A 55,051-nucleotide genomic window follows, 5' to 3' on the forward strand; every position below is an offset into this window, starting at 1 on the left:
TCTGCCGTTCGGTGCCTTTCGCTGCGATCCACAGCATTCAGCTGTTGGATGAAGAAGTTCGCAACCCACGTGAGCAGATGTTTTGGAGCTATGAGCTCAACTTGGTGCTTGGTGACGGCAAGCGCATCAACCTGATTGACCATCGCGATCAAAGGGAGATCCGTTGGGATGCCGGTGACCTATCGCGGATGATGGACGTTCCGATCTGGGATTTTATTGGTTACAGGCAGCCTTCTCATGCCATGGATCCTGATGAGATCAAGGCCAGGATTCTCGAGCGGATTCTTTGGTGATCCAAGCGCTGTTGAGCCATGGACTTGTGTGCATCGTTTGCAACCGGAGTGATGGGATTTGAATCGCCAGTTGTGCAGTGAAGTCGTGCGTGGGAGTGATCACGACGCATGGCCAGATCTCGGTGCATCGCCTCCTGAGCTGAGCCGCTCGTTGTTGGTCTGGTGGGAACGGCACGGTCGCCGGGATCTTGCGCAGAAACCCTGGATGTTCACCGCGGATCAACGCTGGCCACAGCCTGACGAGCTGTTGTCTCCCTTCGGCATCTGGATTGCCGAGGTGATGTTGCAGCAAACCCAGCTGCAGGTGGTGTTGCCGTACTGGCAGGGATGGATGCAATCCTTTCCGACGCTCCAGGCTCTCGCGGCGGCGGATGAGCAGGCCGTGTTGTTGCGCTGGCAAGGCCTGGGTTATTACTCCCGAGCCCGTCGCTTGCACGCAACAGCGCGCTTGCTGCTCGCGCCACTCGACGGTGACCCGACGGACCCCGCCCGCTGGCCCCAGGATCTCGACGCCTGGTTGGCCTTGCCGGGGATTGGCCGCAGCACGGCAGGCGGCATTCTCTCCTCAGCCTTCAATAGCCCGCTGGCGATTCTGGATGGGAATGTGCGCCGGGTGCTGGCGCGCTTGATGGCCCATCCGCGTCCGCCGATGCGCGACCAGGCGCTGTTCTGGCGTTGGAGTGAGGCGCTGATTGCAGTTGTTCCGCAGCGCAGCCGTGATCTCAATCAAGCCCTGATGGATCTCGGGGCCACCCTCTGCACCCCGCGTAATCCATCGTGCGGGCGATGCCCCTGGCAACACGCGTGTGCTGCTTACGCTGCTGGCTCCCCAGCTGACTACCCCGTGAAAGAGGCCCCTCGCGAGCTCCCCTTCCAGGTGATTGGTGTGGGCGTGGTGCTCAATGAAGCTAGAGAGGTGTTGATTGACCAGCGCCTCAACGAAGGCTTGCTGGGCGGGATGTGGGAATTTCCCGGTGGCAAACAGGAGCCCGGTGAGGCGATTGAAGCCACCATCGCCCGTGAACTGATGGAGGAACTGGCGATCGAGGTGTCGGTGGATCAAGAGCTGATCTGCGTCGATCACGCCTATAGCCACAAGAAACTGCGTTTTGTGGTGCATCTCTGCCGCTGGCGGTCCGGTGAACCCCAGCCGTTGGCCAGCCAGCAGGTGCGCTGGGTGCGTCCCCAGGACCTCGGTGCCTATCCCTTCCCTGCCGCCAATGCCCGGATCATTGCGGCCTTGCTGGAGCACCTGGGCTTGCCCGCGATTCAGGCTCCTGCCGTTGATCAGCCTTGAGCCGGATGCGTTGAGTGGTTTGCGCAGTTGGCAGAGACGACGCCTCTGGCCACGCTGCAGGAAGTTGACTCCGGCCGATGGCCAAGCGTGCGGTCTGCGCCCCTCGGGTGCTTTGTCTGGGTGAGGCGTTGGTGGATCGTCTGGGCCCCCTCGGTGGTGATCCAGCGACGGCGACTCCGGCGGAGTGCGATGACCGTCTCGGTGGTGCTCCCGCCAATGTCGCTTGCGCCCTCGCCCGGCTGGGTACTCCTGTGGCGTTTCTGGGTCGCTTGGGCGATGACGCCATCGGCTCCAGTTTTCAGGAGCTGCTGCGCAATCGTGGGGTCGATCTGCGCGGCCTGCAAACCGACATGCAACGCCCCAGCCGGGTGGTGTTGGTGCGCCGGGATGCCAATGGGGAACGGGTGTTTCAGGGGTTCGCCGGCGAGCGAGGACAGGATTTCGCGGATCAGGGGCTCGATCACCGGCAGCTGGCTTTGGCCTGGCCTGCCTTGGCGCCATCGGCCCGCTGGCTGTTGGTGGGCACCATTCCCTTGGCGACACCTGCATCCACCGACGCTCTGCTCTGGGCGATCGAGCAGGTGGATCACTCCGGTCTGCGGCTGGCGTTGGATGTGAATTGGCGCCCCACGTTCTGGGATCCCCAGGCCGATCCGGCCGCGGGCCCCGCTCCGGAACAGTTGGCCACCATGGCTCCGCTGTTGGATCGTGCGTCGTTGATCAAGCTGGCCAAAGAGGAGGCGATCTGGCTGTTCAACAGCGCCAATCCGGAAGCGATCAGCGCTTGCCTGCCCACCCATCCGGATGTGGTGGTCACCGATGGCGGCAATCCCGTGCAGTGGTGCATTGCTGGCCACGCGGGAACGATGGATGTGTTGCCTCCGCCTCGGGTGGTGGATACCACCGGAGCGGGGGATGCTTTCACGGCGGGGTTGCTGCATCAGTTGTTGGCCCTCACTCCCGCTGGAGGGTCCCCATTGGAGCTCTCGGCAGCGGTGGTGCAGCAGGTGATTCGCTATGCCGCCGCGTGTGGTGCCCTGGTCTGCGCCGGAGCTGGTGGGATTGATCCGCAGCCGTCCGCCTGTGATGTGGAGCATTTCCTCCAGCACAGTGCGCCGATGGCCACGGGTCTGCGCTGAGCTTCAGCGCGACGGTGTCTGCAGCACGGCGTGCCGTCCGCCGTCGTCTCGGTGATGGAGCTGCACCCGCCAGGTGTCTGAGCAGGCGTTGAGACAGGCCACGCTAAGGCGCTCGGGCCACTCCACCACCAGCAGTGCACCCATCCCGCGAGCTTCTTCCTCTTCCTGGAAGAAGAGGTCGTCGGCGGCTTCGGGGCGCTCAAGCCGGTAGAGGTCAAGGTGCACGAGGGGGGGCTGGCCCTGGGGGTAGTGCTGGGCGAGCGCAAAGGTGGGGCTGGTGATCGGTTCCTCGATGCCCAGGGCCACAGCCAGACCTTGCACCAGGGAGGTTTTCCCGGCTCCCAGTTGCCCTTGCAGCAGCACAACAGCACCGGTTGGCAGACGATTGGCAAGGGCGTGCCCAAGATGGTGGGTGGCCTGCAGGTCCTCCAGGATCCAGGTGCTCTCTGTAGATTGGGCGTCTGGCGAGCCCGAAGCCTCGGCGACTCTGCAGAGATTTCCGTCCACGTTCTCCCCAGGGAGCTTTCTTCATCATGGTGGCAACACCCACGGCAACGACCGGCCTGCAGGTCGCCGCTGACTACGTCATTGCGGATATCAACCAGGCCGATTTCGGTCGTAAGGAGCTGGATATCGCTGAGACCGAGATGCCCGGTCTGATGGCGCTGCGCCAGAAGTACGGCACCGACAAGCCGCTGAAGGGCGCCCGCATCGCCGGCTCCCTGCACATGACGATTCAGACCGCGGTTCTGATCGAGACCCTGGTTGAGCTGGGCGCTGATGTGCGCTGGGCGTCCTGCAACATCTTCTCCACTCAGGATCATGCGGCTGCAGCCATGGCAGCCCGTGGTGTGCCTGTGTTTGCCGTCAAGGGTGAAACCCTTGAGGAGTATTGGGACTACACCCACCGCATCCTCGAGTGGGGCGATGGTGGCTCACCCAACATGATTCTCGATGATGGCGGCGATGCCACCGGTCTGGTGATGCTGGGCAGCAAGGCCGAGCAGGACATCAGCGTGCTCGACAACCCTGGCAACGAAGAGGAGACCTTCCTGTTCGCTTCCATCAAGAAGAAGCTGGCTCAGGATCCCACCTTCTATTCACGCACTAAGGCTCAGATCCAGGGCGTGACCGAGGAGACCACCACGGGTGTGGCGCGTCTCTACAAGATGCAGAAGAGCGGTGAGCTGCCTTTCCCCGCCATCAACGTCAACGACTCGGTCACCAAGAGCAAGTTCGACAACCTCTACGGCTGCCGTGAGTCGCTGGTGGACAGCATCAAGCGCGCCACCGACGTGATGGTCGCCGGCAAGCAGGCCCTGGTGATCGGCTATGGCGATGTGGGTAAGGGTTCGGCCCAGTCCCTGCGTGGTCTGGGCGCCACCGTCTGCATCGCTGAGGTGGATCCGATCTGCGCCCTGCAGGCCGCCATGGAGGGCTACCGCGTTGTCCGTCTGGAAGACGTGGTTGAGGAGATGGACATCTTCGTGACCGCCACCGGCAACTACCAGGTGATCCGCAATGAGCATCTGGTGAAGATGAAGGACGAGGCGATCGTCTGCAACATCGGCCACTTCGACAACGAGATCGATGTCGCCTCTCTCAAGGACTACACGTGGGAGAACATCAAGCCCCAGGTTGATCACATCACCCTGCCCAGCGGCAACAACATCATCCTGCTGGCGGAAGGCCGCCTGGTGAACCTGGGTTGCGCCACTGGCCACCCCAGCTTCGTGATGAGCAACTCCTTCACCAACCAGGTGTTGGCTCAGATCGAGCTGTTCACCAAGGGCAATGAGTACGGCAAAGAGGTGTATGTGCTGCCCAAGCACCTCGATGAGATGGTGGCCCGCCTCCACCTCGGCCGCATTGGCGCCAAGCTCACCGAGCTCAGCAAGGATCAAGCCGACTACATCAACGTGCCGGTGGAAGGCCCCTACAAGCCCGACCACTACCGCTATTGATCACGGTGCCGTGAGGCGACGCTGCTCCGCCTCGCTTGCGTTTGTGGCCAGGTTGCTTCGGCAGCCTGGCTTTTTTGATGTGTCAGGGTTTGTGGCCATGGAACAACCCAGGGTCTGGTCTCAATGCAGCGACTGGGTCAAGGATCCAGACCTGCGCCGTCAGTGGTGGGCGGCGATGGTGGCTGGCCTTGCTGCCCTGTTCCCTCTGCTGATGTCGGTTGATCTGTACATCGATGACATCGCGCGTGCCATGGACGGCAGCCTGGGCTGGGTGCGGGTCGGTCGTCCCTTGGCCGATGCCTTGGTGGGGTGGCTGAACTTCGGACATCCGGTCACGGCGGTGGCTCCGCTGAACACCGTGGTGGCGATCGTGCTGCTCTCGGCTGTGGGGGTCGCCTGCGCCAGGGCTTATGGGATTCGCTCGCCGTTTTGGACAGCAATGGCGAGCTTGCCACTCATGGCTCAGCCCTACGCGCTTCAAGCCCTGTCCTACGGCTTCGATGCGGTGTTCATGGCCGCGGCTTTGGCCGCGGCTGTGGTTGCCGCTCTGCTCGTGAATGCCCAAGGCCGTTGGCGGCATGTGGCGGTGGCGTTGGTGCTGCAGCTGGTGGCCTTCAACCTCTACCAACCGGCGGCCAATGGCTTTCTGGTGATGACGGGTTGTCTGATCATTGCTGCATCGCTTGGCCTGCTGCATCCCACCTGGCAGCGGCAGTCGCTGCGCGCACGTCTGCTTGTCAGTGCCGCGGTGTATGGCGGCGGCTATGGTCTTTATCGCTTGCTGTTCGCCCTGTTCTTTGAACATCGTTTGAACCGCTATGCCAGCAGCGCTGCGGCGTTCAAACCACTGGATTGGCAGCTGCCATGGGCCTTACTCGGATCAGCGTTGGAGCCGATTCAGCAAGTGCTGCGCGACTTTGGTGCCTGGCCGGTGGTGTTGCCGCTGATCCTGCTGCTGCTCATCTACGCAGGGCTGCTGCGCGCCGTGTGCGGTTGGCGGACGATGGCTCGGGTGCTGGCGTTCAGCGTTGTGGTGTTGCTGCTGGCTCCCGGCGGCATGGTGTTGTTGCGGGAGTCGTTTGTGCGTCATCCCCGGGTGCTGTTGTATTTCGGCCCTCTGCTCACCAGCCTGATTCTTCAGATCCTGGTGCTGACGCGCTTGCAAGGTCGCCGGATCTGGCGCCTCGGTGTGCTGCCTTTGGTCTGGCTGATGGTGGTGGTCTCCTATGCCTATGGCCACGCTTTTGCGGCCCAAGTCAGCTTCGAACAGGGTCGTTTGTCGCGCATCGTGGCCGCGGCATCGACGTTGGCTGCGCGTGAGGATCAACCGCCGGCGCAATTCCTGATGGTGGAGGGCATCATGCCCCGTTCTCCCGTGCTCACAAACACGGTGCGCAAGTTCCCCGTGATTGATCGGTTGATTCCGCCTCTTTTGAATGGCAATCAAACCTTCAGCTTCAGTCAGTTGCGTCTTTACGGTCTCGCCCTGGAGAAGCGCCGGCCTGAGGATCTCAACGAGGGGTGGCCGAAGGGGTGTGATCCATCGCCGGATGCGATCTGCACCAGTGAGTTTTCTCTGCAGCGGGCCGGTGCTGACACCTTGGTGTTGCAGTTGGCCCCAGGGTCTGAGGTGCGCCCAGAGACCTGAACAGCTCGAGCAGTTGTGAAACACTAATTTCGTCTTTACAGGTCTCCATGGGACTGGCGGAACTGATCACCGAGCTGCCTGAGCTGATCAAACAGGCGGTTGCGGTGAATCCCCTGGCGGGCTATGCCGCGATCTTCACGGCCATGTTTCTGGAGAACCTGTTCCCGCCGATTCCCTCCGAGCTGATCATGCCGCTGGGGGGCTTTCTGGTGCAGCAAGGCGAGCTGCAGTTCATTCCCGTGGTGTTGGCCGGATTGCTGGGCACGGTGATCGGTGCCCTCCCCTGGTACGGCATCGGGCGGGTGATCAACGAAGAGCGCATTGAGCAATGGCTGGAACGCCATGGCCGTTGGATTGGCATCAGTCCGGCTGAGCTGGCCCGCAGCCGCCGGTGGTTCAACCGCTTCGGCACCGCCTTGGTCTTCTGGGGTCGCTTGGTGCCTGGCATCCGCACCCTGATCTCCGTGCCGGCCGGCATCGAGATGATGCCCTTCGCGCCCTTTCTGATCTGGACCACGGCCGGCAGTCTGATCTGGACCCTGCTGCTCACCCTGGCCGGATTCCTGATGGGGGAGAGCTACAGCTCCGTGGAGCTTTGGATTGAGCCGGTCTCGAAGGTGATCAAGGTGGGCCTGGTGGTCGCTCTGATTGCTGGGGTGATCTGGCTGGGTCTGCGCATCTGGCGCCGGCGCCAGTCGGCCGACTAAGCGTTGACCAAGGGGCTTGAGCAAGCCCCTTAGCCAAGGTCGTTCAGAACGGCACTTCTTCGTCGCTGGGAGCGCCGCCCCCGAAGCTGCCGCCGCCCCCGCCGCCATAGCCACCGCCTTCGTTGTCACGCTTGGAGCCCAGCAGCTCCAGGCGGTCGACACGCACCACAGGCTTGCTGCGCTCTTCACCGCTGTTGCGATCGGTCCAGCGGTCGAGTTTGTAGCTGCCAATGATCCCGAGCAGTGAGCCCTTTTTGACGTAGTCGGCGGCCACCTGAGCCTGTTTGCCCCAGATCTCCAGATTGAACCAGTCGGGTTCGTCGTCGCGGCTGCGGCGGTTCACGGCGATGGTCAGGTTGGCCACCATGCTTCCGGATTCGAAGTAGCGCACTTCGGGGTCGCGGCCGGCGCGGCCCACCAGGGTGACGGAATTGACGCCCATGGATTCCTCCTCTTCGTTGGTCAATGATGCGCCACGGGTTTCGTGGCTGCTTTCAAGGAGTTCCACCCTCTGGTCCGGATGTCTCAGAACGGGCCGAGTTCGGTCGCGAAAACGCAACTATGATTCGTCGACCTGAGCCTTTCTCCGTGCTTTTCCGTCGCTTCCAGCTGTCCCGCGACATCGGTATCGACCTGGGCACGGCGAATACCCTGATCTATGTCTCCGGCCGCGGCATCGTGCTGCAGGAGCCCTCGGTGGTGGCCCTCGATCTGGATCGGGGTGTGCCTCTGGCGGTAGGCGATGAAGCGAAATTGATGCTTGGTCGCACCCCCGGCAACATCAAGGCAGTGCGTCCCCTGCGCGATGGCGTGATTGCTGATTTCGACGCCGCTGAGCAGATGCTCAAAACCTTCATTCAGAAGGGCAATGAAGGGCGTGGCATCGTGGCGCCCCGCCTGGTGGTGGGCATCCCCAGTGGTGTCACCGGTGTGGAGCGGCGGGCCGTCCGCGAAGCAGGTCTGGCTGGTGCCCGCGAAGTGCACCTGATCGATGAGCCGGTGGCCGCCGCCATCGGTGCAGGCCTGCCGGTGACGGAGCCTGTGGGCACCATGATCGTCGATATCGGTGGCGGTACCACGGAAGTGGCGGTGCTCAGCCTCGGGGGCACGGTGTTGAGTGAGTCGGTGCGGGTGGCCGGCGATGAGATCAGCGACTCCATCGGGGTCTATCTCAAAAAGGTGCACAACCTGGTGGTGGGCGAGCGCACTGCGGAAGACATCAAGATCCGGATCGGGTCGGCCTTTCCGGACAACGAGTTCGATCAAACGGTGATGGACGTGCGCGGCTTGCACCTGTTGTCGGGCCTCCCCCGCACGATTCAGCTGCAGGCTGGTGATCTGCGGGAAGCCATCGCTGAGCCCCTCAACGTGATCGTTGAGGCGGTCAAGCGCACCCTGGAACGCACGCCCCCCGAACTGGCTGCCGACATCGTGGATCGCGGCATCATGCTGGCCGGCGGTGGCGCGTTGGTGCGCGGGATCAGCGACCTGATCAGCCACGAAACCGGAATCTTCACCCACATCGCTGAGGATCCTCTGCTCTGCGTGGTGAACGGTTGTGGTCAGGTCCTGGAGGACTACAAGCGTATGCAGCGGGTGCTTGACACCCCTGAATACGTCCGCAACACCGTGACGGCCTGATCCCATGGGCGCCTCCCAGTGGCCAGCAGGTTCCCGTTGGCGGGGGGGGCGCCGCCTTTGGCCGTGGTTGGGTTTGCTTGCCGTCTTGGCCCTGGTGCGCTGGAGCAAGGGCGCAGGCTTTCTTGATGCGTATGCCTTGCTGAGCCGTCCGTTCTGGCCCGGTTCGGCGCAGAAGGAGTGGCTGCAGTCCGCTGGTTCCTTGGAACAGAAGGCCCAGCTTGAGCTGCTACAGCAAGACAACGCCCGTTTGCGCAAGCTGCTGGAGCTCAATCGTCAGACCGCCCAGGGACAGGTGGCTGCGGCGGTGATCTCCCGCAACGCTGCGGCCTGGTGGGAACAGCTGGAGCTGGGCAAGGGATCGTTGGATGGCATTGCCAAAGGCGATGGCGTGATTGGTCCGGGAGGGTTGATCGGCCGGATTCAGAGCGCAACTCCCACCACAGCCCGGGTTCGCCTGCTCACGGCTCCGGGCAGTCAGATCGGGGTCTGGGTTCCGCGCACCCGACAGCACGCCCTGCTGGTGGGGGTTGGAACGGCACGGCCCCTGCTGCGATTTATCGATAAAGACGTGAAAGTGCACGCCGGTGATCTGGTCAGCACCTCCCCTGCCAGCACCCTGTTGCCGCCGAATTTGCCGGTGGCCGTGATTCAGTCGATCAACAGCCGTGCGGTGCCTGCTCCGGAAGGAATCGTGCAATTGATTGCATCGCCTGAGGCGGTCGATTGGGTGCAGGTGCAGACCCGCTGATGGCTCGTTTGCATGCCCAGCCCGTCTGTCTGGTGTCCGCGTTGGCCGTGCCATTTCTCACGCTGGCGCAGCCCACATGGCTGACCCTCTCTGGCGTGGCGCCCAGCTGGGTGGTGTTGTGGCTGCTCCCCTGGTCGCTGGTGGATGGACCGGTGTCGGGAGTGATCGCGGCCGCGGCCATGGGGTTGGTGCTCGATGGCTTCGGCAGTGACGGTCTGACGCAGTTGCCGGCTCTGGTGCTGCTCGGTTGGTGGTGGGGCCGTTTGGGGCGCCGTGGCCGGCCGATCCAACGCAGTCTCAACCTGGGTTTGCTGGCCTGGATCGGCGCCATGGTGGTGGGCCTGAGCTTCTGGCTGCAGTTGCGTCTGGTGCAGGGGCTTGATGCTCCTTTGCTGCAGCACTGGGCCTGGCACCTCTGTCTGGCTCAAGCGCTGATCACCGGGCTGTTGGCACCCCTGTTGGTGTCGTTGCAGATGTTGGTGTGGCGCCGTCGTGCGCCGGGATGACCAGTGACGATGAAGGCATGACAAGGGTGACGGGCCTGCAACGGCGCAAGCGCTTCCGGCGTGTGCTCACCGCCATTGCGCTGGCGGGGTCTGCTGTGCTGGCAGTCGGTTGCAGGACGCAACCGGCGGGAGATCAGCCGCTTCAGCTCTGGACCCTGGCGCTCGCCCCCAAGTTCAATACCTACATGGATGGGGTGGTCCAGTCGTGGACTGCCGATCATCCCGAGGAGCCGGTGCGGTGGACGGATCTTCCCTGGGGGTCGGTGGAGCGCAAGTTGCTGGCGGCGGTGTTTGCCCGCACGGCTCCTGATGTGGTCAACCTCAATCCCCCCTTTGCTGCCAATCTCGCCAGCAAAGGGGGATTAACGGATCTCACTCCCCTACTGCCAGAGGGTGCGGCCGAGCGTTATCTCCCGTCGGTTTGGCAGGCCTCCCGGGATCCCCAGGCCGGGCAGATCGCTGTGCCCTGGTATCTCACCGTGCGCTTGAACCTGGTGAATCAGCAGTTGCTTCAGCAGGCGGGGGTGCAGGGGCCGCCGCGGCGCTGGCGCGACGTGCCGGCTTTCGCCAAGAGGATCCGGGAGCGCACGGGCCGCTACGCCTTGTTTGTGACGGTGGTTCCGGATGACTCCGCAGAGTTGCTGGAGTCGATGGTGCAGATGGGCGTGACGCTGCTGGATGGCAAGCAGCGCGCTGCGTTCGCCACGCCTGAGGGGCGTCAGGCCTTTGCCTTTTGGGTGGATCTGTACCGCCAGGGCCTGTTGCCCCGAGAAGTGATCAGTCAGGGCCAGAACAGAGCTGTGGAGCTTTATCAGAGCGGTGAGTTGGCTCTGCTCGCGAAAGGTCCGGAGTTTCTCACCAGAATCCAGACCAATGCCCCTCAGGTGGCGGCGGCCACGGCGTCTCATCCGCCCCTGGCTGGGGCCGACGGCACGGCCAATGTCGCCTTGATGACCTTGGCGGTGCCGCGCCAGAGCAGTCGCCCGCGTGAGGCCCTGGCTTTGGCGTTGTTCCTCACCAACGGGCCCAACCAGGCCCGCTTCGTGCGCGAGGCGCCGGTGCTGCCCTCATCGTTAGAGGCTCTCGCCCAAGTGCGTGCTGAACTCTCGGCAGAGCGGCCCACAACCCCTCAGGCCGTGCAGCTGCGTCAGGCCCGTTTGCTGTCGTTGGACACGCTGGAAAGGGCCAGGGTGCTGGTTCCTTCCACCCCGGGGATCAAGCGCCTCCAGAGCATCATTTACACCCAGTTGCAGCGGGCGATGCTGGGTCAGATCAGCAGTGATCAGGCGGTGAACGAGGCGGCGCGCGAGTGGAACCGTTACGCGGCAGCACGCTGGCCAGATTCTTAAGACAACCGGAAGCCTCGGGCGGCGCTGGAGCGTCAGGCCCGGTTTTTTCTTCGCCGGCGGGTATGGTTGCCTTTCTTCATCTGCGCGGACGCATGCCCGACACCGGGTCGCCCAACCAGAATCGCCGCGGCGCGGAGGAGTCTCAGGCTCCTGAGGCGCCCAAGGCAACCATCCTTGTGGTCGACGACGAGCCCGCTGTTCGTCGCGTTCTGGTGATGCGTCTGCAGTTGGCCGGGTATCGGGTCATTTGCGCAGAAGACGGCGAACAGGCCCTGGAGGTCTTTCACAGCGAGTCGCCCGATCTGGTGGTGCTCGACGTGATGCTCCCCAAAATGGATGGCTTCGCGGTCTGCCGGCGGCTTCGGGCTGAGTCCTGTGTGCCGATCATTTTCCTGTCGGCTCTCGAAGCGATTTCCGAGCGGGTCGCCGGACTTGATCTCGGCGCCGATGACTATCTCCCTAAACCCTTCAGCCCCAAGGAGCTCGAGGCGCGTATCGCTTCAATCCTGCGGCGTGTGGGTCGTGGTTCCGCCACCGCCGAGCCCCGCGAAATACCCGTTGGTCAAGGCGTGCTTCGCGTCGGCGATCTGGTGGTGGACACCAATCGCCGTCAGGTCACCCGCGGCACCGATCGCATTTCCCTCACCTACACCGAATTCAGCCTTCTCGAGTTGCTGTTCCGTGAGCCCGGGCGGGTGGTCCCTAGGGCCGAAATCCTCGAGCAGCTCTGGGGTTATCCCCCGCGTCGTGCGGCGGACCTGCGGGTGGTGGATGTCTATGTCGCCCGACTGCGCGGCAAGCTCGAGCCCGACCCCCGCAACCCCGAGTTGATCCTCACGGTCAGAGGAATTGGCTATGCCTCCCAGCGCATGGGTGACCTTCCTCAGGCGGCAGCCAACGGTTGATGGCCTGAGGAAGGTTCTGCCGTCGGGCAAGATGGCGCCCGACTGACTGCATTGCTGTGTCCGAGCTGCGCGACACCCGTCTGGAGAAGGCGCAAGCCCTTCAAGACCTGGGCCAGGGTCCCTATGCGCTCGGCTTCGAGCCAAGCCACCGCATGGCGGCGCTGCAGGAGGCCCATGCGGATCTCCCCAATGGTGAGGAGCGCGATGTTCCCGTCGCTGTGGCTGGACGGGTGATGACCCGGCGGGTGATGGGCAAGCTGGCGTTCTTCACCTTGGCCGATGAAACCGGCACGATCCAGCTGTTCCTGGAGAAGGCGGGCCTTGAGGCCCAGCAGGAGGGTTGGTTCAAGCAGATCACGTCGCTGGTCGACAGCGGTGACTGGTTGGGTGTGAGCGGCACCTTGCGGCGCACCGATCGCGGTGAACTCTCCGTGAAGGTGAGCGATTGGCGCATGCTCAGCAAGTCGCTGCAGCCGCTGCCCGACAAGTGGCATGGCCTGGCTGATGTGGAGAAGCGCTACCGCCAGCGTTACCTCGATCTGGTGGTGTCCCCTGACACCCGGGAGACCTTCCGCCGCCGTGCCCGTCTCGTGAGCGGCATTCGCCGTTGGCTGGATGAACGGGATTTTCTTGAGATTGAAACCCCTGTGCTGCAAAGCGAGCCCGGTGGTGCTGACGCCAGACCGTTTGAAACCCATCACAACGCTCTGGATCTGCCGCTCACGCTCCGGATTGCGACGGAACTCCATCTCAAGCGCTTGGTGGTGGGTGGCTTTGAGCGGGTGTATGAACTCGGTCGAATTTTCCGTAATGAGGGAGTCAGCACCCGCCACAACCCTGAATTCACCTCAGTCGAGATTTATCAGGCCTACAGCGATTACATCGGCATGATGGAGCTGACCGAGCAGATGGTCGCTGCGGTCTGCCAGGAGGTGTGCGGCAGCACCAAGATCACCTACCAGGGCACGGAGGTGGATCTCACCCCCCCTTGGCGGCGGGCCACGATGCACGAGTTGGTGGAGGACGCTACGGGTCTCGACTTCAACGGGTTCAGCAGCCGGGATGAGGCTGCTGCAGCCATGACCGCCAAGGGTCTGCATGTGCCCGAACTGGCGGACTCCGTGGGCCGGTTGCTGAATGAGGCCTTTGAACAGGCCGTGGAATCGACCCTGATTCAGCCCACCTTTGTCACCGACTATCCGGTGGAGATCTCCCCACTGGCCCGTCCTCATCGCAGCAAGCCCGGGCTGGTCGAGCGTTTTGAATTGTTCATCGTTGGCCGCGAGCATGCCAATGCCTTCAGTGAGCTGATCGATCCGGTGGATCAGCGTCAGCGTCTGGAGGCACAACAGGCCCGCAAGGCGGCTGGTGATTTGGAGGCTCAGGGCCTTGATGAGGACTTCGTCAATGCCCTGGAAGTGGGCATGCCGCCCACCGGAGGCTTGGGGATCGGCATTGATCGCTTGGTGATGCTGCTGACCGACAGTCCCTCGATTCGCGACGTGATTGCCTTCCCGCTGTTGCGTCCTGAGAGCCGTGTTGAGGCTTGATTCCCCTCAACATGTATAATTAGTGTCAGTGGCATTGTCCTCTTCCCATGAGTGGTGAGCGCGTAGGTTTCCGCTTTAAGCACGCCGATGCGGTGGTCAAGCGCAATCCCCAGGGGCGCTCGCGCCGCGGATGGGTGATGGAGCCGGTGGAGCAAACCACCAGCCGAGGCACGAAAATGCCCGCTTATCGCATCCGCTGGCGCGATAGTGAGCGTCCCGAGATCGTGCTTCAGCACATGCTGATTGCTGATCCCGATCCCACGCCTCCACCCGAGAACGTCAGCCTCGAGCCCCCCGCTCCGAAGGCCTGATCACAGTGTTGTCTTGAAGGTCAGCTGAGGCCGTGTTGGCGTCTCAGCTCCTCCAGCTCTTGTTGTGCTTCAAACAAAGCCCAGTCCTGGTCGAGTGATCGACCGGCACTGGGTTTTTTGCTGTTCGCGGCCAACGTGGCCAGTTCCTCCTCCACGGCGCGAAAGCGTCCCCCCAGGCCATCAAGCTCCCCCCAGAGCTGACGCCCCTGATCCATCAGGCTCTGCACATGCTGCTCGGCCCGCACCGCCAGCTCCTGGGCCCCAGCACTTCTGGCCCGTTGGCTGCGGGCGGTCCAGTCACGCACCTCAGTTGCCAGCGTCAGTAGTTGCCTGCGCAGGTCCCTGGCGTCATCTTGGAGCTGCCGGCGCCGCTGTTCCAGGCTGTGTTGCCGGTCGCGCAGATGTTGGTCCCGCAGCAGGAGGTCCTGGTGGGGATTGGCGCGCAGGAACGCATCGAGCCGTTGCTCCAGGCTGCGTTCCAGATCATCCAGCCAGCTCATGCTTGGCCCGGTGTGGTGATTACAGGCTTTTCGATTTCCTCCTGCAGAGGGGTGATGGCCGCTTCGCGGGAGCGCAGCATCAGTTGGGTCAGGCGCGCCACGGCGCCTTCGCCAAGGTCAAGTTGGCCGATGCGTTCAAACGCATCCATGTACACCGTTTCCAGTTCGTTGATTAGTTGTTCCCGCTGAGCCTTGATGGTTTGACGGCGGTGTTCCAGTCCCATGGCGGCGCTGCAGCGGTGGATGGTCTCAGTCTGCCGGCACCAGCAGATGGAGGGAAAGAGTGTCGTCGGGATCATGCCAGCGCTGCACCCAGCGCCATCCGGCCGTGGCGGCCAGTTCTTGGGCCATGGCGGGGCTGTATTTGAGGCTGTATTCGGTCACCAGGGGTTCGCCGGTTTGGAAGTTCCAGCGTTGGTCAGCGATCTGCACGTCTTGATCGCAACAGCTCACCAGGGCCATTTCCACCCGGCTCTGATCGGGTTGCCAGCGGGCGCGGTAGCGGAACTGCGCTGGATTGAAATCGGCGTTCAGTTCGCGCTTGAGCCGCTGCAGGAGATTGCCGGCGAAGGCAGCGGAGACCCCTGCGGCATCGTCGTAGGCCGCCTCCAGGACCGGGGCGGGCTTGGGATGGTCCAGTCCCAGTAGCAACGGACCTCCCGCGAGCAGGGTGCGGAAGCGCTTGAGCAGCGTGATGGCGTCTTGGCGGCTGAAGTTGCCCAGGGAACTGCCGGGGAAGAATCCCAGGCGACGTTGGCCTTCCAGCAGGGGATGGGCAGGTAAGGCGTCGAGCTGGCTGTGGTCACAGCAGATGCCCAGCATCGGCACCTTGGGATGCTGCTCCTGCAACGCCTGGGTGGCGTGGCGCAGGTGATCGGTGCTGATGTCGAGTGCCACGTAGGCGTCTGGTGTCAGGGCCTTGAGCAGGGGGCCCACCTTGCGGGCGCTGCCGGCGCCGAATTCCACGATCACTCCAGGGCCGAGGGTGGTGGCCATGGCCTCCGCCTCTTGCTCGAGCAGGGCGATTTCGGTGCGGGTCAATTGGTATTCGGGCTGCTCGCAGATCTGGTCGAACAGGCGTGAGCCCTCAGCGTCGTAGAGGAACCAGGCGGGCAGTTGCTTGGGCTGGCTGTTGAGCCCCTGTTCCACCAGCCGTTGCATGTCGGCGGCGGGGGGGTGCAGGTCGATCAGGTCGGCCTGCAGGGATGAGGTGGAGGTGGTGGTCATCGGGCCAGGCGCACGCCGGCTGCCATCCAGCGGCAGGCCGGGGCAAAGAAGTTGCGGTAGGTGAGGCGGGCATGGCCTGCCGGCGTGAGTTGGCTGCTGCCGCGCAGCACAAATTGAGAGGTCATGAACTTGCCGTTGTATTCGCCGACAGCGCCTGCGGTGGGCTGAAAGCCGGGGTAGGGGCGGTAGGGGCTGGAGGTCCACTGCCAGAGAACGCCGTAGGCCTGATCGAGCGCTTCGCGATGGGTGGCAGCGGCCACTTCCCATTCCGCTTCGCTGGGCAGGCGGCTTCCGGCCCAGCGGGCGTAGGCATCGGCTTCGAACCAGCTCAGATGTCGCACTGGTTGCTGCAGGTCGAGGGGTTGGCGGCCGGCGAGGCTGAACTCCCAGGCCCAGGGGGCTTCGGGGTGCTCACGGCGCCAGTAGCGCGGGGCTTGCCAGCCTTGCTCTTGGCGTTGCGCCCAGCCTTCACTCATCCACAGCTCGGGTCGGCTGTAGCCCCCATCGCTGATGAACTCCAGGTAGTCACGGTTGCGCACCAGGGCACTGGCCAGGGAAAAAGGCTCGAGCCAGACCCGGTGGCGCGGCCCCTCATTGTCGAAATGGAAGCCAGTGGCGGGATCGCTGGCCTCCGAGCCGATCTCCACCAGGCCACCGGGATGGGAGAGCCACTGGCAGGGGCTGGCGGGGTCGGCCGTCGCGGCTGGTGGCCACTGCGGGTCGTAGCTGGGTTCCAGAGGCTGACGGCTGAAGCCATCGAGCACATCCATCAACAGCAATTCCTGATGCTGTTGTTCGTGCTGCAGCCCCAGTTCGATCAGGCCGCTCCACCGAGGGTCCTCATCCCCGCCAAGCAGCGTCTCCAGCGAGGCGTTCACCCGCTGGCGCCATTCGCTCACCTCCGCCATCGGTGGCCTGCTGAGCAGGCCGCGTTGCGGTCTGGGTTGGCGCGGGCCCACCGCCTCGTAATAGGAGTTGAACAGATAACCCCAACGTTGATCCGCGTTGCGGTGAGCCGGCAGGAACGGCTGCAACACAAAGGTTTCAAAGAACCAGGTGGTGTGGGCCAAATGCCACTTGGGAGGGCTGGCATCTGCCATTCCCTGAAGGCAGAGGTCCTCCGGTTCCAGCGGGGCGATGAGCGCTTCGCTCTGCTGCCGCACCGACAGCAACCGTTGCAGCAGGGTGCTGGAAGGCATGGATCCGGTGCGCTGCGCTCGACCCTAAGGGCCAGGCGCCAGGCCTGTAGACCCCTACAGGGGCCGGTGTGGGCCTGACACTGCCCCTAGCATCGGCCCATGCCAGGAGAGGTGATCGTGATCGGGTCTGTGCTCGCGCAGCGCTACCGCATCGATCAGCAGCTCGCGACTGGGCAGGCTGGGCAGGGGGTGCTTCCCCAGGGGCAGCTCTGGCGAGGATCTGACCTGCTGGCGTCGGATGCTCCGGTGGCCTTGCGCCAGTTGCAGGACCCGGAGTCCCAGGCCCGTTTCCGTCAACTCTGGCCGTCGATGCAGGCCGTTCTCCATCCTCAGATTCCCCGCTTTGGGGGCTTGCTGGAGGAGGACGGGGCTCTTTGGTTGGTGCGCGAATGGCAGCAGGGCACACCCTTTGATCAGATCCAGCAGCAGCGCGTCGAGCGCCAGCTGGTGTTTGGCGCCGGTGAAGTGCTGTTGCTTCTGCGCCAGTTGCTGCCGGCTCTTGCTGTCTTGCATGCCAATGGCCTGGTGCACGGTGATCTGAACCCCAGCAATCTCTTGCGTCGGGATCAGGACGGACTGCCCCTGCTGCTCGATTTCGGGCTGTTGCAACGCCAGGGGGAGAAGCCGATCCCAGGTGCCACTGCGGGTTTTGCTTCGCAGGCCCAGGGACGTCTCGAAGCCGCTGCGGCCTGGATGGACCTGCATGCCCTTGGGGTGACGGCCTTGGTGCTGTTGAGCGGCAGCCGGCCTGAGCAACTCCTGGATGCGCAGGCAGGGGCCTGGGTGATCCCCGAAGGACTTGATCTGGATGCGTCGTTTCGAGAGGTCCTGGGTCGCCTGCTCAGCGAGCGTCCTGAGGAGCGGTTTGAGCAAGCCAGCGCAGCTTTGGAGGCTTTGCGTGGTGTGGTGATGCCGGAGTCCACCGGCCCGATCGCCCGTGCGGAACGCACCCTGGTGCTGGCCCCTGCAGCACCACAGCCGGATCTTCCTCGTTGGGACGACGGTGTGTCCGAGGCGGGTGGAGCTCCAGGGGCGTCGCAGTCCGCAGCCAAAGCATCGCCCTCTCGCGTGCGGCCCACGGAGCAGGAGCGCCGCCAGGCCGCTGAGGGTCGCCTTTGGCCTGTGGTGGGTGCCTTGCTGGCTTCTGCTCTGGTGGGCACGGCGATTGGTTGGTTCTTGCTGACTCGCGGTCAGGCGCCGGGCACCGCGCCTTCAACGGATCGAGACCTGGCCGGGCGGTCGCCGCAGGCCAGCCTGCCGCCGGCGGAGGTGGATCAGCGTCAGCAGCTGCTCAGCCGGTTGCGGGCCTTGCAGGTGGACCGCAGCTGGTTCCTCAGCCTGGTGGATTCCAGCCTCCTGTCCCGTTACCCCGAGCGGAACGGGCGGTTGCCAGGGGATGGTCTGGAGGATGCGCCGTTGCGCAGGGTTTGGCATGAATTGGCGGAGGAATGGCTGGCTCGCGTTGAACAGTTGCCTCCCGCTTTGCGGTCTCGTCTGGGTCGCTTGAAGGACGCTGATTGGCGCAAGCAGCGGGATTTGCTCACGCAGCAGGGAGTGGATCTCCGGGTGGTGGAGCAGTTGGTGACCGCTTCGGCTCAGTCCTTGCTGCCTGGCGTGGCGACAGGGTCCAAGCCGCCGGAGCCCTACCGGCAGCTCTGGTTTGCAGCGGCCATGCGCAGCCTGGAGGAGGTGCGTATTGAAACCCTCTCGGCGCGTCCTCAGCAGGCCACCGTGCTGTCCAGCCGGGTGCAGGCCGGTGGAGCCCGTTTGATCACCATCAACGTGCCCAAGGGGCGCCGCCTGGTGCTGGGCATTAACGGCACGCCCTTGATGCAGATGACCGTTTACGGGGCCAAGGGTGATGTGATGGCGGAGCGTGGTCCGTTGCGGGTGGTGACTTTGCCGCTGGATGCGGGCACGCCGGTCCAGGTGTTGGTGACCAATGAAGGGGTGTCTTCTGGCGTGATCACCCTGTCGTGCCGTGCTGATCGTCCGGCACCGAAGCCTCTGCCTCCGGTCGATCCCAATCCTTTGCCAGACCCGGCCACCGGCGTGCTGGGCCCTGCTGAGGTGCTGCCGGAGCCTCCGGGCCCGCGTCCCGCGGGTGCGCCTGATCCAGAGCCTGCAGAGGCGGGCGGCCCTGATGCTCCGCCCCAACCCTGAACGGGGGACTGGGGCGCCGAAGGCACGTCGCCGTGCATATTGCGTCTCTATTTAGTAGCGAGACAGTGCTGCTCTTGTTTCTTTCTTGGTCTGCTTTTCTTTCTCGGCGGCCCGTTTGTCGTGCAGTTTTCGGCCTTTGCACAGGCCGATGGTCAGTTTGATCCAGGACCCTTTGAGGTGCAGGTTGAGGGGTACAAGGGTCAGTCCCTTCTGATCCAGTTCAATGCGCAGCTTGTTGATTTCCTTGCGGTGGGCCAGCAGTCGCCGCACACGCAAGGGGTCGTGGTTGAAGTAGCTGCCGGCGTGGGTGTGGGGTGAGATGTGCACGTTGTGCAGTTGCATCTGCCCGTTGCGGATCAGGCAGAACCCATCCCGCAGGTTGGTTTGTCCTGCCCGCACCGATTTCACTTCCGTGCCAAGCAGCTCGACCCCCGTTTCCAGGGTCTCGAGAATGTCGTACTGATGGCGGGCGAAGCGGTTGTCCGCCAGGATTCTCGGCTTGTCTTTGTCGTCTTTTCCGCCGTTGCCCCTGCGGCCCGGGCCCTTTGCCATGACGCTGTGCTGCTGGCGCTCCTGAACCGAGCCTAGTGGGGACTGGCCTCCCATCCACCCGTTGCGCTCGGTACGCTCAACCCATGGCGATTGAGTCCTCCGCGGCCAGAACGCAGCGGGTCCGCAAGGACTCGCCCGCTCCTTCAGGGTCTGCTGCGCGGCCATCGCCCTTGCTGTCGCCCGAACCTTCGGCCCAGGAGAGTGCCAGTCCCCGTGAAGATGGGCTGCGGCCGCGGCGACTGAACGACTACATCGGTCAGCGCGAGCTCAAGCAGGTTCTGGGGATTGCCGTTCAAGCCGCCAGCGCCCGCGGTGATGCCCTCGATCACGTGCTTCTCTATGGCCCTCCCGGGCTCGGCAAGACCACCATGGCGCTGGTGTTGGCCGAAGAGCTGGGGGTGACCTGCCGGATCACCAGTGCGCCAGCCCTCGAACGCCCCCGCGACATCGTTGGTCTGTTGGTGAATCTGCAGCCACGGGAACTGCTGTTTATCGATGAGATTCACCGGCTCACCCGGGTCGCGGAGGAGCTGCTCTATCCGGCGATGGAAGATCGCCGTCTTGATCTCACCGTGGGCAAGGGCAGCACGGCGCGCACCCGCACCTTGGATCTGCCTCCCTTCACGCTGGTCGGTGCCACCACTCGGGCGGGATCGCTTAGTTCGCCGCTGCGGGATCGTTTTGGCCTGATCCAGCGCCTCGAGTTTTACGGCCAGGAGGATCTCGAAGCGATTGTGGAGCGGGCTGCCGGCTTGCTCGGCTTGAAGCTGTCGCCTCAGGGCTGCACCGAAATCGCACGGCGTTGCCGGGGCACGCCGCGGATTGCCAATCGCCTGCTGCGGCGGGTGCGCGATGTGGCCAGCGTGCGGGGGGCAGCCTCAGGTGATCCCGTCGAGGCGACGGTGATTGATGCCGAGCTGGTGGATGAAGCCCTCAGCCTGCATCGGGTGGATGGCCGTGGCCTGGATGCCAGTGATCGCCGCCTGCTGGAGCTGTTGCTTCAGGGGCATGGCGGTGGGCCGGTGGGTCTCGACACCCTTGCAGCGGCCCTCGGTGAAGATTCCACCACTCTGGAAACTGTGGTGGAGCCCTATCTGTTGCAGCTCGGTTTCCTGCAGCGCACGCCCCGTGGCCGCGTCGTCACTGCTGCCGGTCGGCGCCATCTTGGTTGGCCTGTCGATGGAGATCCCGCATCGGGCCAGGAGGTGGCATGACGCGTCTGTGGGCTCTTGTGCTGGTGCTGCTCATGGCCTGGGGTGCGGTTCCTCGCCCTGTCTTCGCGACGCCTGGACTCGATCAGGCCCTGTTTGACCAAGCCCTTCAGGCCAGCCGCAACGGTGACATCGCCGAAGCACTGCCGCTTTGGAATCGGTATCTCGATGCTCATCCAGGTGATGCAGCGGCCCTGAGCAACCGCGGCAATGTGCGCCTGGTGTTGGGGGATGCCGAGGGAGCGATCCGTGATCAGAGCCGCTCGCTCGAGCTGTCACCAGACGAGATTGATCCCCATCTGAACCGCGGAACGGCGGAGGAAGCGCTGCAGCAATGGGATGCAGCGGCTGCCGATTACGACTGGATCCTGGAGCGCGATCCCGCTGAAGCGTCCGCCCTCTACAACCTCGGCAATGTGCGTGGATCCCAGCAAGACTGGACGATGGCTGCTGATCTCTACAACCATGCCGCCCTGGCCAGACCAGGATTTGCCATGGCCCGTTCCAGCGAAGCGATGGCGCGCTACCAACTGGAGCAGTTCGAGCAGGCTGAACGGGAGTTGCGCAATCTGATCCGCCGCTATCCGATGTTTGCTGATGCCCGTGCCGGTTTGAGTGCGCTGCTGTGGAAACAGGGCCAGGGGGGAGAAGCGGAAAGTCATTGGGCCGCGGCATCGGGTCTCGACCCTCGCTATCGCCAGGCCGACTGGCTGCTGTCGGTGCGGCGCTGGCCGCCTGGTCCCACCGCCGACCTGATGGCGTTTCTGGATCTGAAGTCTTGATGAGCGTCACGCCCTGCTGGCAACCGGCTCTGGAGAGGGATTTGCCCGGTTTGCTGGAGCTCCGCCGCCATCTGCATGCCCACCCTGAGCTCAGCGGTGAGGAGCACCAGACTGCAGCGCTGGTGGCCGGAGAACTGCGCCAGCAAGGGTGGCAGGTCCGGGAAGCGGTGGGCCGTACGGGCGTGGTGGCGGATCTTGGCCCTGTGCAAGGGGCCCGCGTTGGTCTTCGGGTGGACATGGATGCCCTGCCGGTGGAGGAGCACACCGATCTGCCCTACGCCTCCCGTCGTCAGGGGGTGATGCATGCCTGTGGTCATGACCTGCACACCTGCATCGGTCTCGGAGTGGCCCGGATGCTGGCGGTGCAGCATGCCGAGACTCCCCTGCAGCGCGGCGTGCGGCTGTTGTTCCAGCCGGCCGAAGAGCTGGCAACGGGTGCTCGCTGGATGCGTGACGACGGTGCTCTGGACGGTCTCAGCGCTCTCTATGGGGTGCATGTCTTCCCGTCGCTGATGGTGGGCACCGTGGGAGTGCGCAGCGGCAGCCTCACGGCTGCGGCGGGCGAGTTGTCGATTGAGGTGATTGGTGAGGGAGGCCATGGGGCCCGGCCCCATCAGTCGGTGGATGCGATCTGGATTGCATCCCGCGTGGTCACGGGGCTGCAGGAAGCGATCAGCCGCCGGCTGGATGCCCTTCACCCGGTGGTGGTGAGCTTCGGGCGCATTGAAGGAGGTCGCGCGTTCAACGTGATTGCTGATCGGGTTTCGTTGCTGGGCACCCTGCGCTGCCTCGATGGCGAGCTGCATGAACGCCTGCCGGGCTGGATTGAGGAGACCGTGAAGGCGATCTGCGCCAGCTTCGGGGCCACCGCTGAGGTCCGCTACCGCTGCATCGCGCCACCGGTGCTCAACGATCCCGCCCTGACCGAGCTGTTGGAGCGTTGCGCCATCGACGAGCTGGGGAAGGCTCAGGTGTTGCGGCTCGATCAACCGTCCCTGGGTGCCGAGGATTTCGCCGAACTGGTCCAGACCATTCCCGGCAGCATGTTCCGCCTTGGAGTCGCAGGGCCTGAGGGTTGTGCACCGCTGCATAACGGTCGCTTTTGCCCGGATGAAGCCAGCCTGGGGGTGGGCATTCGGGTGCTCACGGCCACCTTGTTGGCGTGGATGGGGGAGCCGGCCCAGGAGCCATCGTCATGAGCCGGCCGCGCTACCCCGTCGGTCATGTTTGGTTGTCGTTGGCTGCGCCGCTGCTCACCGTGCTGGGCCTGGTGGCGTTGCTGCAGCGCCAGGGCAACGATCGGCTTCAGGCTTTGCCTGCCATCCTGGTGGGCATCGGTCTGGTGATCAGTGCGGTGGTGGGTCGCCGCCGGCGCCGCCGCCGCTTGCTGCTGGCCCTGCGCAGCACGGCGACCGAGCGTCCCGACTCTCAGCCCCCGCGATGACCTCCATGCCCGAGTCCCAGCCGTTGCCTGACCCTGAGGCGCTGAGGGAAGCGATTGGTTCAGGGGATCCCATGCGGGCCTTGCCGTCCCTGGCTCGGCTGCGGGAATTCCCATCCACCGACGATGACGCCTTGGTGGTGCCCTTGTTGATCTTGGGCAGTGAGCAGTCAGCCTTTGTGGTGCGCTCCCTCAGTTGCAGTGGTCTGGGCATGCGCCGCAATGAGCAGGGTTGGGCTGTGTTGACCCGGTTGGTGTCTGCGGATGAGGACGCCAATGTGCGCGCGGAAGCCGCCAATGCCCTGGCCAGTTTTGGGGTGGAGCGCTCCTGGACCTTGCTGCGCGAGCGCTTTGTCGTTGATGACGCCTGGCTGGTGCGCTGCAGCATCCTGTCGGCCTTCGCCGAGGACCCGTCGATCAACCCGGCCTGGTTGTTGGACCTGGCGCAGCTGGCGATCAACGATGGCGATGGCACCGTTCGGGTGGGTGGCGCTGAAATCCTGGGGCGCCTGGTCCATGACAGCGCTCCCCAGGCGGCCGAGGCCCGCGCTTTGCTGCAGGAGTTGCAGCGGGACGGGGATCACCGGGTGGTGGCTGCTGCCCTGAATGGGTTGCAGAGCTGAGCAGGCGGCGCTTGCTAGGTTTTACGTACCACTAGGGGTGCCAGTTTCGTTGCTTTAACGGCCTGGCTGAGATCACACCCTCCGCACCTGATCCGGGTCATGCCGGCGCAGGGAAGTGACCAAGCGTGATCACCGGCCTGCCGGCCCCTGGGCGTCCCATCGCTCTTGTCTCATGCGTGCTTCCTGGGTGTCGGCTCGAAAGGGTCAGGCCAATGTGTCCCAGATGCATTACGCCCGTCAGGGCCTGATTACCGAGGAAATGGCCCATGTGGCCAAGCGCGAGAACCTCCCTGAGTCGCTGATCATGGAGGAGGTTGCTCGGGGACGGATGATCATCCCCGCCAACATCAACCACACCAACCTGGAGCCGATGGCGATCGGCATTGCCAGCAAGTGCAAGGTGAACGCCAACATCGGTGCGTCGCCCAATGCGTCCGATGCAGCTGAGGAAGTCAAGAAGCTGCAGCTGGCCGTCAAATACGGTGCCGACACCGTGATGGATCTCTCCACCGGTGGCGTCAACCTCGATGAGGTGCGCACGGCGATCATCAATGCGTCCCCTGTGCCCATCGGCACGGTGCCCGTCTATCAGGCCCTTGAGAGCGTGCATGGCTCGATTGAGCGCCTCTCGGAAGACGACTTCCTGCACATCATCGAGAAGCACTGCCAGCAAGGCGTCGATTATCAGACCATCCACGCGGGTCTGCTGATTGAGCACCTGCCCAAGGTGAAGGGCCGCATCACCGGCATTGTGAGCCGGGGTGGCGGCATCCTGGCTCAGTGGATGCTGTATCACCACAAGCAGAACCCGCTGTACACGCGCTTCGACGACATCTGCGAGATCTTCAAGCGCTACGACTGCACCTTCTCGCTGGGTGACTCCCTGCGCCCTGGTTGTCAGCATGATGCTTCGGACGCTGCCCAGTTGGCCGAATTGCACACCCTCGGGGAACTGACCCGTCGCGCTTGGCAGCACGACGTGCAGGTGATGGTGGAAGGTCCGGGTCACGTGCCCCTCGATCAGATCGAGTTCAACGTCAAGAAGCAGATGGAGGAGTGCAGCGAGGCACCCTTCTATGTGCTCGGTCCTTTGGTCACCGATATCGCCCCGGGTTATGACCACATCACCTCAGCGATTGGTGCGGCCATGGCCGGTTGGCACGGCACCGCGATGCTCTGCTACGTGACCCCCAAGGAGCACCTCGGTCTGCCCAATGCAGACGACGTGCGTGAAGGCTTGATCGCGTACAAAATCGCGGCCCATGCCGCAGACATTGCTCGTCACCGTCCTGGTGCACGCGATCGCGATGATGAGCTCAGCCGTGCCCGTTACAACTTCGACTGGAACAAGCAGTTCGAGTTGTCCTTGGATCCCGAGCGAGCCAAGGAATATCACGACGAAACCCTGCCGGCTGACATCTACAAGCAGGCCGAGTTCTGCTCCATGTGCGGACCCAAGCACTGCCCGATGCAGACCAAGATCACCGATGCCGATCTTGAAGGCCTCGAGGATGTGCTCAAGGCCCAGGGTGCCGCTGAGTTCACTGCGGTGAAGCAGGACAAGGCTTGATCCTCAGCCCTCAGGAGGCTTCAGCTCAAACGTCTTCACCCCCGGTGTCACCACCGGGGGTTTTTTGATGGCGAGGACTGCACTGATGGTTCTCATGTCTTGTGTGCAGCCCCGCGTCTGGATTGCGTGAGGGCCTGTCATTGGGCTGGATGAGCCCTGGGGCGGATGGGCTTTGCGCTTTCAGTGCTCCCGTGAACCCTTGGCAGCACGTTGCCGAAACAGGTTGTAGCCATGAAAAAAGCCCTCCCGAAGGAGGGCTGAAGCATTCAACAGAACGCGGGTGTGTGGGCTCAGCCCAGCAGTGCCTTGGACTTGGCCACCACGTTGTCGACAGTGAAGCCAAACTTCTCCATGCAGACGCCGCCGGGGGCGGAAGCACCAAAGCGGTTCATGGTCACGCTGTCGCCATCGAGGCCGATGAAACGGTGCCAACCGAAGGCTTCTGCTGCTTCCACCACGATGCGCTTGCGCACGGCGGAGGGGAGCACCTGCTCCTTGTAGGCGTCGCTTTGCTCGTCGAACAGCTCCACACAGGGCATGGACACCACGCGCACTTTCTTGCCTTCAGCGCTCAGCTGCTTGGCAGCCTGGACGCAGAGGTCGAGTTCGGTGCCGGTACCGATCAGGATCAGCTCAGGGGTGCCCTCGCAGTCTTCGAGGATGTAGCCGCCGAAGGCCACTTTCTCGATCGAGGAGTTGGCCTGGTTGACCATTCCCTGACGGCTGAGGCACAGAGCGCTGGGGCGTTTGCGGTTCTCAATCGCCAGCTTGTAGGAACCGCTGGTTTCGTTGCCGTCGCCCGGGCGGAACACCAGCATGTTGGGCATCGCCCGTAGGGAGGGGATGGTCTCGATCGGCTGGTGGGTGGGGCCGTCTTCGCCCACGCCGATGGAGTCGTGGGTGAGCACGTAGATCACGCCCAGTTCGCTCAGCGCCGAGAGGCGCATGGAGCCGCGCATGTAATCGGCGAAGACCAGGAACGTGCCGCCGTAGGGGATCAGACCGCTGTTGTGGTACGCGATGCCGTTGAGGATCGCGGCCATGGCGTGCTCGCGCACACCGAAGTGCAGATAGCGCTTGTCGGGGCTGTCGGCCTGGAAGGAACCGGTCTCGCCCTTGATGTCGGTGTAGTTGGAGTGGGTGAGGTCAGCGGAGCCGCCAATCAGTTCGGGCAGGTTGGGGCCCAGAGCACCCAGACAGATCTGGGAGTGCTTACGAGTGGCTAAGCCGCCATCTTCAGGGGTGTAGGTGGGGAGATCCTTGTCCCAGCCCTCAGGCAGTTCGCCGCGCAGCATGCGCTCGAACAGTGCTGCTTCAGCGGGGTACTGCGTGCGGTAGGTGGCCAGGGTCTGGTTCCACTCGGCCTCGAGGCTGGCGCCGCGCTCGATGGCTTGGCGGAACTGGTCGTAGGCCTCCTGGGGCACCTCGAAGGGGCCGTAGTTCCAGTTGAGCTGCTGACGGGTCAGAGCGGTTTCGTCATCACCCAGAGGAGCACCGTGCACACCGGCGGTGTCGCTCTTGTTGGGGGAGCCGTAGCCGATGGTGGTGGTCACCTTGATGATCGAAGGCTTGTCGGTGACAGCCTTGGCGGCCTCAATCGCCTTGGCGATGGCATCTACATCAGTGTTGCCATCGGCCACGTGCTGAACATGCCAGCCATAGGCCTCGTAGCGCTTGAGAACGTCCTCGGTAAAGGAGACGTCGGTGCGCCCATCAATGGTGATGTTGTTGTCGTCGTAGAGGGCGATCAGCTTGCCCAGCTTCAGGTGACCAGCGAGGGAGGCAGCTTCCGACGACACACCTTCTTGGTTGCAGCCGTCACCCATCACCACATACGTGTAGTGGTCGACGAGGTTGGCGTCGGGCTTGTTGAACTTGGCGGCCAGGTGGGCTTCAGCGATAGCCAGACCAACGGCGTTGGAGATGCCAGCGCCGAGAGGGCCGGTAGTCACTTCGACACCAGGTGTCTCAAAGGTTTCGGGGTGACCGGGTGCCTTGGAGCCCCACTGGCGGAAGGTCTTGATGTCGTCGATGGTCACCGAGTCGTACCCGGTGAGGTGGAGCAGTGCGTACAGCAGCATGCAGCCATGGCCGGCCGACAGCACGAAGCGGTCACGGTTGAACCACTTGGGGTTCTTGGGGTTGTGCTTCAGGAACTTGTCCCACAGCGCGTAGCCCATGGGTGCGCAGCCCATCGGGAGGCCGGGGTGGCCGCTCTTGGACTTGTTGATGGCGTCAACGGCCAGCATGCGGATGCTGTTGACGCAGAGCGTGTCGATGGATGCGGGCGCGGCGACCATGGCGTTGTGATGAAAAAGCGGTAAAAGATGTCGTCAGTCTGAAACAACGCGGTCAGCGGCCATGGAAGGCACGCTGATCGCTGCAGATTCAGGCCATGCGACGGAAGGCGAGGCAGACGTTGTGGCCGCCGAAGCCGAAGGAGTTGGACAGCACAGTGCCCAGTTTGAGCTCACGGGCCTGGTTGGGCACGACATCCAGATCACAGTCGGGATCGGGATTGCTGTGGTTGATGGTGGGAGGCACGACGCCGTTCTGCAGAGCCAGAACACAGGCCACAGCTTCAATGCCGCCAGAACCACCCAAGAGGTGACCGGTCATCGACTTGGTCGAACTGACTGCAATCTCCAAGGCCCTGGATCCGAGGGCGCTCTTGATAGCAGAGGTTTCGTTCTTGTCGTTGGCGGGGGTACTGGTGCCGTGGGCGTTGACGTAGTCGACGCTGTCAGCACTGATCTGGCCGTCCTCGAGGGCGAGGCGAATGGCGGCGGCGCCACCAACACCCCCTGGTGTTGGTGCGGTGATGTGGTGCGCATCGCAGGTGGTGCCGTAGCCGACCACTTCGGCCAAGATCGTGGCGCCACGGGCTTCCGCATGGGCCAGGGTCTCGAGCACGAGCACACCGGCGCCCTCGCCGATCACAAATCCATCGCGCTCCTTGTCGAACGGACGGCTTGCGGTGGCAGGGTCGTCGTTGCGGAATGACAGGGCCTTGGCACTGGCAAAACCGGCAACGCCAAGAGGCGTGATGGCGGATTCGGCTCCGCCGCAGACCATCACGTCAGCTTTGCCCAACTGCAGCAGTCGGAATGCATCGCCGATGGCATTGGAGCCGGCAGCGCAGGCGGTGGCCACAGCTGAACTGGGGCCTTTGGCACCCAAAGCAATCGCCGCGAGGCCTGTGGCCATGTTCGGGATCATCATCGGCACCGTGAACGGGCTCACCCGTCCAGGGCCTTTGCCTTCCAGCACGTGGGCTTGGGTCTCCATGGTGAGCAAGCCACCCACGCCGGAACCGATGCTGACGCCGATGCGATCCGCGTTGGCGTCGGTGATCGCTAGCCCGGCATCGGCCACGGCTTGCTTGGCCGCAACGACACCGAACTTGCAAAACCGATCCCAGCGTTTCGCTTCCTTGGCTTCGAGAAAGCCAGTGGGGTCAAAATCCTTGACCTCTGCGGCGAAGCGACAGGCGTGGGCAGAGGCATCAAACAGGGTGATTCCTGCGACGCCATTGCGACCTGAGCTGAGACCGTCCCAGTAGTCGGAGACGGTATTGCCAATTGGTGTCACCGCGCCGAGGCCGGTGACCACGACGCGTTGAAGACCCTCCACCATGCCGATCCTCAGGCCTGCTTGTCTTCGATGTACTTGACGGCGTCACCGACGGTGGTGATGCCCTCAGCGGCCTCATCGGGGATTTCGATGTCGAAGGCCTCTTCCAGGGCCATCACCAGTTCAACGGTGTCGAGGGAGTCAGCGCCCAGATCGTTCTGGAAGTTGGACTCCGGCTTGACCTCGCCGGCGTCGACGCTGAGCTGCTCCGCCACGATCGAACGGACTTTTTCGAGGATCGCTTCCTGGGACATATCCGTGAAGACGGGACGACGCATCCTACGGGCTTGACCAAGGCTGCTCTCGCACTGACGCCCGGTTTGTCGTTAACAACAGTGACGGCCCTGGGTCGATGGTGGTTCGGCTGAGGTCATGACGGGTACGTTTACGCCAAGCCATTTGTTCAGGACCGGACGCATGTCCCACGCCGTCAAGATCTACGACACCTGCATCGGCTGCACTCAGTGCGTGCGTGCCTGCCCTCTCGATGTGCTCGAGATGGTTCCTTGGGACGGTTGCAAGGCCGGTCAGATCGCTTCGTCTCCCCGCACTGAAGATTGTGTCGGTTGCAAGCGCTGTGAAACAGCTTGCCCGACCGATTTCCTCTCGATTCGCGTCTATCTCGGCGACGAAACCAGCCGCAGCATGGGTCTCGCATACTGATCACTGCCAAATAGGCCATAAGCTCAGCCCGGCGGACGCCGGGCTTTTTTTATATGTGCGGAATCGTTGCGGTGATCGGCTCCAGGGAGGCTTCCCCCCTGTTGTTGGAAGGCCTGCGGCAGCTGGAATATCGCGGTTACGACTCCGCTGGTGTGGCCACCGTTGAACACGGTGCTCTCCACTGCGTCCGTGCCAAGGGGAAGTTGGTCAATCTCACCGCTCGGGTCGACCAGGACGGGGCTCCGGGGCACTGCGGTATCGGTCATACCCGCTGGGCAACCCACGGCAAGCCCGAGGAGCACAACGCCCATCCCCATCGCAATGGGTCGGGGCGGGTTGCTGTGGTGCAGAACGGCATCATCGAGAACCACCGCAGCCTCAGGGATCAGCTCACGGCCACCGGAGTGGAGTTCCGCTCCGAAACCGACACCGAGGTGATTCCCCATCTGGTGGGTGCAGAGCTGGATCGCCGGGTGGCGGATGGTGCGGCGCCCACCGGCACGTTGTTGTTGGAGGCCGTCCAGACAGTGCTTCCCCAGCTGCAAGGGGCCTATGCCCTGGCGGTGATCTGGGCGGAGGTGCCTGGTTCGTTGGTGGTGGCCCGCCGCGCTGCTCCCTTGCTGATTGGCTTGGGAGAAGGTGAATTCATCTGCGCCAGCGACACGCCGGCCTTGGCGGGTCTGACCCGCACGATCCTGCCGATGGAAGACGGCGAGGTGGCTTTGCTCAGCCCCCTCGGGATTGAGCTCTACAACGAAGCGGGTGAACGCCAGCAGCGGACGCCCACGGTGTTGAGTAATCAGGAAGGGGTCGCTGACAAGCGCGATTTCCGCCACTTCATGCTCAAGGAAATCCATGAGCAGCCGGAAACCGCAGCGCTTTGGGTGGCGCGTCATCTGCCCGCGGGGCTGACGGCAAGGAATCCAGTGGCGTTGCCGTTCGAGGAGAGCTTCTACGACGGCGTGGAGCGCATTCAGATCCTGGCCTGCGGCACCAGCCGTCACGCAGCCCAGGTGGGTGCCTATCTGCTGGAGCAGTTTGCGGGCATCCCAGCCAGCGTCTTTTACGCCAGTGAGTTTCGCTACGCCCCACCGCCGCTGGCGCCGCACACCCTCACCATCGGTGTGACCCAGTCGGGGGAAACCGCAGACACCCTGGCGGCGCTGGCGATGGAAGCCGACCGCCGTCAGGCCCATGGCGATCCGGCCTTTGCCAGCCGTCAGCTGGGCATCACCAACCGTCCGGAAAGCTCCCTGGCCCGTCAGGTCGACGCCATCCTCGATATCGGGGCAGGCATTGAGGTGGGTGTGGCGGCCACCAAGACTTTCCTCGGCCAGCTGCTGGCGTTTTATGGCCTGGCTCTGGCTTTTGCTGCCCGTCGTCAGGGGCGTAGTGAAGCCGAGATCGCGAGGTTGATTGATGAGCTGCGCCAGCTTCCAGCCCAGCTGCGTCAGCTGGTGGATGAGCACGATCAGCGATCAGAAGCCTTGGCCCACCGCTTTGCCGACACCCAGGACGTGATCTTCCTCGGTCGGGGCATTAATTACCCCATCGCCTTGGAAGGGGCGTTGAAATTGAAGGAGATCAGCTACATCCACGCCGAGGGCTATCCCGCCGGCGAGATGAAGCACGGCCCGATCGCGTTGCTCGATTCCCGGGTGCCCGTGGTGTCGATTGCGGTGCCCGGGGTGGTGTTTGAGAAGGTGCTGAGCAATGCCCAGGAGGCCAAAGCCCGGGATGCCCGCCTGATTGGCGTGGCTCCCCAAGGCCCCGATACAGAGTTGTTCGATGATCTGCTGCCGGTACCGGAGGTGAGCGAGTGGATCAGCCCCCTGCTCACGGTGGTGCCGATGCAGCTGCTCAGCTATCACATCGCTGCCCACCGCGGCCTGGATGTGGATCAGCCCCGCAATCTGGCCAAGAGCGTCACGGTGGAGTGACGCGAAAGCTCGAGGTCACTGGGGTCTGTTCAATCCCAGGCGACCGCCGTCGTAGTTGGCTTGATCACGGACTTTGGAGCACCAATCCTGATGCTGTAGGTACCAGGCAACGGTGGCTGCCAGGCCTTGCTCCACGTTGTGCCGCGGCTGCCAGCCCAGTTCCTCAGTGATGCGGGTGGGATCGATGGCGTAGCGGCGATCGTGGCCGGGGCGATCGATCACCCGGGTGATCAGGTGTGCGTGTGGAGCGTTGTTGGGGTGATGCTGATCTAGCTGGTTGCAGATGGTCGTGACCACTTCCTTGTTGGTTTTCTCCCCATGGCCGCCAACGCAGTAGCTGCGTCCTGATTGGCCTCGACAAGCCGCCAGTAGCAGGGCGTCAACGTGATCTTCCACATAGAGCCAATCGCGCACATTCAGGCCATCGCCGTAGAGGGGGATGGGTTCACCGGCGGCGGCCTTAAGGGTGACCACGGGGATCAGTTTCTCGGGAAATTGCCACGGCCCGTAGTTGTTGGAGCAGTTGGTTAGCACCACCGGCAGGCCGAAGGTGTGATGCCAGGCCTGCACCAGGTGGTCGCTGGCTGCTTTGCTGGCTGAGTAGGGGCTCCTTGGGTCGTAAGGGGTTGTCTCAGAAAAGCGACCTTCAGCGCCGAGGGACCCGAATACCTCGTCGGTGCTGATGTGGTGCAACCGGAATGCTGCGGCCCTGGCCTCACTCAACCGCTCGACATGGCTGCGGACCGCCTGCAGCAGGTTGTAAGTGCCGGTGATGTTGCTGGAGATGAATTCGCCGGGGCCGGAGATCGAACGGTCGACATGGCTTTCGGCCGCTAAATGCATCACCAGGTCTGGATTGGCCTCGCGAACGGCGGCGTCCACGGCCTCTGCATCCTTGAGGTCGACGCATTGGAGCCGATGCCGGACGCCATCGGCCTCACCCTGCTCGGCCAGAACCTCCTGAATCGATGTCAGGTCGCTGGCGTATCCCATCTTGTCGAGATTGAACACGGTGGCGTCGCTGTCGCGCAGCAGCCGGCGCACCACTGCACCACCGATGAAGCCCGCACCACCGGTGACAAGGATGCGGCGGCGGTTCCCGAGCAGGTCTGCGGTGGAGGGCATGGTCTGGCTCATGAGGCAGGGAAAAGGACTGGAGGATTGCGAGGGGAGTGAGTCGAAATGCTTCAGGCGTTGGGGACCCGCTGGAGGATGTCGTGCAGGGCAGCTTGCCAGTGCTGGCAAGGCAGCTGCAGTGCGGCGCGCGTGCTGCAGCAATCGAGCAGGGAGTAGCTGGGCCGGCGTGCCGGTGTTGGGTAGTCGGCGGTCGTGATGGGTTTGACGTGGGCGGGTTGATCCAGCAGCCCCAGGTTCTGGCTGATGTCGCCAACCGCTACTGCGACGTCGTACCAGCTCGCCGCACCGGCATCACTCCAGTGCATTACAGGCGGCAGTTCAACGCCTTTGTTGTTGATGTTGATCGCCTGCCAGCAGGCCTGGGCGAGGTTGAGTGTGCTGCTGGGACAGCCCACTTGATCCGCCACCACAGCTAGCTCGTCACGTTCGCGGTGCAAGCGCAGCATGGTGAGGGCGAAATTCTTGCCTACGGGCCCGATCACCCAGCTGGTGCGCAGCACGAACCCTGTCCCCTGTCGTCCCAGTCGCTCTTGCACAGCCGCTTCTCCCGCGGCTTTCGACGCGCCATAAACGCCCAGGGGATCGCGGGCCTGGTCGACGGTGTAGGGGGAGCCTTGGTTGCCGTTGAAGACGAAATCAGTGCTCAGTTGCAGCATCCGACCGCCTCGCTCTCCCAAGGCATTAGCGAAGGCTTCCGGTGCTCCCGAATTGACGGCGTGGGCAAGATCCCGCTCCGATTCAGCCTTGTCCACAGCGGTGTAGGCACCGGCATTAAGCACCCAGTCGGGTTGATGGTGAAACACCGCATCGCGGCAGGCTTCTGCATCCGCTAAGTCAAACTCCTGGCGGCTGGTGGCGATCAGCTCAACACCCTCTGGGACTGAGGCGATAAGGGCTTGCCCCAGCTGACCGGCCGCTCCGGTGAGCAGAATTTTCATCAGAACACATCTCCGGTGCTGGTGGCAGCCTGAAAACTCGCAGCGTCTGCGTCTTTGTCAGACAGGCTCACAGCCGTGCCTTTCAGCTGGTGCACCGGCCAGGTAATCGCAAGGCTGGGATCGTCCCAGCGGATGGCGCGTTCGCAGTCTTTGTTCCAGAAGCCACGGGCCTTGTATTGCACTTCGGCTACTTCGCTGAGGGTGAGAAACCCATGGGCGAATCCTTCTGGAATCCAGAGCTGCGCTTTGTTTTCTGCCGTCAGCTCAGCGCCGACCCAGTGGCCGAAGGTCGGCGACTTTTGGCGGAGATCCACTGCCACATCAAAAACGGCTCCGAGGCTGACGCGCACCAACTTGGCCTGGGGTTGCGGTGCCAACTGGTAGTGGAGGCCGCGTAGCACTCCGCGACTGGAACGGGAATGGTTGTCCTGGGAGAACACCACCGGGCTGCCAACGGCATCGTCAAAGCGCTGCTGGTTCCAGCTTTCAAAAAACCAGCCGCGATCGTCACCAAAAACGCTGGGTTGGATCAGAAGCGGGCCATCCATGACTGCCCCTTGGGGGCTGGAGAGTTGTTCAAACTGCATGGGATTCTTCCAGGCTGCGTTGCAGTGCCGTGTGGTCACTCACGCTTTCTTCGAGCATTTGAAGGAGGTAACCGCCGTAGCCGCTTTTCTGCAGCGGTTGGGCCAGGGCCTCCAATTCGGCGCTGCTGATCCAGCCTTGCCGCCAGGCCACTTCTTCAGGGCAGCCCACCTTGAGTCCCTGGCGGTGCTCCAGGGTGCGGATGTAGCCGCTGGCATCGTTGAGGGAATCGCAGGTGCCTGTGTCCAACCACGCCATGCCACGTCCCATCACTTCCACCCGAAGTAGCCCGTCTTTCAGATACATCTGATTGAGGTCAGTGATTTCCAGCTCCCCCCGTAGAGAGGGCATTACCTGCTGCGCTCGCTCCACCACGCTGGAGTCGTAGAAATACAGGCCGGTCACGGCATAGCGGCTCTTGGGCTGTTGAGGCTTTTCCTCAAGGCACAAGACCCTTCCCTGGGCATCGAACTCGGCCACGCCGTAACGCTCCGGATCACTTACCGGGTAGGCAAAGACGGTGGCGCCTGCTTGGTTGGCGTTGCTGCGCACGAGCTGAGGAACCAGATCGTGGCCGTGGAACAGATTGTCCCCGAGAATTAGGGCGGCAGGTGCACTCGCCAGGAACTCGGCGCCGATCACAAAGGCTTGGGCCAGACCATCGGGGCTGGGTTGCACCGCATAGGTGATCTCCATCCCCCACTTGCTGCCATCTCCCAGTAAGCGCTGGAAAGCTGCCTGGTCATGAGGTGTGGTGATCAGAAGCACTTCGCGAATCCCGGCCAGCATCAGCGTGCTGAGCGGGTAATAAATCATCGGCTTGTCGTACACCGGGAGGAGTTGCTTGCTCACCGCCTGAGTGATCGGATGTAGTCGACTGCCAGATCCACCCGCGAGGACGATGCCTTTCCTTTGCATTTGCTTAATTCGTCTTTTGAATTGAAAGATTCTTGTCAGGCAGGAGATAAAGCTGGTTTAGCTGGCTATGGATTTTTGGTCGCTGCGCCCGTAAACGTCGTCGAAGCGCACGATGTCGTCTTCGCCGAGATATTCGCCGCTCTGCACTTCGATCATTTCCACAGCGATGCGGCCAGGGTTGCTGAGGCGGTGGTGGCAGCCCATGGGGATGTAAGTGCTTTGGTTTTCGCCCACCAGTTGCTCTTCGCCGTCGCGCTCCACTAGGGCAGTGCCGCGCACCACCACCCAGTGCTCCGCCCGGTGGTGGTGCATCTGGAGCGACAGGCTGGCCCCCGGTTTCACCGAGATGCGTTTCACCTGCCAGCGGCTGCCTTCCATTACCCCGGTGTAGTGGCCCCAGGGGCGGTAAATCCGCCGGTGGGCCTTGCCCTCGGGGCTGCCGTCGGCTTCCAGTTGGCCCACCACGCGCTTCACGTTCTGGGCTTGATCGCGGCTGGCCACCAGGACGGCGTCGTCGGTTTCCACCACCACCAGGTTGTCGATGCCCAACCCCACCACCAGCCGGTGTTCGCTGCGCAGATAGCAATTGCTGCTGCCTTCGCTGATTACCCGGCCGCGCAGCACATTGCCCTCACTGTCTTTGTCGGAGGTGTCCCAGAGCGCGCTCCAGCTGCCCACGTCACTCCAGCCGGCATCCAGCGGCAGTACAGCGCCCAGCTGGGTTTGTTCCATCACGGCCACGTCGATGGCCACGTTGGGGCAGCGGGCAAAGGCACTCTTGTCGAGGCGACGGAAGTCGAGGTCGGCAGCGTCCTGTTCCAGGGCGGCTCGGCAGCAACTCACCACCTCGGGTGCCAGCCGTTCCAGTTCCGCCAACATGGCGCTGGCACGGAACAGGAACATGCCGCTGTTCCAGGTAAAGCGGCCGGTGGCTAGGAAGCCTTCGGCCTTAGCCCGATCCGGCTTTTCCACAAAGCGGGCGATCGGTGTGGGACTGAGGGTGCCGGCTTGAAGTGGTGCGGTGGCTTCGATGTAGCCATAGCCGGTCTCCGGTGCGGTGGGCACGATCCCGAACGTCACCAATTGGCCGGCCTCAGCTGCGGCACGGCCCGCCTCCACCGTGGTTCGGAACTGGGCGCCATCGCGAATCACATGGTCGGCAGCCAACACCAGTAGCAGTGGGTCTTCGCCACGGGAGGTGGCCTGGAGGGCAGCAATGGCCACTGCCGGAGCTGTGTTGCGGCCCATGGGCTCAAGCAGAATGGCGCTCGGCTTGATGCCGATCTGGCGCATCTGTTCAGCCACGATGAAGCGGTGATCTTCGTTGCAGATCACAAGGGGATTCGCCAGGTCTTCAAGGCCTTCTAGTCGCTGCTGGGTCTGTTGCAGCAGAGTGTCATCACCACTGCCGCCGAGAGCCCAGTACTGCTTGGGATAGCTGGCGCGGGACAGAGGCCAGAGGCGGGTGCCCGTGCCGCCGCAGAGAATGACAGGAATCAGGGGCGTGCTCACCGAAGCCTTGGCGCTTTTGGGCAGATCCTGCCCCACTCCGCAGGTCCTGTCAGCCCTGGTGGGTCACAGCTCCAGCAGGCCAGGTGGTGGCGTGAGCAGCAGCCAGCCGTCGTCGACGTGCACCTCCGGCACGATTGCCTCCACGAACGGCACCATCAAGGTGTCGCCGTCGGGTGTTTTCAGCTCGAGGAGCTCGTTGCCGCCGCTGATCAGATCACTCACCGTGCCGATCGCGTCTCCGTCGGCGCTCAGGCGGGCTTCCAGTCCCACCAGATCCAGCAGGTGGAATTCCCCTTCTTCCAGTTCGGGGCGGTCGTCGGCCGGCACCATCAAGGTTTGGCCGATCAGGGCTTCGGCTGCTTCGCGGTTGTCGATTCCTGCAAAGCGCACCACAAATACGCTCCTACCCGGCAGTTGACGACCACTTTTCAGTTCCATTTCTCTGGGGGCGGATCCCCGTGCTTTCAGCCAGCGGCTGCCGGGATCAGTGAACCGCTCTGGAAACTCACTGGCGGGGTTAATGCGCAGCTCGCCCTTCAGACCCTGAACACCCACCACCTTGCCCACCGGCAACCAGTCTTCGGAGGATGTGGGAACCGCGGGGGCGCCGGCGCTGAACATGGCCACAAGAGGAGACGTCACTCAATAATCCAGCTTGGCGATACGAGAGCTTTGTTCATTTCTTGACTCTGCCAACCAGCCAGAGGCTGAATTGGTTTTTGAAAATGCAATTACTCTCTGAGCCGGCCTAATGAAAGGTTTCGTTCAAAATCCTGTACCGCTGATAGGAGACCCTCTGATAGTGGAATCCGAGCCGACCATCCTAATTCACTTAGCCGGCTCACATTGAGTTGTTTTTTTGGTGTGCCGTCGGGTTTGCTGGTGTCCCAGTGAATGGTGCCGCTGTAGCCGACTGCTTCGGCTACTTGCTCGGCGAGTTCGCGGATACTGAGGTCGATACCGGTACCTACGTTGAGAAAGGCGAGCGGTGCGCCCTGATCGTCTTTCGGTGCATTGGCGGATAGAGCTGACCAGTTCTCGAGGGCAAAGACGCAGGCCTCACCCAGGTCATCGGCGTGCAGGAATTCGCGAAGGGGCGTGCCGCTCCCCCAGCAGGTCACCGAGGGGGCGTTTGCTTGCTTGGCTTCATGGAAGCGGCGGATGAGGGCTGGCAGAACATGGCTGCCGGTGGGATGATAGTTGTCACCGGGCCCGTAGAGATTGGTGGGCATCAGGCTGATGGCATCAAAGCCATGCTGTTGGCGCAGGGCTTCCGCGAGCTTGATCCCGGCGATTTTGGCGATGGCGTACCACTCGTTTGTGGGCTCCAGAGCGCCGGTGAGCAGTGTTTCTTCTCGGATCGGTTGCTCGGCGAATTTGGGGTAGATGCAGCTGCTGCCGAGAAACAGCAGCCGGCGGGTGCCGGCTTGCCAGGCCGCTTCCATCACGTTGGTCTGCAGACTGAGATTCTGCAGCAGGAAATCGGCGGGACGGCTGCGGTTGGCCTCAATGCCGCCGACGGTGGCGGCCGCCAGCACCACCACATCAGGGTGGTTGGTTTGCATCCAGGTGCTGACGGCCTGGCCATCGAGCAGATCGAGCTTTTGACGCGTGGGGGTGAGTAGTGCCCCGCCGCGCGCTGCATCGCCATAGCCCTTGCGCGTCAGCCCGCGGCTGATGGCACTGCCGGCCATGCCGCGGGCACCGGCAATGAAGATGCGGTCGCTTGCGCGGAGCAGAGATTTTGAGGAAGTGTTTGTCATTCCCGTGCCCCCACCACCTGGAAGCCTTTGGCTTGGAGGTAGGCCTCTTTACGGGCTTCTTCCTGGTCGACGGCGATCATCTCGTTGACCAGTTCTTCCAGGGTGGTGGTGGGCGTCCAGCCAAGCTTCTCGCGGGCGTTGGTGGGATCCCCGAGCAGGGTCTCCACTTCCGCGGGGCGGAAATAACGAGGATCGATGCGCACCACGATGGCTCCGGTGTCGCTGCGGCGGCCGGTTTCTCTTACACCTGAGCCCTCCCATTGGAGCTGACCCCAACCGAGGGCCTGGGCGGCGAGCTCAATGAAGCGGCGCACCGATTCTTGGCGGCCGGTGGCAATCACGAAGTCTTCTGGGGTCTCCTGCTGGAGCATGCGCCACTGCATTTCGACGTAGTCGCGGGCGTGGCCCCAGTCGCGCAGGGAATCGAGGTTGCCCATGTAGAGGCACTGGTCGAGGCCGGCATCAATGCGGGCCAGGCCACGGGTGATCTTGCGGGTGACGAAGGTTTCACCCCGCCTGGGGCTCTCGTGATTGAACAGCAGGCCATTGCAGGCATACATGCCGTAGGCCTCGCGGTAGTTGACGGTGATCCAGTAGGCGTAAAGCTTGGCCACGCCGTAGGGACTACGGGGGTGAAACGGGGTGGTTTCCTTTTGCGGGACCTCCTGAACCAGGCCGTAGAGCTCGGAGGTGGAGGCTTGATAGATGCGCGTTTTTGCTGTGAGACCGCAGATCCGCACGGCCTCGAGGATGCGCAGGGTGCCGAGGGCATCGACGTTGGCGGTGTATTCAGGTGCCTCGAAACTCACGGCCACATGGCTCTGTGCGCCGAGGTTGTAGATCTCATCGGGTTGAACCTGCTCGATGATGCGCTGCAGGTTGCTGCCGTCAGAGAGATCTCCGTAATGAAGGGTGAGGCGCGGAGGCTGTCCTGACCGATCAGTCTCGTGAGGATCTTGATAGAGGTGATCGATGCGGGTGGTGTTGAAGGAGGAGGCGCGGCGTTTGATGCCGTGGACGGCGTAGCCCTTCTCCAGGAGGAGCTCAGCGAGATAGGAGCCGTCCTGGCCGGTGATCCCAGTGATCAGAGCTTTTTTCATCGTCGAACTTTATCGTCGTTGCAGCCTTTGACAGTCACCTGGACGTAAGGATGTGACTTCTTTCATTCATGGTTTGAATCTCGATCGATGAGCATTGAGGTTTTAAACAATGTTTTACCTGGGCAGGGGTTGCTCTGGAGCTTTTGGATTGTTCCAGAATGCAGTTGCCCTTTAGCTACGAGGCCAATATCCACTCTTTGTCCGCTTTATTTTGAGTTTTTTAGTGTCTACGGGTCACCTCATTTTTCTGATCTTGTCCGCTGCTCACTAAGGCTGCTAAGAACTTTTGACCCTGATGAGGTTCCCGCTTTCTTGGGGATCAGTAGCTGAACACTCTGGCTCCTGCTGCGAGAGGGGTTATCGCTTCATCATCCCGCCGGGCGATACTGGGCCTCAGATCAGCCCATTGCTATGGCCAGCGCCACTCCGATTCTTCCTGGCGCCACGGTGAAAGTGGTCGATGCCACTTCGATTTACAACGGCTACACCGGGTTTGTGCAACGCATCAGCGGCGATCGCGCTGCTGTGCTGTTTGAAGGCGGCAACTGGGACAAGCTCATCACCATGCGGCTGCGCGACCTTCAAGCCGCCTGATGCCAGCCCCCCACCGTCCGCGACCGCCTGGCGCGGGTGGTGCTCGAATCCGACACGCGTGCCGGCAGGCTTTACAACCTGGTCGTTTTCGGCGCGATCCTGCTCAGCGTCGTGGGTCTGCTGTTCGAGCCTGCTCCAGGTCTGGCTTCGGCTTCGTCCGCACTAGTGCCTGCGTGGGTTGACTGGATCGACCGTCTGGCCCTGGCGATTTTCGCCGCCGATCTGGTGTTGCATCTGATCGCAAGCCCTAGGCCTCTGGCCTATCTGCGCAGCGTGTATGGCCTGATTGATCTGTCGGCGGTGTTGTTTTTTGCCGTGCCGCAGATCAACAGCGGCTTAGTGCTGTGGGTGTTCAAGTTCGGTCGCATCCTGCGGGTCTTTAAGCAGCTGCGCTTCATGGATGAGGCCCGCGCCCTCGGGGCAGCCCTCAAGGCCAGTGCCCGGCGTATCAGCGTGTTCATTCTGTTTGTGCTGATCCTCCAGGTGGTGCTCGGCTACGTGATGGTGGTAGTGGAGAGCTTCCATCCACAAAGCCAGTTCCGCTCTGTCGCTCAGGGCGTGTATTGGGCTGTGGTCACCATGACCACCGTTGGTTACGGCGACATCGTGCCGCAGACGGCCCTGGGCCGAATCCTTGCCATGGCTGTGATGCTGCTCGGTTTCGGAATCATTGCGATTCCCACAGGCATCGTCACGGTGGAGGGGCTGCGCCGGGCTGGGGTCCGGGCTGATCTCCGAACGTTCAACTGCGACCAGTGCGGGCAGCCCAATCACCGCGCTAAGGCTCGGTATTGCGATCGCTGTGGGGCTCAGCTGCCACCTTCAAGACTCTGAAGCGCCGCCTGGGCTGCGCGCTGTTCAGCGTCACGCCGTGATCCTCCCCAGCCTTCCGCCAGGGTTTTGCCTTGCAGTTCCACCTGGCAGCGGAACCGTTTTGGGTCGCCATGGCGTTGACTTTGCTCCTCACTGCAATAGGTGGGTAGGCCGAGCTTGCGGGCTTGGCTCCACTCCTGCAGAGCCGACTTGGCATTGCCCTTGTGGGGGTCGGCCAGCACTGCTGCACTGGTCCGCTGCCAGTGAGGGGTGAGCCAGCTGTGCACGGGCTCGATGGATCCCCATCCCTGATACAGCGCTCCGATCAGGGCCTCGGTGGCTTCTGCTCGCAGGGTCGCGCGCGCCGCGTCGTCCCCGCGGGCCTTGGCGCCGATGGTTTGCACTGCTTCGATGCCGATGCTGTCGCCGAGGGCGGCAAGCCAACGGTCGCTCACCAGTTGAGCCCGCAGGGCGGAGCGCTCGCCAACGGGGAGTTGGGGGTGGTGCTGTTCGATGTATTCACTGGCTGCCAGTCGAAGAACGGCATCCCCGAGAAATTCGAGACGCTCGTGGTTGATGTGCCTGCCGGTGGAGGTGTGGGTCAGCGCTTCATCCACCAGCGCCAGGGTTCGGGCTGCATTTGGGCTAGTGGAGGGGTTCAATCCCAGGTCTGCGCAGAAGCGCATCAGTTGCTCATCGCGCAGAGGTGAGGGATCGGATGGGGCCGAATCGATGGGCACGGATCTGGACCTAACAGGAGCGCAGCGGATGGCGTCAGCTGGGGCGCCAAAGGGGGTGAAAGCAGGACATAAGCCGGGTTCTGTTCTCCCTTCCAAAGAAGGGGGGTGATCATCTATCTGGGATCGCCGTTACCGGCGACCTCGAGCGGCGCACATCAGCGGAACGGGGTTGATGGCCAACCGTCGTTCCTCGGCCTTGCTCCCAGCCGGGGTTTACCGAGCCAGCACCTCTCGATGCTGCTGGTGCGCTCTTACCGCACCTTTGCACCCTTGCCTGTGCCGGCAAGCCGGCCATCGGCGGTGTGTTTCTGTGGCACTCTCCTCACGGTCACCCGCACTGGGCGTTACCCAGCAAGCCTGGCCATCGGGGAGCCCGGACTTTCCTCAACCAAGCGCCTCGGGGCCGAAGCCACCGATGCCCTGATCGCGATCACCTCGCCTGCTTTCAACCCCCATAATGGCTTTTAGGGGGCTGTAGCTCAGCCGGATAGAGCGACGGTTTCCTAAACCGTAGGTCGTGGGTTCGAGTCCCGCCAGCCCCGTTGTCCGTGGGTTTGTGATCCCGTAGCCGCCACTACATCTGGGGGGGTGGCGGGACCGCACTCTGTCGCTAGCGTTAACGCAGTGAATCCGGTGCCATGACCCAGCTTCACGATCTGCGGCTTCGGCTCTTGGTGCAGCAGGAAAGCGAGCGCATTGCTGATTCCCAGCCCACCGATCTCGATCTCTCGGTGGTTCAGGCCCGTTGCCTCTGCTGGCTGGCGTTGCTGGCGGAGGCCCATGAAGACCAGGCCAGCGATGCGGAACGTCGTGGCGACACTGAGCAGGCCATGGGTTGGTTTGCCGATTCGATGCGTCTTCGTGACGTGATTCAGGTCGTGTCATCCATTGAGATTCCGCTGCCGGGAATGTCCGACCTCACTGACGACGACAACGGCGAGGGGCCGCGTGGTCCGTCCGCCGATGACGGCGGATTTTCAGGGGAGCCGCCTCTGGCTGCTTAATCAGATGTCATGATGGGAATTGATCTTGAGGGTGTGACGTGCCTGAAGAGCCCTGTCAATGCCCTGACTGTCAGCGCTTTTATCGCGAGCACGATCGCCTCATTCGTGAATCTCCCACCCTGCGTCAGCAGCAGGAGCTGAGTTGGGCTGCACTTCAGGCCTTCCGCACCCTCTCGGGTCGTGTGCTGGAGGATCTCCAGAAGCAGCACGGTCCCCGTCCGGCTGAAACCCAGGCTCATGCCACGCCTGTCGGTGCCACTGAAGAGCCCGTTGATGCGCTTCATCAGGCCATGGCGGATCTCGAAAACATCAATGCGCATCTGTTTTCGATCGAGGCCTTGATGGAGCGCATCTTTGATGTGCGCGTTCCTGAAGCGATTGAACAGAAGTTCCGCGAGCTGGCTGGCGAGTTGGCGCCCGATCCCCTCAATGCTGATCGTCTGCGTTTAAACCGTCTGCTCCACCAGACTCCTGATCTGCCGGATCGCAGCTGATCGTTTGATTTCTCCTGTGTCAGCAGGGCTTGTCGTCGCCTTCCCACCAGCTGGTTGATGCTCCCGATTTACTCAGGGGCATCAGGTGGCTTGTGTGGTTTGACTTGCTCAGCTTGATCGCCAGGCAGGTCTCAGCCGTCAGCGCACGTCGCAGGTGATGTCGACTTTCAGGGGCTGTACTTTCCAGATGTGATCGCAGTATTCCTGGATTGAGCGGTCGGAGGAGAAGAAGCCGCTTCGAGCAGCGTTCAATACCGACATGCGGTTCCATTGGGTGCGGTCGCTCCAGGCCTGGCTGACGGCGTCCTGGGCGCGGAGGTAGTCGGCGAAATCGGCCATCACGAAGAAGGGATCGCTGCCGGTGAGGTTGTCGAGCAGAGGGCGGAACAGGTCGGCATCGCCGTTGCTGAAGTGGCCACTTTCGATCAGATGGATCGCTTCGGCCAGCTCAGGGGTGCTGTTGATCACCTCCCAGGGGCGATAACCGCTTTGCTTCAGGGCCGCGATCTCTTCCACGGTTTTGCCGAACAGGAAGAAGTTGTCGGCGCCGACCTTGTCGCGGATTTCCACGTTGGCGCCATCGAGGGTGCCGATGGTGAGGGCTCCATTCATGGCGAACTTCATGTTGCCGGTGCCTGAGGCTTCCTTCCCTGCAGTCGAGATCTGTTCGGAGAGATCGGAGCCGGGATACACCTGCTCACCCAGCTTCACCGTGTAATTGGGCAGAAACACCACCCGCAAGCGGCCATCCATATCTGGATCGGCATTGACCGTTTCGGCGATGCCGTTGATGAAGCGGATCATCAGTTTGGCCATGTAATAGCCCGGTGCCGCTTTGCCCCCAAAGATCACGGTGCGGGGCGCTAATCCATCGGCCTGGCCGTTCTTGATGCGCAGGTATTGGGTGATGATCTGCAGCGCATTCAGGTGCTGGCGTTTGTATTCGTGGATCCGCTTCACCTGCACATCGAACAAGCTCGCAGGGTCCACCAGCACACCGGAATGACGGTGGATGTAGTTCGCCAGTTTGCGTTTGACCGACAGTTTGGTTTCGCCCCATTGATAGAGAAACGTGCTGTCGTGTTGATGGGCTTCCAGCTTGCGCAGGCTCTCCATGTTGGAGATCCAGTCGGGGCCCACCATCTGGTCAAACAGAGCTGACATCTCTGGGTTTGCCAGCGCCACCCAGCGGCGGGGCGTCACGCCATTGGTGACATTGGTGAATTTCTCGGGCCAGAGTGCAGCAAATTCAGGCAGCAGTTGGGTGCGCACCAGATCGGAGTGCAGCGCGGCAACACCGTTGACGTGATGGGCGCCGATCGTGGCCAGGTGGGCCATGCGCACGGCTTTGTTGCCGTCTTCATCGATGATCGAGAGCTTGCGCAGGATGGCGTCATTGCCTGGGAAGCGCAGTCGTACCTGCTGGAGAAAGCGACGGTTGATCTCGTAGATCAGCTCTAGATGCCTGGGCAGCAGGTCGGCGAACAGGCGTAGATCCCACTTTTCCAGAGCTTCCGGCAGCAGGGTGTGGTTGGTGTAGGCCACCGATTGGGTGGTGATCTCCCAGGCCTGGTTCCATTCCAGGTGGCGATCATCGATCAGCAGCCGCATCAGTTCGGCCACCGCAATCGCCGGGTGGGTGTCATTGAGCTGCACCGTCCAGTAGTCGGCAAAGTTCTCCACCGCAAGGCCGCGGTGATCGAGGCTGCGCAGCATGTCCTGTAGGGAGCAGCTCACGAAGAAGTGCTGCTGCTTCAGGCGCAGGCGTCGGCCCTCATCGGTGCCGTCATTCGGATAAAGCACCTTGGAGAGGGTTTCGCTGCCCACCTTCTCCTCCACGGCGCCGTAGTAATCGCCGATGTTGAAGGCATAGAAGTCGAAGCTCTCGGTCGCGTCCGCGCGCCACAGGCGCAGGCGGTCGCAGGTGTTGACCCGGTAGCCCAGGACGGGCACATCGTGGGGGACGCCGATGGCATGCTCCGCCGGGATCCAACGGGAGCGGTAATTCCCTTTGTCGTCGAGATAGCTCTCGGTGCGGCCCCCGAATCCCACGAAGCAGGCTTCATCCGGTTGGGGCAGTTCCCAAGGCCACCCGCCTTTGAGCCACTTATCGGTGACTTCCACCTGCCACCCGTCGCGGATCAGCTGGTCGAAGATGCCGAACTCGTAGCGGATGCCGTAGCCGGTGGCTGGCACCTGTAGGCTGGCGAGGGATTCCATGTAGCAGGCCGCCAGACGGCCGAGCCCTCCATTGCCCAGGCCTGGCTCTTCCTCCACATCGAGGATCTGCTGCAGCGATTCCACGCCGAAGCGACGCACCGCTTCCTCGGCCTCCTTCTGAATCCCGAGGTTGAGAAGGTTGTTGTTGAGCTGGGGGCCGATCAGGAATTCCGCCGAGAGGTACGCCACTGTTTTCTGTGGCCGGGCTCGGATGGCCTCGAGGCTGGCCAGGTAGCGGGTCATCAGCCGGTCGCGCACCGCATAGCTGAGGGCCATGTAGAGGTCATGGCGGCTGGCGGTGGGGGCGAGTTTTCCCAGCGTGAAGAACAGGTGCTCGGTCATGCCGGCAAACACGGCATCGGCTTCAAGCCCGGCCCGTTCGGGGTCGGCGAAGCAGCTGGGCGTGGGCAGACGTAGATCGAGAGGCTCGGAGGTGCTCATCGCTCTCAGATATGACGGAACCGGGTGTGATCCAAGTGTGAGTCGGTTTGCCCTTGACTGGTTCACACGGTGCAGGAACTGTGACCGAGGCTTCAGCGCCAATGGTTGATTTCTGGTGAGTTGTTGCCTTGCTCGCCGGCATCAGCCCGGTGCCGCAGGATTTTTCCCTTGATTTGTTCTTTCGATTGGGGCGCCCTGGATCTACCGAAAAGCACCTGCTTGCTGCCATTGATCACCAGAGTGAAGCGATCGATTTGGGTACTGATCGCACGTGCCAACGGCGTGTTGATGTTGCCTTGCTCTCTGTGCCCACGCCGCAGCAGGTTGATCTGAACGGTTGCTGGAGGGGATCTCTTATAAGGTCCCTGGCATCAGGACCTGTTGATCTCGATGCTTGTGCCCTTGGAGCTGGCCCAGCTCTCTCCGATGCTGAGTGAGCTCAGCAGCCACGATCTGGAGGTGGCTGAAACCCTGATCGGGGTGGTGCGCTTCCTGTTGATCTTCGTGGCTGCCCGCACTCTGGCGGAGGTGTTGGTGCGGTTTCAGCTGCCCACGATCCTCGGGGAACTGTTGGCCGGCGTGATCATCGGTGCGTCGGGCTTGCATCTGCTGGTGCCGCCTGAAACCCAGGCCCATCTCAGCGACAGCTTCAGCCAGCTCATCGGTGGACTGGCCTCGATTCCGCCGGATGCCATTCCGGAGATCTACAACGAGACCTTCCCCTCGTTGCAGGCGGTCGCCACCCTTGGCCTCTATGCCCTGCTGTTCCTCACCGGTCTTGAGAGTGAATTAGATGAGCTCGTGGCGGTTGGTGGTCAGGCCTTCACGGTTGCAGTCGCCGGTGTTGTGTTGCCCTTTGCCATTGGCACCGCAGGCCTGATGGCCATTTTCCACGTGGATCTGATTCCGGCAGTGTTCGCTGGTGCCTCGATGACCGCCACCAGCATCGGTATTACCGCCAGCGTGTTTGGCGAACTGGGTTACCTGAAAACCCGTGAGGGCCAGATCGTGATTGGCGCTGCTGTGCTTGACGACATCCTCGGCATCGTGATCTTGGCGGTGGTGGTGTCCGTGGCGGCTGGAGGCACCTTCTCGATGGCTCCGATCCTCAAGCTGGTGGTGGCAGCGATCGTTTTTGTGGTGGCGGCCATTGGCCTCAGCCGCACGGCAGCGCCTGCTTTCGACTGGCTGATCGACAAACTTAAAGCCCCGGGGGAAGTGCTCGTGGCGTCCTTTGTGATCCTTACGCTCAGCTGCTTTGCCGCCACAGCCATCGGTCTGGAGGCTGCCCTGGGCGCGTTCGCGGCTGGCTTGATTCTGAGCGGCTCGAAGCACAACCACGCCATTCAGCAGGCGGTGCTGCCGATCGTGACCCTGTTCGCCACGATTTTCTTTGTGCTGGTGGGTGCCGGCATGGATCTGTCGGTGATCAATCCGTTGGATCCCGCCAGCCGTTCGGCTCTTGTGGTGGCCGGCTTCCTGTTGGTGATTGCCATCCTCGGCAAGATCGCTGCAGGTTGGGCCTTTGTGAGCAAACAGCCCACCAACCGTTTGGTGGTGGGCTTGGGAATGATGCCCCGGGGTGAAGTGGGCCTGATCTTCCTCGGGCTCGGTACGAGTGCGGGTCTGCTCTCGCCCTCTCTGGAGGCCGCCATCCTTGTGATGGTGATCGGCACCACCTTCCTGGCACCGGTGCTGTTGCGTCTGGTGCTTGGTGGCAACACCCCCGATGGGGGCGACAAGGTGGACGACTCGGTTGCCGCCGATCCAGTCGGATTGGTCTGATCAGCGAGACACCAGGTCAGTCCTTCGTTCTGTCCTGTCCCTGACTGCGGGCCAGGAGTAGGAACAGGCTCCAACCCACCGTGATCAAAGCCAGGCTCGATGCCCAGCCTGGTCCAAGGGTCCAGCTCAGGACGAGCTGGACCACCACGCCCACCCCCAGGGCGAGCACAAGGCTGCTGATCACTAGGGCAATCTGCTGCCAGCCGGCGCTTAGCGGACTGTTGAGCAGGCTGGCTTCGAAGCGGCTGAGGGGCCCGCTCAGGGGGAGATACAGCGCCAGGGCCCAGAACACGGCGCCACGCAGAGTGGCCGGATCATTGAAAGGGCCGTAGCCGAGAGCGAAGGCGTCCAAAGGAACAAGCGCTGGCAAGGCTCCTTAGCATCACCGCTCAAGGCCTGATCTGTCGTGACCCTTGCTCCAGAAGCCGCTCCGGAAGTGGTCAGCGACCTGGTCAGCCAGCGGCTGCCCCAGACCGTGTGTGAACCCTGGGAACACCTGGGCGCGTTTGTGCATTGCCTGCACTGCGCCCCCACCGACCCTGCTGCTGCGGCCTTGGCGAAGGAGCGTCCGGCCCTGTTGTTGGTCCATGGCTTCGGGGCCTCCACCGATCACTGGCGACACAACATCCCAGTGCTGGCGCGCACCCACGAGGTGCATGCCCTTGACCTGCTCGGGTTTGGTCGCAGCGCCAAGCCGGCCGGCCTCACCTATGGCGGTGCCCTCTGGCGGGATCAGCTCGTGGCCTACGTCAAGGAACGGATCGGTCGCCCCATCGTGATCGCCGGGAATTCCCTGGGTGGTTTCGCGGCCCTCGCTGCTGGTGCTGCACTGGGGAATGACTGCGCTGGCGTGGTGCTGCTCAATGCCGCAGGCCCGTTCAGTGATGAGCAGCGGGAACCTAAAGGTTGGGGTGCCATTGCCCGTCAGACCATCGGCATGGCTCTGCTGAAGAGTCCGGTGCTGCAGCGTCTGCTGTTCGAGAACATGCGCCGCCCGGCCACCGTTCGACGCACCCTCAATCAGGTGTATGTCGATCGCACCAATGTGGATGAGGAACTGGTGGAGGCGATCCTTCTCCCATCCCGTGATCCCGGCGCCTTTGGCGTGTTCCGCACTGTGTTCGACATTCCCCGCGGGCAACCCCTCGATGAATTGTTCGCGGATTTGACTGCTCCTCTGCTGTTGCTCTGGGGAATTCGCGACCCCTGGATCAATGCGGCGGGCCGGCGCGCCAGTTTTCAACGTCATGCACCGGAGGCGACGACGGAAGTGGTGCTGGAGGCGGGCCATTGCCCCCACGATGAGGTGCCGGAGCAGGTGAATGCTGCCCTGCTGGAGTGGCTCAAAACCTTGGAACAGTGGGCATGACTGTGAGTGATCGATCGGTGTTGGCTGCACGACAGCCGGTCCTCGGTCAGCTCGTTACGGTCGCGCCACACTTGGACTGCCCAAGCCGATGGCCATGACGCTCATTCAGCAGTCCGCGCCCTACCCCCACTGGGAATTTGTTCACCCCAGCAGTGGCGATCGCTTGCGGGTGGTGCCTGAGCGTGGCGGGCTGGTGACGGAGTGGAGCTGTGGTGGCCGCGAGTGGCTGTATTTCGATCGAGAGCGCTATGCCAATCCCGCCAACAGCATTCGCGGCGGGATCCCTGTGCTGTTCCCAATTTGCGGCAATCTCCCCGGTGATGTGTTGCCGGTGAATGGGGTTGATCACACCCTCAAGCAACACGGTTTTGCCCGCGATCTGCCTTGGCAACTGCAGCTGCTCGAGGATCAGAGCGGTATCCAGCTCAGCCTGACGGACACCGCCCAGACCCGTGAGGCCTTCCCGTTCCCTTTCCGCGTGGTGATGGCGGTGCGGCCGCTGGCGCAGGCCCTGGAGATTCGCACCACCATCAGCCACACCGGTGACGGTGCGGTGGCCATGCCGTTCAGCTTTGGTCTGCACCCTTACTTCACCATCAGCGATCTGAGCCGCACCCGTCTGGAGGGCCTCGCACCCCGTTGCCTCAATCACCTGGAGATGGCGGAGACCGACACCGCCGGGCAGCTGGAGCGATTGGCCCAGGGGGTGGATCTGCTGAGTCGCCCCTCCGGCCCCGTGACCCTGGTGGATGATCTGGCTGGCACCCGGGTTCAGCTCGACCATCCGGCACCGATGGATCTCACCGTGGTCTGGACCGAGCCGCCCCGCGCCATGGTGTGCCTGGAGCCTTGGACGGGTCCGCGTCAGTCCCTGATCAGTGGCGACCGCAAGCTGGAGCTGGCGGCCGGAGAGAGCCTCGAGCTCTGCTGCACCTATCGGGTTAGTCAGGGCTGATTCTTCCCGGTCAGCCGTTATCCGTAGGGATGGGCGACCCCAGGAAGCCGACCGCGGTTGAGTTGCTGCAGGGGGTCGAACTGGCGCTTCACCGCCTCGATCAGCGGCCTGGATGGAGCATCCGTCCAGGCGTCAATCGCCTTGGTGCTTGCCGAGGGTTGTCGCAGCACACTCAGCCTGCCCCCCAGGGTCTCGACGCGCTGACGCAAGCTCTTCAGCTGATCGCATCGGGTTGCCCCGTCCGTCGGGACCCAGCCATCACCACTGCCGGCGGCGGCGGCCACCTGCCAGTGCCATCCCTGCAGCGCCTGCAGTTCCGCGCTGCGGAACAGGGCCTGGACTTGGGTGGGGGCCAGGGCGAGTCGCAGCAACCAGGGTGGTGTGGCCGTAGTGCTGCTCTCTGCGGGTGGTAAGGGTCCCTCCCAGGGGTGTGGTTCCGCGCTCAGCTGGTGGTGCTCGGCAAGGGACCGCAGGCGGTTCAGCTGGTCCTCCACTGCCGCATCACTGACGCTGGCGACCCCCACCTGGATGCGCAGCGGTTGCGCTGGGCCGCACTGCCAATTGAGCAGCTCGGGGGTGAGGGTGCTGGCCACCACGTCGGCGCGCCAGGCCTCCAGCGCTTCGAGGGGGCCGTGAATCATGAGTAGGGCCCGTGCGGGACGAATCGGTTGCACCCGCAGGGTGAGTTCGCTGATCAGGGCGAGGCTGCCCCAGCTGCCGCAGAGCAGGCGCATCAGGTCGTAGCCGGCCACGTTCTTCACCACCCGGCCGCCGGCATGGGCTTCGGTGCCGTCGCTGCGAATCAGTCCGATGCCGATGATCTGGTCGCGAACCCCCAGGTGGCGGTGACGCAGGCCTCCGGCCAGTCCTCGGGCCACCAGCCCTCCCACGCTGCCTGCTGAGTCAGTGCCTGCGGAATCATTGCCCGCTGAATCAGCGTCCTTCAGGTTCGTGCCAAAAGGCCAGTCGACGGGGAGCCATTGCTGGTGTTCCGCCAATTGCGCTTGCAGATCGGCCAGGGGCAGTCCCGCCTGCAAGGTGATCGTGAGGTCGTCGACGGCATGGTCGAGCACGGCCTTGCAGTGGCGCAGGCTGAGCACCGGTGCCGGTTTGAGCGGGGCTCCCCAGCTGAGGCGGCTGCCCAGACCGGAGGGGATCCAGGGGCTGGCGCTGGCGTGCAGATCACGCACCACGTCCTGGACCGCGGCCAGGTTGTCTGGCGCGATGGTCTGGGGTGAGCTGGTGTTGGCGACGAACGTATCGATAACCGGTGGGTTCTGCCGAGAATGATGGTGCCATGGGCCTTGCTGCCATGACTCGACAAGTGCGCCGATTGGTCCACAGTGTGCTCCTGCTCCATCTGGGGATCTGTGGTCAGGGCGCTTTGGCTCAGAGGGCTGAACCACCGTTGCCCAACGCCAGTGGTGACTTTTTGAGCAGCCAGACCCAGGGCAATCGCGGGCTTTACGAGGTGCGCCATTGGCTGATGGTGGAGCGGGATCCAGAGGGAACCCACTGCCGGTCTTTGGCAACCCATCAACCGATTGCCCGGCTTCACTACGGGGATGTGGTGGTCACCGACACCCCGGAGCATGGCCTTCAGCAGGCGGTGCTGATGGTGAACGGTCGCCCCTGGCTGCGCGTGCGTCTGCCGGGCTGGCGTCAGTTGGATGTTGCGCAGCGCAGTCAAGCTTCCGTTGTTTGTCTGGTGCGTGCCAATGCAGGGTTTATTGCTCCAGTGAATGGGTCTGATCTGATCGAGATTGAGGAGCGCGCGAGGCGGAGTCCTCGGTGAAGGTTGTGGTGATCGACGACGACCCCACGGGGTCGCAAACGGTTCACAGCTGTCCGTTGTTGCTGCGCTGGGACCGGGAGACCTTGCGCCGTGGTTTGCGCCATCCCTCGCGATTGCTGTTTGTGCTGGCCAACACCCGGGCGCTGTCGCCGTCTGAGGCCGCCGCACGGAACCGAGAGATTGTGGAGGAATTGGCTGCAGCGATGGCTGCGGACAACATGCGCCCTGATCAGGTGCAGTTGGTCAGCCGAGGTGACTCCACCCTGCGGGGCCATGGCGTGTTGGAGCCCCAGGTGCTGGCGGAGGCCTGGCAGGCACGCTTTGAGCCCGTGGACGCCACGTTGCATGTGCCGGCGTTCCTGCCGGGGGGGCGCACGACCGTGGACGGGGTGCATCTTCTGCATGGGGATCCTGTTCACACCACCGCGTTTGCCCAGGACCGGTTGTTTGGTTTCAGCACCAGCGATCTGGCCGCCTGGCTGGAGGAGAAAAGTGGTGGCGCGATTGCACAGGCCTCAGTGATGCGGCTGGGCTGGGGGGTGTTGGATCGGGCTGCTGAAGGGCGCCGTGGTGGTGAACCTGCAGGTTTCACGGCTCTGCTCCACTGGCTTGAGGGTCTTGAGGACAATCAACCCGTGGTGGTTGATGCCACCCGCGTCGAGCAATTGGAGGCCCTTGGGGCGGCCGTTCATCAGTTGCAGGGCCGCAAACGCTTTCTGTTTCGTTCCGCCGCCAGCCTCCTTAATGGCCTGGTGGATGGTGGATCCTGCCCCCTAGGGCCTCAGCCTTTGGATGCGACTGGCCTGGCAGGTTTGCGGCGTCAGCATTCAGGCAGGCCTCAGCCTGGGTTGGTGCTGGTGGGTTCCCATGTGCCGTTGGCGGATCAGCAGCTGCAGCAGCTGTTGCGGGAGCCTGCATGCGAAGGGCTGGAGTTGCCCGTGGCCCGCATCGCCCGAGTGCTGGAAGGGGGCCAGGCCGACTGGTTGTTGCCGGATCTGGAACTGGAGTGGCGCACGCGGCTGGAGGCGCTGCTGGCCCGAGGTTGCACCCCCGTGCTGTTCACCAGCCGCGGCGAGCTGGGGTTTGGCGAGGGGGAAGGGGCGGTGCTCCGGCGGCTCCGGTTTGGGATGGAGTTGGCCCGGGTGATGGGGCGTCTGGTGGCGGCCCTGGCACCGCAGCTGGGTTATGTGATTAGCAAGGGCGGCATCACCACCGGCACCCTGCTGGCGGAGGGGCTCGGGCTCGAAGCGGTGCAGCTGGAGGGACAGTTGCTGCCGGGACTGTCGTTGGTGCGGCCGTTGCCTTCGGCTGGTTCAGCGCATCAGGGGCTGCCGATCATCACCTTCCCAGGAAATCTTGGCGACGCCGACACGCTGGCGCAGGCCTGGCGGCAGATGGAGGGGCGCTAGAGCAGTCCGGCTGAGGTCGCCAGCAGTTCCATCGGGTGACGCACCGCGGGGGCCTGGTCGTCTGGAGGCAGGTGGCGGCGCAATTGCAGCGTGCAACCGATGTTGGCGCTGGCAATCAGCCCGGCGCCTGTGCTCTGCAGGTCGTTGGCTTTGATCCGCCCCAGGGCGGCGGCTTCGTCGGGTTGCACCAGGTTGTAGATGCCGGCACTGCCGCAGCAGACACCGGCTTCCGTGGCCTCGCGCAGTTGCAGGTGGGGAATCGCCTGCAGCAGGGCCCGCGGTTGCGCCGTGATTCCCTGGCCATGGATCATGTGGCAGGCATCGTGATACGCCACTGACAGGGGCTCGGCGGGGCTGGCCTGCTGTCCCTCTGGGTGTTGGAGGGGCATCAGGGCTGCGCGGAACTCTTCACTCAGCCCGCGTTCCATCAGGAATTCATGCACGTCCTGCACGGGGCAGGGGAATCCGCTGGCGCCTGGTTCGAGCAGTTCTCCATAGGCCTTGAGGGTGTGGCCGCAGCCGGAAGCAGCCACGAGGACGGCATCCAAGGGCTGTGGATTGGGGATGGCCTGGAAGCTGGCCACCAAGGTGGTGGCCAGCTCGCGGGTCTGGTCCATCTGGCCCTGGTGATGGCTCACGGCACCACAACAGCCCTGGTTCGGCGGGATCACCACCTCGAAACCATTGGCCTGGAGCACCGCCACGGTGGCTGCGTTGACCTTGGGGTCAAAGCACCGCTGCACGCACCCCAGCACCAGCCCGACCCGGCCGCGGCGTTGTCCATGGGCCGGCGACACGGTGGGGAAGCGATCGGCGAAGCCTTCCGGGGCCAGAGCTGGCAACAGAGCATCCATGGCATTCAGCTGCGGCCCAAGCAGCTTCAGCACGCCGCTGCGGCGCACGAGGGATTGCAGTGGGGTGCCGGCATAGGCCCGCAGCGGAGTGAGCAGGGCTCTCAATCGGCGGGGATAGGGGAGCACGGCCAGTAGCAGCTGCCGGAATGTGTGCTGCCAAGGGCTGCGCAGCTCAGGGTTGTTGAGGCGCGGACGGGTGGCCTCGATCAGCTGGTCGTAACGCACGCCGGACGGGCAGGCGCTGACGCAAGCGAAGCACCCGAGGCAGCTGTCGAAATGCCCGGCAACGGTGGCATCCAGGCTCAGTTCACCGGTATCGATCGCCTTGAGGGTGTGGATGCGACCGCGCGGCGAGTCCATTTCCGTCCCCAGCACCCGGTAGCTGGCGCAGGTGGGCAGGCAGAAGCCGCAGTGAACGCAGGGATCGGAAGGATCAGGACTGGCCATGGCGCCATTGTGCTGGGCTGAATGGGGTACCTGGCTGCTGCAGGCGTCGCCCGAGGCTGTGCTGGTTGGTGCGGCGCAGCACGTTCACGATTTCCGGGTGGTGGGAACCGTTGAGCGCTGACTCGGCGTTGAGAGTGAGTGGGCCGCTGAGGTAATTGACGATCAGTGCCAGGCGCGGAGCGGCGGTGCGGTTGCTGCAGGATCCATGCAGGGTCCAGGGCGTGTGGATGGTTGCATCCCCGAAGGCCATGGGTGTGGCCACACAAGGAGAGGTCTCCGGTAGGCCAATGGGAGGGCTGCTGGCCTGTTGGGGTTGCTCCAGGAGGCAGTGGCGGTGGCTCCCGGGCAGAAACTGAATCGGTGCGTTGGCGGCATCGATCGCTTGCAGTGGCAACCACACCGTGAAGGCGGCGAGTTGGTCGCTTGGGATGAAGCGGGCGTCTTGATGCCAGGCGGTGCCGGGTTCACCGGTGCGTTTTCTGTAGAGAGTTGCGGCTAGAAGCTTCACGGGAGCTTGGCCCAGGCCACACGTGCTTTGGAGCCGTGCCAGCAAGCTGGGTTGTTGCAGGAGATCGGCGAGCTCGGGCAGGTCGTCCTGCAGAAACCAGAGGGGCTC

General features: G+C 63.2%; 56 protein-coding genes, 1 tRNA gene, 1 other RNA gene and 1 riboswitch (2 of these 59 cut by a window edge). Of the genes, 32 read left to right on the plus strand and 26 right to left on the minus strand.

Annotation, left to right across the window (positions count from 1 at the left end):
• From RS9916_RS11260 to RS9916_RS11270, 3 genes are all read left to right on the plus strand, one after another.
• Positions 1 to 293, plus strand: the 3' portion of a protein-coding gene (locus tag RS9916_RS11260) for a hypothetical protein (protein ID WP_156777532.1). The gene continues 232 nt to the left of window position 1, outside the view; the window shows 293 of its 525 coding nt (coding positions 233-525); its start codon lies off the left edge, out of view; the stop codon is at positions 291 to 293.
• Positions 294 to 378: 85 nt separating this feature from the next.
• On the plus strand, positions 379 to 1,590 hold the full coding sequence (gene mutT / locus RS9916_RS11265; protein ID WP_050752335.1) for an 8-oxo-dGTP diphosphatase MutT: 1,212 nt from the start codon (positions 379 to 381) through the stop codon (positions 1,588 to 1,590).
• A 77-nt stretch (positions 1,591 to 1,667) separates the two neighbouring features.
• Positions 1,668 to 2,729, plus strand: a complete 1,062-nt coding sequence (locus RS9916_RS11270; protein ID WP_007099545.1) for a carbohydrate kinase — start codon at positions 1,668 to 1,670, stop codon at positions 2,727 to 2,729.
• Between the two features lie 3 nt (positions 2,730 to 2,732).
• On the opposite strand, the gene tsaE is transcribed toward RS9916_RS11270, so the two are convergent.
• Positions 2,733 to 3,236: a tRNA (adenosine(37)-N6)-threonylcarbamoyltransferase complex ATPase subunit type 1 TsaE gene (gene tsaE / locus RS9916_RS11275; protein ID WP_007099546.1), complete on the minus strand. Its 504-nt coding sequence runs from the start codon at positions 3,234 to 3,236 to the stop codon at positions 2,733 to 2,735.
• A gap of 26 nt (positions 3,237 to 3,262) precedes the next feature.
• Between tsaE and ahcY the strand changes: the two genes are divergently transcribed.
• The 3 genes from ahcY (at position 3,263) to RS9916_RS11290 (ending at position 7,048) form a co-directional block, all read left to right on the plus strand.
• Positions 3,263 to 4,693, plus strand: a complete 1,431-nt coding sequence (gene ahcY / locus RS9916_RS11280; RefSeq protein WP_007099547.1) for an adenosylhomocysteinase — start codon at positions 3,263 to 3,265, stop codon at positions 4,691 to 4,693.
• A gap of 97 nt (positions 4,694 to 4,790) precedes the next feature.
• Positions 4,791 to 6,341, plus strand: a complete 1,551-nt coding sequence (locus RS9916_RS11285) for a glucosyltransferase domain-containing protein (protein WP_156777533.1) — start codon at positions 4,791 to 4,793, stop codon at positions 6,339 to 6,341.
• A 47-nt stretch (positions 6,342 to 6,388) separates the two neighbouring features.
• Positions 6,389 to 7,048 (plus strand): DedA family protein, encoded by a 660-nt coding sequence (locus RS9916_RS11290; protein ID WP_007099549.1) that lies wholly within the window; start codon positions 6,389 to 6,391, stop codon positions 7,046 to 7,048.
• A 43-nt stretch (positions 7,049 to 7,091) separates the two neighbouring features.
• Here the strand turns inward: RS9916_RS11290 and RS9916_RS11295 are convergent, their stop codons facing one another.
• Complete coding sequence (locus tag RS9916_RS11295; RefSeq protein WP_038024565.1) at positions 7,092 to 7,490, minus strand: single-stranded DNA-binding protein; 399 nt, start codon at positions 7,488 to 7,490, stop codon at positions 7,092 to 7,094.
• 146 nt (positions 7,491 to 7,636) lie between these two features.
• On the opposite strand from RS9916_RS11295, the gene RS9916_RS11300 reads away from it, so the two are divergent.
• From RS9916_RS11300 to RS9916_RS11330, 7 genes are all read left to right on the plus strand, one after another.
• Positions 7,637 to 8,689 (plus strand): rod shape-determining protein, encoded by a 1,053-nt coding sequence (locus RS9916_RS11300; protein ID WP_007099551.1) that lies wholly within the window; start codon positions 7,637 to 7,639, stop codon positions 8,687 to 8,689.
• Between the two features lie 4 nt (positions 8,690 to 8,693).
• Complete coding sequence (gene mreC, locus RS9916_RS11305; RefSeq protein ID WP_007099552.1) at positions 8,694 to 9,437, plus strand: rod shape-determining protein MreC; 744 nt, start codon at positions 8,694 to 8,696, stop codon at positions 9,435 to 9,437.
• A complete protein-coding gene (locus tag RS9916_RS11310) occupies positions 9,437 to 9,943 on the plus strand; it encodes a membrane protein (protein ID WP_038023707.1) in 507 nt (168 codons plus the stop codon). The genes mreC and RS9916_RS11310 overlap by 1 nt, the downstream gene beginning before the upstream one ends.
• Positions 9,940 to 11,292 carry an ABC transporter substrate-binding protein gene (locus tag RS9916_RS11315; RefSeq protein ID WP_007099554.1) on the plus strand — a complete coding sequence of 451 codons (1,353 nt, stop codon included), beginning with the start codon at positions 9,940 to 9,942 and terminating at the stop codon, positions 11,290 to 11,292. Before RS9916_RS11310 ends, RS9916_RS11315 begins: the two co-directional genes overlap by 4 nt.
• A gap of 92 nt (positions 11,293 to 11,384) precedes the next feature.
• The gene (rpaB, locus tag RS9916_RS11320) at positions 11,385 to 12,197 is read left to right on the plus strand and encodes a response regulator transcription factor RpaB (RefSeq protein ID WP_050752336.1); all 813 of its coding nucleotides are present in this window, start codon (positions 11,385 to 11,387) and stop codon (positions 12,195 to 12,197) included.
• 56 nt (positions 12,198 to 12,253) lie between these two features.
• Positions 12,254 to 13,747, plus strand: a complete 1,494-nt coding sequence (lysS, locus tag RS9916_RS11325; protein ID WP_007099556.1) for a lysine--tRNA ligase — start codon at positions 12,254 to 12,256, stop codon at positions 13,745 to 13,747.
• Between the two features lie 47 nt (positions 13,748 to 13,794).
• Complete coding sequence (locus RS9916_RS11330; RefSeq protein WP_006042532.1) at positions 13,795 to 14,058, plus strand: hypothetical protein; 264 nt, start codon at positions 13,795 to 13,797, stop codon at positions 14,056 to 14,058.
• Between the two features lie 20 nt (positions 14,059 to 14,078).
• Here the strand turns inward: RS9916_RS11330 and RS9916_RS11335 are convergent, their stop codons facing one another.
• The 4 genes from RS9916_RS11335 to egtB are packed head-to-tail and all read right to left on the minus strand — an operon-like array spanning position 14,079 to position 16,984.
• Complete coding sequence (locus tag RS9916_RS11335; protein ID WP_007099557.1) at positions 14,079 to 14,558, minus strand: hercynine metabolism protein; 480 nt, start codon at positions 14,556 to 14,558, stop codon at positions 14,079 to 14,081.
• A complete protein-coding gene (locus tag RS9916_RS11340) occupies positions 14,555 to 14,782 on the minus strand; it encodes a hercynine metabolism small protein (protein ID WP_007099558.1) in 228 nt (75 codons plus the stop codon). The genes RS9916_RS11335 and RS9916_RS11340 overlap by 4 nt, the downstream gene beginning before the upstream one ends.
• A 25-nt stretch (positions 14,783 to 14,807) precedes the next feature.
• Entirely contained in the window at positions 14,808 to 15,785 is a 978-nt protein-coding gene (gene egtD / locus RS9916_RS11345; RefSeq protein ID WP_007099559.1) for an L-histidine N(alpha)-methyltransferase, read from the minus strand.
• Positions 15,782 to 16,984, minus strand: a complete 1,203-nt coding sequence (egtB, locus tag RS9916_RS11350) for an ergothioneine biosynthesis protein EgtB (RefSeq protein WP_007099560.1) — start codon at positions 16,982 to 16,984, stop codon at positions 15,782 to 15,784. Before egtB ends, egtD begins: the two co-directional genes overlap by 4 nt.
• Before the next feature lie 99 nt (positions 16,985 to 17,083).
• On the opposite strand from egtB, the gene RS9916_RS11355 reads away from it, so the two are divergent.
• Positions 17,084 to 19,147 (plus strand): protein kinase, encoded by a 2,064-nt coding sequence (locus RS9916_RS11355; RefSeq protein ID WP_007099561.1) that lies wholly within the window; start codon positions 17,084 to 17,086, stop codon positions 19,145 to 19,147.
• A 51-nt stretch (positions 19,148 to 19,198) separates the two neighbouring features.
• On the opposite strand, the gene smpB is transcribed toward RS9916_RS11355, so the two are convergent.
• Positions 19,199 to 19,699, minus strand: a complete 501-nt coding sequence (gene smpB / locus RS9916_RS11360) for an SsrA-binding protein SmpB (protein ID WP_038024576.1) — start codon at positions 19,697 to 19,699, stop codon at positions 19,199 to 19,201.
• Between the two features lie 83 nt (positions 19,700 to 19,782).
• Between smpB and ruvB the strand changes: the two genes are divergently transcribed.
• The 6 genes from ruvB to thiC all read left to right on the plus strand — a co-directional run bounded on the left by ruvB (position 19,783) and on the right by thiC (position 25,326).
• Positions 19,783 to 20,913: a Holliday junction branch migration DNA helicase RuvB gene (gene ruvB, locus RS9916_RS11365; protein WP_038023711.1), complete on the plus strand. Its 1,131-nt coding sequence runs from the start codon at positions 19,783 to 19,785 to the stop codon at positions 20,911 to 20,913.
• Positions 20,910 to 21,692, plus strand: a complete 783-nt coding sequence (locus RS9916_RS11370; protein ID WP_007099564.1) for a tetratricopeptide repeat protein — start codon at positions 20,910 to 20,912, stop codon at positions 21,690 to 21,692. Before ruvB ends, RS9916_RS11370 begins: the two co-directional genes overlap by 4 nt.
• Entirely contained in the window at positions 21,692 to 22,891 is a 1,200-nt protein-coding gene (locus tag RS9916_RS11375) for an amidohydrolase (protein WP_007099565.1), read from the plus strand. Before RS9916_RS11370 ends, RS9916_RS11375 begins: the two co-directional genes overlap by 1 nt.
• The gene (locus RS9916_RS11380) at positions 22,888 to 23,136 is read left to right on the plus strand and encodes a DUF3188 domain-containing protein (protein WP_007099566.1); all 249 of its coding nucleotides are present in this window, start codon (positions 22,888 to 22,890) and stop codon (positions 23,134 to 23,136) included. Before RS9916_RS11375 ends, RS9916_RS11380 begins: the two co-directional genes overlap by 4 nt.
• Positions 23,133 to 23,756, plus strand: coding sequence for a HEAT repeat domain-containing protein (locus RS9916_RS11385; RefSeq protein WP_007099567.1), 624 nt, complete (start codon positions 23,133 to 23,135; stop codon positions 23,754 to 23,756). Before RS9916_RS11380 ends, RS9916_RS11385 begins: the two co-directional genes overlap by 4 nt.
• A 23-nt stretch (positions 23,757 to 23,779) precedes the next feature.
• Positions 23,780 to 23,887: riboswitch (TPP riboswitch) on the plus strand.
• Positions 23,888 to 23,928: 41 nt separating this feature from the next.
• On the plus strand, positions 23,929 to 25,326 hold the full coding sequence (gene thiC, locus RS9916_RS11390) for a phosphomethylpyrimidine synthase ThiC (RefSeq protein WP_038024578.1): 1,398 nt from the start codon (positions 23,929 to 23,931) through the stop codon (positions 25,324 to 25,326).
• Positions 25,327 to 25,616: 290 nt separating this feature from the next.
• On the opposite strand, the gene tkt is transcribed toward thiC, so the two are convergent.
• The 3 genes from tkt to acpP form a co-directional block, all read right to left on the minus strand.
• Entirely contained in the window at positions 25,617 to 27,626 is a 2,010-nt protein-coding gene (gene tkt / locus RS9916_RS11395) for a transketolase (protein ID WP_007099570.1), read from the minus strand.
• 88 nt (positions 27,627 to 27,714) lie between these two features.
• Positions 27,715 to 28,962, minus strand: a complete 1,248-nt coding sequence (gene fabF, locus RS9916_RS11400; RefSeq protein WP_007099571.1) for a beta-ketoacyl-ACP synthase II — start codon at positions 28,960 to 28,962, stop codon at positions 27,715 to 27,717.
• Between the two features lie 8 nt (positions 28,963 to 28,970).
• Complete coding sequence (gene acpP, locus RS9916_RS11405; RefSeq protein ID WP_007099572.1) at positions 28,971 to 29,213, minus strand: acyl carrier protein; 243 nt, start codon at positions 29,211 to 29,213, stop codon at positions 28,971 to 28,973.
• Between the two features lie 163 nt (positions 29,214 to 29,376).
• Here acpP and psaC point away from each other — a divergent pair, with 163 nt between their 5' ends.
• Together psaC and glmS are read left to right on the plus strand one after the other, a co-directional pair.
• Entirely contained in the window at positions 29,377 to 29,622 is a 246-nt protein-coding gene (gene psaC, locus RS9916_RS11410) for a photosystem I iron-sulfur center protein PsaC (RefSeq protein WP_007099573.1), read from the plus strand.
• A 53-nt stretch (positions 29,623 to 29,675) separates the two neighbouring features.
• Positions 29,676 to 31,562, plus strand: a complete 1,887-nt coding sequence (gene glmS, locus RS9916_RS11415) for a glutamine--fructose-6-phosphate transaminase (isomerizing) (protein ID WP_007099574.1) — start codon at positions 29,676 to 29,678, stop codon at positions 31,560 to 31,562.
• A gap of 15 nt (positions 31,563 to 31,577) precedes the next feature.
• Here the strand turns inward: glmS and rfbB are convergent, their stop codons facing one another.
• The 8 genes from rfbB to gmd form a co-directional block, all read right to left on the minus strand.
• The gene (gene rfbB / locus RS9916_RS11420) at positions 31,578 to 32,699 is read right to left on the minus strand and encodes a dTDP-glucose 4,6-dehydratase (protein ID WP_007099575.1); all 1,122 of its coding nucleotides are present in this window, start codon (positions 32,697 to 32,699) and stop codon (positions 31,578 to 31,580) included.
• Between the two features lie 50 nt (positions 32,700 to 32,749).
• Positions 32,750 to 33,637: a dTDP-4-dehydrorhamnose reductase gene (rfbD, locus tag RS9916_RS11425; protein WP_007099576.1), complete on the minus strand. Its 888-nt coding sequence runs from the start codon at positions 33,635 to 33,637 to the stop codon at positions 32,750 to 32,752.
• Entirely contained in the window at positions 33,637 to 34,224 is a 588-nt protein-coding gene (rfbC, locus tag RS9916_RS11430; protein WP_007099577.1) for a dTDP-4-dehydrorhamnose 3,5-epimerase, read from the minus strand. The genes rfbD and rfbC overlap by 1 nt, the downstream gene beginning before the upstream one ends.
• A complete protein-coding gene (gene rfbA / locus RS9916_RS11435; protein WP_007099578.1) occupies positions 34,214 to 35,140 on the minus strand; it encodes a glucose-1-phosphate thymidylyltransferase RfbA in 927 nt (308 codons plus the stop codon). The genes rfbC and rfbA overlap by 11 nt, the downstream gene beginning before the upstream one ends.
• Positions 35,141 to 35,197: 57 nt before the next feature.
• Positions 35,198 to 36,652: a mannose-1-phosphate guanylyltransferase/mannose-6-phosphate isomerase gene (locus RS9916_RS11440; RefSeq protein WP_038024580.1), complete on the minus strand. Its 1,455-nt coding sequence runs from the start codon at positions 36,650 to 36,652 to the stop codon at positions 35,198 to 35,200.
• A 63-nt stretch (positions 36,653 to 36,715) separates the two neighbouring features.
• Positions 36,716 to 37,273 carry a ribosome maturation factor RimM gene (gene rimM, locus RS9916_RS11445; RefSeq protein WP_038024586.1) on the minus strand — a complete coding sequence of 186 codons (558 nt, stop codon included), beginning with the start codon at positions 37,271 to 37,273 and terminating at the stop codon, positions 36,716 to 36,718.
• A gap of 110 nt (positions 37,274 to 37,383) precedes the next feature.
• Positions 37,384 to 38,415 (minus strand): GDP-L-fucose synthase, encoded by a 1,032-nt coding sequence (locus tag RS9916_RS11450; RefSeq protein ID WP_007099581.1) that lies wholly within the window; start codon positions 38,413 to 38,415, stop codon positions 37,384 to 37,386.
• Positions 38,412 to 39,515 carry a GDP-mannose 4,6-dehydratase gene (gene gmd, locus RS9916_RS11455; RefSeq protein WP_007099582.1) on the minus strand — a complete coding sequence of 368 codons (1,104 nt, stop codon included), beginning with the start codon at positions 39,513 to 39,515 and terminating at the stop codon, positions 38,412 to 38,414. The genes RS9916_RS11450 and gmd overlap by 4 nt, the downstream gene beginning before the upstream one ends.
• A 411-nt stretch (positions 39,516 to 39,926) precedes the next feature.
• Here gmd and RS9916_RS11460 point away from each other — a divergent pair, with 411 nt between their 5' ends.
• Positions 39,927 to 40,109 (plus strand): NAD(P)H dehydrogenase subunit NdhS, encoded by a 183-nt coding sequence (locus RS9916_RS11460; RefSeq protein ID WP_007099583.1) that lies wholly within the window; start codon positions 39,927 to 39,929, stop codon positions 40,107 to 40,109.
• 36 nt (positions 40,110 to 40,145) lie between these two features.
• Positions 40,146 to 40,943, plus strand: coding sequence for an ion transporter (locus RS9916_RS11465; RefSeq protein WP_007099584.1), 798 nt, complete (start codon positions 40,146 to 40,148; stop codon positions 40,941 to 40,943).
• Here the strand turns inward: RS9916_RS11465 and rnc are convergent.
• Together rnc and rnpB are read right to left on the minus strand one after the other, a co-directional pair.
• The gene (rnc, locus tag RS9916_RS11470) at positions 40,919 to 41,662 is read right to left on the minus strand and encodes a ribonuclease III (protein WP_007099585.1); all 744 of its coding nucleotides are present in this window, start codon (positions 41,660 to 41,662) and stop codon (positions 40,919 to 40,921) included. The genes RS9916_RS11465 and rnc overlap by 25 nt on opposite strands.
• Positions 41,663 to 41,715: 53 nt before the next feature.
• Positions 41,716 to 42,109: RNase P RNA component class A (rnpB, locus tag RS9916_RS13635), an RNA gene on the minus strand.
• 21 nt (positions 42,110 to 42,130) lie between these two features.
• Between rnpB and RS9916_RS11480 the strand changes: the two genes are divergently transcribed.
• The 3 genes from RS9916_RS11480 to RS9916_RS11490 all read left to right on the plus strand — a co-directional run bounded on the left by RS9916_RS11480 (position 42,131) and on the right by RS9916_RS11490 (position 43,160).
• Positions 42,131 to 42,204: transfer RNA gene (locus RS9916_RS11480), tRNA-Arg, on the plus strand.
• 96 nt (positions 42,205 to 42,300) lie between these two features.
• A complete protein-coding gene (locus RS9916_RS11485) occupies positions 42,301 to 42,666 on the plus strand; it encodes a hypothetical protein (protein ID WP_007099588.1) in 366 nt (121 codons plus the stop codon).
• Between the two features lie 38 nt (positions 42,667 to 42,704).
• Positions 42,705 to 43,160 carry a hypothetical protein gene (locus RS9916_RS11490; protein ID WP_007099589.1) on the plus strand — a complete coding sequence of 152 codons (456 nt, stop codon included), beginning with the start codon at positions 42,705 to 42,707 and terminating at the stop codon, positions 43,158 to 43,160.
• Positions 43,161 to 43,298: 138 nt separating this feature from the next.
• Here the strand turns inward: RS9916_RS11490 and RS9916_RS11495 are convergent, their stop codons facing one another.
• On the minus strand, positions 43,299 to 45,821 hold the full coding sequence (locus RS9916_RS11495; protein ID WP_007099590.1) for a glycogen/starch/alpha-glucan phosphorylase: 2,523 nt from the start codon (positions 45,819 to 45,821) through the stop codon (positions 43,299 to 43,301).
• Between the two features lie 92 nt (positions 45,822 to 45,913).
• Positions 45,914 to 46,150, minus strand: a complete 237-nt coding sequence (locus RS9916_RS15415) for a hypothetical protein (protein WP_083773059.1) — start codon at positions 46,148 to 46,150, stop codon at positions 45,914 to 45,916.
• Between the two features lie 61 nt (positions 46,151 to 46,211).
• On the opposite strand from RS9916_RS15415, the gene RS9916_RS11505 reads away from it, so the two are divergent.
• Entirely contained in the window at positions 46,212 to 47,606 is a 1,395-nt protein-coding gene (locus tag RS9916_RS11505) for a cation:proton antiporter (RefSeq protein WP_007099592.1), read from the plus strand.
• A 16-nt stretch (positions 47,607 to 47,622) separates the two neighbouring features.
• Here RS9916_RS11505 and RS9916_RS11510 read toward each other — a convergent pair whose 3' ends face one another.
• Positions 47,623 to 47,958, minus strand: a complete 336-nt coding sequence (locus RS9916_RS11510) for a hypothetical protein (protein WP_007099593.1) — start codon at positions 47,956 to 47,958, stop codon at positions 47,623 to 47,625.
• Positions 47,959 to 48,069: 111 nt separating this feature from the next.
• Here RS9916_RS11510 and RS9916_RS11515 point away from each other — a divergent pair, with 111 nt between their 5' ends.
• Both RS9916_RS11515 and RS9916_RS11520 read left to right on the plus strand, forming a co-directional pair.
• Positions 48,070 to 48,975: an alpha/beta fold hydrolase gene (locus RS9916_RS11515; protein ID WP_038024590.1), complete on the plus strand. Its 906-nt coding sequence runs from the start codon at positions 48,070 to 48,072 to the stop codon at positions 48,973 to 48,975.
• An 88-nt stretch (positions 48,976 to 49,063) separates the two neighbouring features.
• On the plus strand, positions 49,064 to 49,930 hold the full coding sequence (locus RS9916_RS11520) for a galactose mutarotase (protein WP_007099595.1): 867 nt from the start codon (positions 49,064 to 49,066) through the stop codon (positions 49,928 to 49,930).
• 17 nt (positions 49,931 to 49,947) lie between these two features.
• Here the strand turns inward: RS9916_RS11520 and RS9916_RS11525 are convergent, their stop codons facing one another.
• Positions 49,948 to 51,156, minus strand: a complete 1,209-nt coding sequence (locus RS9916_RS11525) for an FAD-binding oxidoreductase (protein ID WP_038024591.1) — start codon at positions 51,154 to 51,156, stop codon at positions 49,948 to 49,950.
• Between the two features lie 86 nt (positions 51,157 to 51,242).
• On the opposite strand from RS9916_RS11525, the gene RS9916_RS11530 reads away from it, so the two are divergent.
• Both RS9916_RS11530 and RS9916_RS11535 read left to right on the plus strand, forming a co-directional pair.
• Positions 51,243 to 51,725 carry a hypothetical protein gene (locus RS9916_RS11530; RefSeq protein ID WP_198003451.1) on the plus strand — a complete coding sequence of 161 codons (483 nt, stop codon included), beginning with the start codon at positions 51,243 to 51,245 and terminating at the stop codon, positions 51,723 to 51,725.
• Complete coding sequence (locus RS9916_RS11535; protein WP_007099598.1) at positions 51,722 to 53,134, plus strand: four-carbon acid sugar kinase family protein; 1,413 nt, start codon at positions 51,722 to 51,724, stop codon at positions 53,132 to 53,134. The genes RS9916_RS11530 and RS9916_RS11535 overlap by 4 nt, the downstream gene beginning before the upstream one ends.
• Here the strand turns inward: RS9916_RS11535 and RS9916_RS11540 are convergent.
• Entirely contained in the window at positions 53,131 to 54,435 is a 1,305-nt protein-coding gene (locus RS9916_RS11540) for a (Fe-S)-binding protein (RefSeq protein WP_007099599.1), read from the minus strand. The two genes, RS9916_RS11535 and RS9916_RS11540, sit on opposite strands and share 4 nt — an antisense overlap.
• Positions 54,422 to 55,051, minus strand: the 3' portion of a protein-coding gene (locus RS9916_RS11545) for a phytanoyl-CoA dioxygenase family protein (protein WP_007099600.1). Its footprint extends 138 nt past the window's final position; 630 of the gene's 768 nt are visible here — the last part of the coding sequence; its start codon lies beyond the right edge, outside the window; it ends in the stop codon at positions 54,422 to 54,424. Before RS9916_RS11545 ends, RS9916_RS11540 begins: the two co-directional genes overlap by 14 nt.

This window comes from Synechococcus sp. RS9916, from assembly GCF_000153825.1.
Taxonomy (GTDB): domain Bacteria; phylum Cyanobacteriota; class Cyanobacteriia; order PCC-6307; family Cyanobiaceae; genus Synechococcus_C.

Bases quoted from the DNA above. Each gene is read 5' to 3' on its own strand.
- RS9916_RS11485 (WP_007099588.1), top strand. From the start codon at position 42,301: ATGACCCAGCTTCACGATCTGCGGCTTCGGCTCTTGGTGCAGCAGGAA.
- RS9916_RS11285 (WP_156777533.1), top strand. From the start codon at position 4,791: ATGGAACAACCCAGGGTCTGGTCTCAATGCAGCGACTGGGTCAAGGAT.
- RS9916_RS11530 (WP_198003451.1), top strand. From the start codon at position 51,243: ATGACTCGACAAGTGCGCCGATTGGTCCACAGTGTGCTCCTGCTCCAT.
- psaC (WP_007099573.1), top strand. From the start codon at position 29,377: ATGTCCCACGCCGTCAAGATCTACGACACCTGCATCGGCTGCACTCAG.
- RS9916_RS11355 (WP_007099561.1), top strand. From the start codon at position 17,084: ATGCCAGGAGAGGTGATCGTGATCGGGTCTGTGCTCGCGCAGCGCTAC.
- glmS (WP_007099574.1), top strand. From the start codon at position 29,676: ATGTGCGGAATCGTTGCGGTGATCGGCTCCAGGGAGGCTTCCCCCCTG.
- RS9916_RS11335 (WP_007099557.1), bottom strand. From the start codon at position 14,558: ATGAGCTGGCTGGATGATCTGGAACGCAGCCTGGAGCAACGGCTCGAT.
- mreC (WP_007099552.1), top strand. From the start codon at position 8,694: ATGGGCGCCTCCCAGTGGCCAGCAGGTTCCCGTTGGCGGGGGGGGCGC.
- ruvB (WP_038023711.1), top strand. From the start codon at position 19,783: ATGGCGATTGAGTCCTCCGCGGCCAGAACGCAGCGGGTCCGCAAGGAC.
- smpB (WP_038024576.1), bottom strand. From the start codon at position 19,699: ATGGCAAAGGGCCCGGGCCGCAGGGGCAACGGCGGAAAAGACGACAAA.
- tkt (WP_007099570.1), bottom strand. From the start codon at position 27,626: ATGGTCGCCGCGCCCGCATCCATCGACACGCTCTGCGTCAACAGCATC.
- RS9916_RS11290 (WP_007099549.1), top strand. From the start codon at position 6,389: ATGGGACTGGCGGAACTGATCACCGAGCTGCCTGAGCTGATCAAACAG.
- rfbD (WP_007099576.1), bottom strand. From the start codon at position 33,637: ATGAAAATTCTGCTCACCGGAGCGGCCGGTCAGCTGGGGCAAGCCCTT.
- RS9916_RS11380 (WP_007099566.1), top strand. From the start codon at position 22,888: ATGAGCCGGCCGCGCTACCCCGTCGGTCATGTTTGGTTGTCGTTGGCT.
- RS9916_RS11310 (WP_038023707.1), top strand. From the start codon at position 9,437: ATGGCTCGTTTGCATGCCCAGCCCGTCTGTCTGGTGTCCGCGTTGGCC.
- rpaB (WP_050752336.1), top strand. From the start codon at position 11,385: ATGCCCGACACCGGGTCGCCCAACCAGAATCGCCGCGGCGCGGAGGAG.
- egtD (WP_007099559.1), bottom strand. From the start codon at position 15,785: ATGACCACCACCTCCACCTCATCCCTGCAGGCCGACCTGATCGACCTG.
- thiC (WP_038024578.1), top strand. From the start codon at position 23,929: ATGCGTGCTTCCTGGGTGTCGGCTCGAAAGGGTCAGGCCAATGTGTCC.
- RS9916_RS11315 (WP_007099554.1), top strand. From the start codon at position 9,940: ATGACCAGTGACGATGAAGGCATGACAAGGGTGACGGGCCTGCAACGG.
- RS9916_RS11375 (WP_007099565.1), top strand. From the start codon at position 21,692: ATGAGCGTCACGCCCTGCTGGCAACCGGCTCTGGAGAGGGATTTGCCC.
- RS9916_RS11505 (WP_007099592.1), top strand. From the start codon at position 46,212: ATGCTTGTGCCCTTGGAGCTGGCCCAGCTCTCTCCGATGCTGAGTGAG.
- RS9916_RS11370 (WP_007099564.1), top strand. From the start codon at position 20,910: ATGACGCGTCTGTGGGCTCTTGTGCTGGTGCTGCTCATGGCCTGGGGT.
- ahcY (WP_007099547.1), top strand. From the start codon at position 3,263: ATGGTGGCAACACCCACGGCAACGACCGGCCTGCAGGTCGCCGCTGAC.
- RS9916_RS11495 (WP_007099590.1), bottom strand. From the start codon at position 45,821: ATGAGCACCTCCGAGCCTCTCGATCTACGTCTGCCCACGCCCAGCTGC.
- RS9916_RS11520 (WP_007099595.1), top strand. From the start codon at position 49,064: ATGGCCATGACGCTCATTCAGCAGTCCGCGCCCTACCCCCACTGGGAA.
- gmd (WP_007099582.1), bottom strand. From the start codon at position 39,515: ATGAAAAAAGCTCTGATCACTGGGATCACCGGCCAGGACGGCTCCTAT.
- RS9916_RS11330 (WP_006042532.1), top strand. From the start codon at position 13,795: ATGAGTGGTGAGCGCGTAGGTTTCCGCTTTAAGCACGCCGATGCGGTG.
- RS9916_RS11540 (WP_007099599.1), bottom strand. From the start codon at position 54,435: ATGGCCAGTCCTGATCCTTCCGATCCCTGCGTTCACTGCGGCTTCTGC.
- rimM (WP_038024586.1), bottom strand. From the start codon at position 37,273: ATGTTCAGCGCCGGCGCCCCCGCGGTTCCCACATCCTCCGAAGACTGG.
- fabF (WP_007099571.1), bottom strand. From the start codon at position 28,962: ATGGTGGAGGGTCTTCAACGCGTCGTGGTCACCGGCCTCGGCGCGGTG.
- rfbB (WP_007099575.1), bottom strand. From the start codon at position 32,699: ATGAGCCAGACCATGCCCTCCACCGCAGACCTGCTCGGGAACCGCCGC.
- rfbC (WP_007099577.1), bottom strand. From the start codon at position 34,224: ATGCAGTTTGAACAACTCTCCAGCCCCCAAGGGGCAGTCATGGATGGC.
- RS9916_RS11295 (WP_038024565.1), bottom strand. From the start codon at position 7,490: ATGGGCGTCAATTCCGTCACCCTGGTGGGCCGCGCCGGCCGCGACCCC.
- RS9916_RS11270 (WP_007099545.1), top strand. From the start codon at position 1,668: ATGGCCAAGCGTGCGGTCTGCGCCCCTCGGGTGCTTTGTCTGGGTGAG.
- rfbA (WP_007099578.1), bottom strand. From the start codon at position 35,140: ATGCAAAGGAAAGGCATCGTCCTCGCGGGTGGATCTGGCAGTCGACTA.
- egtB (WP_007099560.1), bottom strand. From the start codon at position 16,984: ATGCCTTCCAGCACCCTGCTGCAACGGTTGCTGTCGGTGCGGCAGCAG.
- RS9916_RS11340 (WP_007099558.1), bottom strand. From the start codon at position 14,782: ATGGGACTGGAACACCGCCGTCAAACCATCAAGGCTCAGCGGGAACAA.
- RS9916_RS11460 (WP_007099583.1), top strand. From the start codon at position 39,927: ATGGCCAGCGCCACTCCGATTCTTCCTGGCGCCACGGTGAAAGTGGTC.
- RS9916_RS11385 (WP_007099567.1), top strand. From the start codon at position 23,133: ATGACCTCCATGCCCGAGTCCCAGCCGTTGCCTGACCCTGAGGCGCTG.
- acpP (WP_007099572.1), bottom strand. From the start codon at position 29,213: ATGTCCCAGGAAGCGATCCTCGAAAAAGTCCGTTCGATCGTGGCGGAG.
- RS9916_RS11450 (WP_007099581.1), bottom strand. From the start codon at position 38,415: ATGACAAACACTTCCTCAAAATCTCTGCTCCGCGCAAGCGACCGCATC.